This is a genomic window from Lujinxingia vulgaris (assembly GCF_007997015.1).
GTDB lineage: Bacteria > Myxococcota_A > Bradymonadia > Bradymonadales > Bradymonadaceae > Lujinxingia > Lujinxingia vulgaris.
This window is the reverse complement of sequence record NZ_VOSM01000014.1, coordinates 1-57,671: the sequence shown is the minus strand read 5'-3', so window position 1 is coordinate 57,671 and position 57,671 is coordinate 1. Positions and strand designations below refer to the sequence as shown.

Genomic DNA, 57,671 nt, shown 5'->3' with positions numbered 1-57,671 from the left:
TCGGTTGTCTGCCGCCACCAGGCGCCGGGTCACCTTCCACATCACCCTCATAGCATTGTTTATAACCATCGCTGTGCATCATTCCCCAGGTTCGCTCAACTTAAATAATCGAGCAGGCGTGGGATGACACGCGCTCCGATTCGCCGAGATCAGCGCGCTTTTCCCCCGATACCCCCGGTAGTCCGGTCTGGTGAAAATCATGCTTCCCAGGCAATCACTCTCGGGGCTTTCAATCCTGAGGAGCCGCCCAGTCCTGGCGTCATGAATCACACGGACCACCCCGCTGGGCGCATTCTCCGACTCGCTGCTTCGAAAGGCCTGCCCCAGCATCTCCAGCTCCGCGCCGTGATATACAAGCGTGATGACCCTCTCCTCAGCGACGCGCACCCCCAGAACCCGGGGGCGATAGCCCTCCATCGGAAAACGAAGCGCGTCGCCCGCGCTCCACACCACCTCGCCATCCATCGACACCCTGGCCCAGTGAATCCTGTAATCGTCGCTATACGCCTCATAGGGGTGCGAGACGCCGGCAAGCGTCAGCGCTCCCTCTTGATCCACAGCGACCCTCGGATGCGATGGCATGCCCGGAAGCACCACCTCAAATTGCGGCTCACTCCCGTGGTAGAGGGTCGCCAGGCGCTCAACGCCCCCCTCGCGTCGCTCCCCGTGAATCCGCCAGATCGCGTCTTTGCCCACCAGCTCGGCGACATCAAACGACGCGCCCTCCTCGAGCTCAAAGGCGACATCCTCCAGCACCTCGAGCTCCGGCGAGTAGCGAACGACACGCTCCGATGAAAAATAGACCCGAAGATCGCCCTCATCGCCAGCGATCTGGCTCGGCCAGCGATGCAACGCCCGGATGCCGGCCCATTCCCCATCAAGCGTGAACGTGCCCACAAACCCGCGCACCGAAGCTGCGATATGATCCGGATCGGGGATGTGCTCAAACTCCGGGTGAAAGCCATTGGCGCCGATGCCGCTCACATAAAACCGCTCGCCATCCCCCGGCGCCAGGCCATGAAACTCATTATGCCAGCCCTGGCCAAAGTGACGCACCCACATCAGCTCGCCATCCCCGGTGAGCCGGGCGATCACCGCCCGGGGCATCGTCCCTCCCTTGAGCACCTCGCCAGCAAAGCGCACGTTCCCCCGGTAATTGCCCGCCACAATCACCGTGCCGTCCTCGAGCTCCAGGGTGTCCCGAATAATGCAGCTGTGATCGCGAAACGCCTCATCGGCCGCCTCGCAGCTCAGCTCCCACAGCGCTCGGTACTGCCCCCTCTGCACCTCCGCGGCGGCCTCCTCCTGCTTCGACGCCGCACCTTCCGCACCATACGCCGCCGACTCGCCAGCCCTCCAAACGCTCGACTCCGGCGATGCCCCCACCGCCGCGCACGACGACATCGCCCCCACAGCAAGCAGCGCCACCATCGCCCGCGAACCCAAACGCACCACGCCTCGCATAGAAACTCCCGTCATCAAAAACCTCCATCAGAAGCCCGAACTCGCCAGCGTTGGATGCTCCCCTGCTTTTTTTATTCAAGCGCACGGCCCGGTCGGGTGGAGGCTCTCCGAGCGAGAGCCCCCGGAGGTCCGAAGGAAGATGTCCGACCGAGAGACGCACAACGTCCTTGTTCCATGCGCCTGATCGCACCTTTCCCTTTTTGCATCCGCCGACGACCTCCCCGGGTTTACCCCTCATTCGGCCCGATCAGCCGCCGCACCTCATCGCTCTCCTCGCCACGGGCCACCCTCTTCTCCAACGCCACGCGCCAGGTCTGACTCAAGGCCGGACACCCGGCCAGAAACGCCGCGGCCTCAAGATCGTCGGGGCGGTGGTAACGCACCGCATGCACCTCGGCGATGCTCCACTGCGGATAGGGGCGCTCTTCAAGCTTCAACGCCTGACCGACCTGCACATACCCGCGCTCCACCACGCCAAAATACCAGCCGCAAAAGCCCGTCTGCTGCACCCAGAGCGCAAACGCCTTCTCACCGTGAATTCTGGCGAGCTTCCAGCATGGCGAACGAGGCTGGGTGACGCGCACGAGCGCTCCGCCCAGCCGGTAGACATCCCCCACGCAGACCTCCCTCTCGTCCAGCCCCGCAACACTCACATTCTCCCCAAACGCCCCCGGACCCATCGCTCTCCCCATGCGTTCTGACCAGTACGCCAGGTGCGTCACCGGATACACACACACCGCCTTCTCCACCCCGCCGTGATGCTTGCGATCGGCCTGCCCATCCCCCTCAAAATTCTCCCAGTCCAGCCACAGCGGCCCCTGCACCGCCTCCTTCACAAACCCCGAACGCCAGGAGCGCTCCAGAGGGTTCTTCGCCCCCGCACGCCCCAGCTCTCGGGGCATCCCCACCCGCAACGATACGATGTGTGCATCTTCGATCATACCACCTCCAGAATCATCACTTTTTCCCCGCTCCTACCATACGTGGCGAGCCAACTAAAAACACGACGCGAGTTCCAGCACACGGGCCGACCCCGGGGTCGCACAACGTCCTTTATTCATGCGCCTCATCGCAGAGGGTTACCTTCCGCCAACCACGCTGTTGCCAGCGGCCGTCCAGCCCCCATCGCTGCCTTATTGACACCCGGACCAATCGATCGTTACGTTTTGAAACATGCGCATCTTTTCCCCCCCACCTACGTCTTCACCGGTCTATCCCCATGTCTGCCCATCCACGAGCCCATCTCCGATTTCCCTCCTGGTGCGCCCTGCTGACGTGGGCGACCCTGGCACTTTTTATATGTTCCGCCTGCGGCAACAACACCCCTCCGCAACGCTTCTCTCCCGAAGACGAACCCGAGCCCGTCACACTCAGCGAGTTTGCGGCCTCGTTCGAAACCGAAGCCCCGCACCCTCTCTTCACAGAAGCCAGTGTTCTGCTCTCGGAAGGCTTCACTCCCGCTGAGCTCGCCTATTTTAACCGCGTCGACTGGCTCACCCATCCCCACGAGGCCATCGTCCTTGACCCGGTGATGGTGCGCGCTGTCACCCTGTTGCAGCCCTTGATGCAACGCTACGAGCTCTACCATCCCGCCGCCATCGATGCCCTCTTACGCTGCCCCAATGAGATGTGCCGCACCGCCGTCGCAACACTCGGGGTGGGCGTAGCCGTCTTTGGTACGATGGCTGTATGCACCGTGGGCTCCACGGTCTCCTTCGGACTCCTCGTCGCTGGCTGCGCCACAGTTATTGCGGCATGGATGGGCAGCGACGAGGTCAACGCCGCCGAACTCGAACCGGGCGATTATGCCGATCAGGAGCTCTGGGACGAAGTCCAGGAATCCCCTCACATTCCCGACGTCGACGATCTCGATGTTGGATTTGATGCTGAGCCGGACGATGCCAGCGTTGACGACAACGATGTTGACGCAACAGATGCCGATCTGGATTCGGCCCTGGACGCTGAATCCGACGTTGACCTTGATGCGGAGTTTGACGCTGAAGACGCTGAAGACGCCGCAGATACCGATGCCGAACCCGATGCCGACCTCGGGGACGCAGATGCAGCCGACGCGGAGAGTGAAGACACCGACGTCGACGCTCACGCCGATACGGACGACGGCACAACCGAAGACGCCGGCGAGGACGTACCCGATGGGGGAGATACCAGCGAGCCACGGTGTGGCAACGGTCAGCTCGACCCTGGCGAGGCGTGTGATTCCCCCCACATGAACGGTCAGACCTGCCAATCTTTCGGGTTTAACACCGGCACGCTGAGCTGCAGCGCCACCTGCCAGGTCATCACCGACGCGTGCGAAGGACACCTTATCACCGTCAGCAACGGCTCGGATTTCAGCCCGACATCGATGCCCTACCCCTCACAGAATAACTATGTCTCTTATTTCCACTCCGAAATGGTCTCCCCGGGCGATGATTCTTACCGAGAGTTTTTTGTTGCCAACGCATCATCACTGGTCGTTCAACTCAGCTACGCCGTCGAAGACACTTACGACGAAGTTGTCGTCGTAAACCTGCAAAGCGGTGCGGAAGTGTTTCGTGAATCTGGTGAAGGAACGGAGTCGATTAACATCCCTTCCAACCACTTCGCCGTAGGTGTTGACTCAGACAATTCAATCATAAGACAAGGCTGGCGAATAGATGCCATTCAGACAAACCCTTAGAACGCCGTGAAAAGATGTGCGCATGCTCACGCACAACGTCTCCCGGCGCTCTGATTTCTCCTGCGCAGACACTCGGGCGGAGCAAGGGAACAAGCCTCCTTCCAGCCCCAAACCATCTCCCCACGGTCGGAGGCTCGCGCTCGTATTCACGATAAGAGCGCAGAGCCCCCTCAGCCTCGCCCCTTCTCAGGTCGCCATCGAGGGCAGCGCCGAAACCTCCCCGCGAACGATGACCTCGCCACGACGGTTCTCCGCCCTAAACGTGATCTCGATGGTGCCCCCGTGGTTCGCGTAGCGGCCGCTATCATCGTCCTCGGTCGCCAGAAGCTCCCAGGGCGACTGCGGCCCCTGGAAGTCCACGCGCAGCGCACGCTCCGCACCTACGCCAATCATGCCGTCGAAGGTCACCGAGCTACCGGGTGTCGTCACATCGCTGACCTCCATCAGCGGCAGCACCGCCCGGGAGACACCGTTGGCGTCAAAAAGCTCAATGCGCGTGACCTGCACGCCGACCGCCGGCTCATCACCGGTGTTGTTCAGGCGCAGGGTCACCTGGGCGTCCTCGCAGTTCAGGAAGATGCCGCAGTCCGGGGAATCCTCCGCACAATCGCCAGCAAACTCCGCCGCCGGCGCGCCCGCGGGCTCATCGCCCGACGCGTCATCGCTGTAGCCATCCTCCGGACAGGATTCGTAATTGCCCAGGTGGCCCGAGACGAACATGCCCTTGAGCTCGGGATCGCCGGTCAGCTCCGGGCAACCCGTGCCGAGCAGAAGAAGTGAGCAGGCGAAGACGAACAACAGGTGCAGTGGCATACGCATGGTAGGACCTCGTGGGAAAGACAGTTAAAGGGATTGCAGGAAATTCAGCAGATCGTCGCGTTCATCATCACTCAGCACCACCCCGGTGGGGTGGCGTTCTTCGAGGACATCGCTCAACTCAGCGTGACGTCCGTCGTGCATATAAGGGCCTCCCTGGCCGATGCCGACGAGCGAGGGGACTTTCATCATCCCCGTCCCTCGCATCGGGCTCTCGGCGGCCGATACGTTTCCTCTCAGGATCCAGCTCTGGATCAAATCGCCACTAAAGCCCCGGTCGGGGTTATGGCAGCTCGCACATTGGGCCTCGAAGATCGCTCGGCCAGGGTGGTCGGGCGACACATCGGGGCTTTCCGGCGGCTCCAGCGAAAGCACGTACATCGCCAATGCCCAGGAGAGCACGCGGTTGGGCCGCGCTTCTAAGCCGTGGCCGGGGATGTACTGCGTCTCAAAACGGATCACGACCGACGCCGGGTTGGCCACCCGCACAATCCCGCTGGCATTGAGATAGGACTGATGGCGCGTACCCCAGAGGTCGGGCACCCGCAGCGGGTCGTCGGCGGAATCATCGGTAATATCGACCCGACCCGGCCCCCAGGACGCAAAGCGCGAACCATCGACCCCGTGGGATTCATTAAATATCTGGCGCGCTCGGCCCAGATCGAGCTCGGTGTTCGTGCGCCCGGCCACACCGCCGCCTCCGTGACAGAGCCCGCAGGTGACGCCGACGCGCAGCTCACCGCGCACATCTTTAAAACGCACCATGCCACGCAACGAACCATCGGCGTTTCGCTCAAAGCCCGTCTCCTCGAGAAGTTCGGGCCTCGTCGCGATCCACTCCAGGTAGTTATCGCGCCGCATCGGCATCTCCCAAAAAACCTGCTCGCCAAGCGCGAGCCACGCCTCGCGCGTCGTCGGCGCTTGCGTGGGAAAGACGTTGGGCAGCGCCTCTTCAAGCTCCTCCGGCACAGCCTCCCCGGGAAAAACCGGCCCACTGCGCGCCAGCAACTCCGGGAGCAAATCCCAGCCGCCCTCGGGCAGCGCATAGCTCTTGAGCCGCTTTCGCGCATAAGGCAGCTCCGGACTCCAGAGCGTCGCCTCAAGCTGGGCACGACGCCACGCGCGATCGCCCAGGTAGCGCTCCTGATTCGCCTCCATCCACGCCAGCGCATCGCCCGGGTCAACCTCCGGCTCCGGCGTCTGCTCCAGATCCCCGCAACCCACCCAGAGGGCAGCCATGGCGAGCATTATGGTGAGTTCGCGTTTCATGGTGGAAGTAGTCAGCAACGATCGTGCCACACCTCATATGGGGGCTTAGAGCGCAGAAAACCCGCGCGCTGAGCTTGTTCAAAGCTCCGGACACGCGGGTTTTCTGAGGATCATGGGCTGGGATACGCGGAAATCTGAGCGCGGCGGGGGTTCGCGATGTGGGGTGATTCGTGCGGACAGTCGGAGAGGCGCGCGTTGAGGTTAGGTGGTTATGTGGTTGAGTGGTTGTGGAGCGCCGGGGTTCGCGATGTGGGGAGATTCGGATCGTCGGGGTGAGTCGTGTGGTTAGGTGGTTATGTGGTTGGGTGGTTGCGGGACCTGGGAGGTTCACGCATGTCAGGAGATTCGTGAGTACCTTCGGGGGTGTGCAGTCACGGGCTCGTTTGTAACTTTGGAGGCCCGTGGCGACTCTGAAGAACTACATGCGAGAGCCCCTTGCTCCGCAACCACCTCATGGAGCCCACGATGAGCAACCACGAGACGATTAACCCCGGCGCCCGCATCGGCCACGTCCACCTCAAAGTCGCCGACCTGGAGCGCGCGGTGGCCTTCTACCGCGACGTCCTGGGCTTTGAGCTCACCACCCGCTACGGCGACCAGGCCGCCTTTTTATCGGCTGGCGGCTACCATCACCACATCGGCCTCAACACCTGGCATAGCAAGGGTGGCTCCCCCGCCCCGGCCCACCACACCGGCCTCTTCCACACCGCCATCCTCTACCCCACTCGCCGCGCCCTGGCCGTGGCGCTCAAACGTCTTCGCGACGCCGGCGTCACCCTCGACGGCGCCAGCGACCACGGCGTCAGCGAGGCGCTTTACCTGCGCGACCCCGACGGCAACGGCCTGGAGCTCTACTGGGACCGCCCCAGGGAGGAGTGGCCCACTGATGAAGAGGGCAACCTGACGATGTTCACAAAGCCGCTGAGTCTTGCCGGGTTGCTGGCGGAGCTTGAGGAGTGAGGGGGCGGGAGCTGAAACCATCCCTGCAGAGACCTGCCCTTGACTCGTCCACTTTGTTCACCTGCTTGCATGGCTGCAGAGCTGGCGGGCCTGCCTACAGGTTGCGTTTAGGTCGAATAGTGGCTAATTTTAGAGCGTTACACGCCTGAAACTTAACGATGAGGTCAACAATGGCTCGCAGCACAGCACACACCTTTGAGGAGTCGGTACGTCAGATGACGCCCGTCACCGCGCCACGCGATCAACGCGAGAGGGTTGCCGCTTTGCTAGAGCTCCTCACGCACGTTGATGAGAGCCCACACGAGCCGGCTGCCTACAAGTTGGTCAGTCCGTCCGGCGAGGTCATCGACCTGCCTGAATCCGTCTTCTTGCTGCTCGAGCGAATCATTGAGGTGCTCGCCAGCGGTGACGCCATCACGGTGGTTCCCGTCGGCAAAGAGCTCACAACGCAGCAGGCTGCCAACATCCTCAACGTGTCGCGGCAGTACCTGGTACGCCTTCTCGACGATGGGCGCATTCCCTTTCGTAAAACCGGAACGCACCGGCGAGTGCGTATGGAGGATCTTCTGGCCTACAAACGCCAGCGCGACCGCGATCGCATTGCGTCACTCGACGACCTCTCCCAGCTCAGTCAGGACTTTGATGGCTACGATGAGATCCCGGGAGAGGGTTGATGGTGACGGCACCCTTTCGTGTGGTCCTTGACGCCAATGTGCTTTTTCCTTTCTCCATCCGCGACACGCTCCTGCGTGCCGCAGCGATAGGCATGTATCAGGTACACTGGTCCGACGAAATTTTGGACGAAGCGACCCGCAACCTTATCGCCTCCGGGCGCATGAACGACGACCAAGCAGCGCACCTCATGGCAGCCATGCGCAATGCCTTCCCAGAAGCGCTGGTCCGCGGGCATGAAACGCTTATTTCGTCGATGCCCAACGACGACAAAGACCGCCACGTCGCGGCAGCCGCCGTCAAAGTCGGCGCCCAGATCATCGTCACCAGCAATTTAAAAGACTTTAGCCCGATGCCCGAGGGCATTGAAGCTCAGAGCCCCGACGACTTTCTTGTCGACCTCTTTGACCTTGCCCCCGAAAACATCGTCACGCTTCTTGAACGCCAGGCTGCAGCGCTCAAGCGTCCCCCCATAACACTCGACGCGCTACTCGCAGGCCTCGGCAAGACCGTGCCTCAATTCGAGAATGATGTGCGATGCTTCGTGAGGTCACGGGACACGTGAGCGCAATGACAGGATTCGAACGCCCGGCCATAACGTATTAGGCGCTCAAATGCCGTTCGTGTTTATAAACTGCTGGGCCTTCTCCTGGTGCTCCACCCTCCTCAGATCGTACTCCGCCCCCCAACACCCGGCTCATCATGGCGAGCGCACGGCGCTGCGCGTTGCGCACTCGCCACCACGCATGCGACCGTAAGCGCCCCTCAACGACCGAAATTCACCCGAAGAGTGCACGAAAACGCACAGGGAGCGATGACGATGGCACACCTCGAAGGCAAATACGCCGTAATCACCGGCGCCAACACCGGCATCGGCCGCCACACCGCCATCGGGCTCGCCGAAGCCGGCGCCCACGTCACCATCGCCGCCCGCAACTTAGAGCGCACCCGGCCGGTGCTCGACGAGATCGCCGAGCGTTTCGGTGCGGATAAAGTGAGTTTTGTGGCCCTGGACCTGGGCTCGCTGGAGTCGGTGCGAAACGCCGCCGCCGAGATTCTGGCCACCGGCAAGCCCATTGATCTCCTCATCAACAACGCCGGTCTGGGCGGCGCCCGCGGCCAGACCAAAGACGGCTTTGAGATCCACTTTGGCGTCAACCACCTGGGCCATTTTTTGCTGACAAACCTCCTCCTCGACCGCATCAAAGAAGCCGACGAGGCCCGCATTATTACCGTTTCCAGCGAGGCGCATTATAAGGGCCGCATCGACTTTAAGGCCGTCGAAGGCCCCACCCCCGGTCGCACCGGCCTCCCGGAGTACGCCAACTCCAAGCTCGCCAACGTACTCTTCTCCGCCGAGCTCGCCAGGCGCCTGAAGGGCACCAACATCAAAACCTATGCGCTGCACCCGGGCGTGGTCGCCACCGACATCTGGCGCCGCGTCCCCGGCCTCTTTCGGCCGCTGATCAAGATGTTCATGATCACCCCGGAGCAAGGCGCTCAGACCACGTTGCATTGCGCGCTTTCGGCAGAGGCCGGCGAGACGACGGGGCTGTATTGGGATAAGAGCAAGGTGAAAACGCCCTCCCGGCTCGCCAGAGATGAAGAGCTCGCCAGGGAGTTGTGGGAGCGCAGCGAAGCCTGGGTACGTTGAGCGGGCGACGATGGGGCGCGTGATGCCGACCGTCCGAGAGTCGGACATCAGCCCGTAGTTATGCGCCTCATCGCACGCTCACCCCTCATCGACGTCGTCGCCCCCCCCCGCCTTGAGGCGTCTTACGCGGTCAACGCCGCCTCGCCAGCCGCCAGCGCTGCCATCCTTGCATCCGCCTCCTCACTCTCGGCCAGATACTCCCGAATGGAGACACCCTCGGCGTTCTTCTCATCCGCCGAGAGCCCCGCGTTGAGAAAGTACGTGATCAGCTCCACGTGTTTGCCAGCGATGGCGTTGGCCAGCGGGCTAAACCCTTTCTCGCTCCGATACTCCAGAAAGCTCTTGCGCGCCGCATCACTATGCTGGCAGAGCGCCAACACCTGCTGCGGAGCGTACTGCGCCGCCAGCCGCACGTAGCTTCCCCCGCCGAAGAGCTCGTAAGGAACATCGAGCGGACAGCCCGCGTCATACAGGCGGCAGGCCATCTCCCCCGAATGCCCCTCCGCCATACTGATCGCGAGAAAATCGACATCTTCGCCCGCCGCCCCGATCGTATCGTGGCCCGGCGCGCCGGCATCCAGCAGCATCATCTTGATCGACTCCGGGCAGCCCTGAATCGTGAACACGATCTGCAGCGGGTGGTTCCCCTCGCTGGTGCGAATGCTCATATCGGCACCGTGTTTAATAAGCAGCCGGAAGTTTTCCTCGCAAAACTCCGCGGCGACCTCCGCGCTGTTATCCTCCGGATTCTCCCGGCTGCGGTTGAAGGCCTGAGCGAGCTCAATGGCGCACGAGAGCGCCGGAACCACGCCCCCATCCTCCGCGTTCATATCAACGCCCCCCTCCAGGAGTGCCTCCACCACCCCGGAGGCCGGCGTCTTCACCGCGCGGTGCAAAAGCCCTTCGTTCTCGGGCCGCAGCGGGTCGGCCCCCTCCGCGATCAAGAGCCGCGCCGCAGCCCCGGCGCGCTCCGGGTGCACGGCGACCATCAGACAGCTTGCCAGCGCGCTATCCCCACGCTCATCGAGCCCGTTGGGGTCACACCCGGCGTCGATGAGAAGCTTCAGGCAGGTCATATCCTTCGCCTCCTCCCACCCACTCATCATGCAGCCCTGAAAGATCACCCGGTGCAGCGCATCGGGAAACTGCGCCGGGTTTGAGCCCGCGTCCAGCAGCGCGCGCAGCGCCTCATCACAGCTCTGGGCAGCGGCCCTCAGCACCACCGGAATCGACGAGATCTCGTACGCATCGATATCTCCGCCGAGGGCGTTGACCTCCGCGGCGACCCGGGTCGCGTCATTAGCATCAATGGCTTCTTTTAGGGCTGTCGGAGCGTTCATGTCGTGGTTCCCCTGGCTCGGGCTAAATGATTGAGAGAGGCGACACCCTACCATCGCCCACACGCGAGCACACCTGATGCGCTCTGGCGCGGCGGTGCGAGAGCGTTCAACCCACCAGACGTCCTTGAGGTCGGTTGATACCCACTGTCCGAGAGACGGACATCGACCTGTGTTCATGCGCCTGAGCGCTCCATTCCCCCGGCCAGATCCCCGACTCCCCCTTACCTCTCGATCTGGACACCCAAATCCCCAACTCAGCCCCCTTACCTGCCCTACTCAGCACCTGAGTCCCCCAACTCAGCCCCCTTAGCTCCGGATCTCGGGACCCAGATCGCCAGCTCAGCCCCCTTAGCTCCGACTCTCGACACCCGGATCCCCAACTCAGCCCGCTCGACTCCCCGTTCTGGGTACCCAGATCCGCGCCTCAGCCCCCTTACCGGCGCTTCTGGATTCCCAGATCCGTAACTCAGCGCGCTTACCTGCCCTTCTCGGGTGACAAGTGTCGCTACTCAGCCCCCTTAGCTCCGCCTCCGGGTTACCCGTTTTGACACTCAGCCCCCTTACCGGCCCTTCTCGGGCGACACGCGAGGTGATTCAGAACACTCCGTCCGCCGCGTCCTTGCCGACCGTCCGAGGGACGGACACCCGCCCCAATTCATGCGCCCCATCGCCCCTTCAATCCTCCCCCAACCCCGCCATAAACGCCTTCTTCAACGACGAAAACCTCCGATATTTTTCCATAATCCCCCGCATCCACGCCTCGGCCTCCGGCGTCCCCTCCACCCTCGCGCAGCGCACCATAAGCCCGGCGGCATGGCCATAGTCGTCTCGCGCTTTGTGAGCGGCCACCTCATCGACGCGCCGCTCGGCCGCCCTTCGCATCGCCCCTCGCATCCTGTCGCGCAGCGCCTCATCTGCGGGCGCCTCCAACTCGGCCAACGCCAGCAGCGCGTTGATCTCAGGCGTCTTCAGCGTGGGCGAATGCCCGACACTCGAAGCCCTGGCGGCCCAACCGGTGGCAGGCAACGTCACACAAACCTCCTCGCCAGCCAGCAAGGCCGCAAACACCTCGAAAATCACCGGCCCCGGGTGATGCTCATACGACCACCCTATCCCCTCGGCCTCCTCCAACAGCTGCGCCGTCTCATCAAACTTTGATGTCAACACCAGCAGCAACGCCCGCTGCCTCTCCGCCCTGGCCGGCACAGCAGCAAGCGCCAGCTCCGCCCGCTCTACAAGCGCCTCCCGCGTCGCACACTGCCCCAGCCAACGCTGCAACCTCTCCAGCGTGGGCGCCACCTTCCAGGCCCGCTCCAACACCTCGGAGAGATCCGCGGCCCCCAACTCCTGCGCGGCGAGCGCCGCGCCATCGAGAAGGCTGCCCCGAACATGCGCATCCGCCTCCACACGCTCCGCCGCCTCCTCGTAGGCCGCCCGCGCCGCCACCCAATCCTTCCTCTCCTTAAGCAGACGACACCACGCGTTGTAGTCGTTGTACGCCCGACTTCGGCGCGCCACCTCGACCAGCCCCTCCTCGCCATGCAAGCGAAGTGTTACTTCGCGCAGCCACGCGTCATCCCCGCGCTCTCCACCAGAGAATGCCTCAGCCTCCACGACCGCAAGCCAGTCCACGACGAAGCCGTCAAAGTCAGGGAGAGGCTCCCTCGCGGTCTGCTCCAGCGCTTCCAACGGTCGTAAAACGCGGCCGACCTCGCCCACATCCCTCATCACAGCAAAGACCTCACTCGCCCGGTCTTTCGCCACGGATGTCATGTACGTCGCCACCGCGAACTGCCGCGCGCACAGGCCAGCATCGACCCCCAACACATCGTCGACCTGCCCATCCTGGCCGACATGAAAGTCCGCTCTCCCCATGGGAATTAAGAGTGTCCCGAAGATGCGTGCCGCGACCTGATAGTCGCCCGCCAGAAACGCGTGCATCCCATCCCGCAGATAAGCATCCACATCCCCCGAATCGGCATAACTCGCCATGACCGCAGCAGCGGCAAACGCCTCCGCCTTTTCAGCGCGCCACGCCCCTGGAGAGTCGGGCGTCCACCCCGAACCCGACTGCGTCGCGCGCTCCACAATCAAAGCCTCCAGACGTGGCCGATTTCGATCGTGGATCCAGGGGAGAATCTCGTGAATGAGATCTCGAAGCTGCGCCGCGTCCAACGCTTCGAGCGCTGCATCCACCATCGAGTCTCGCGACTTCCGAGCCATCAGCGCTCCTCCCCCAGACACTCCCTCAACTTCCGCACCATCTTATTCTCCCCTTTCGGCGGGTTCTCCACCCACGCCCGCACCTGCGCCCGCACCGCCTCCACCTCGCCGGCGGCCTCCGCAGCCCGCATCGTGATCGCAAAGGCGTCGCGCGCATCGTTGGCCACGGCCTTATACCCGTGCCCCTCCACCTGCCAGCGCAGCGCCGCCAGCCCCGCCTCCACCGCAAACTTCGGGCGCTTCAGCGTCTCCGCCCGCGCTGCCTTCATCAGCGTCTTGGGCTCACAGGGGCTTATCTGCACCAGCCGAATCGCCTCATCGTAGAGTTTTGCGGAGCGCGCCGCCGCAAACCACTTGCCCTCTTTGCCCGGCGTATGCGCCACCAGATCCGCAAGCACCCGCGCCTTCGGAATCGTCGGATACGCCTTCGTCACGCCTCGAAACCAGTTCAGATAGCTCGCGTGCTCGTGCACCACGAACGCGTAGTTCGCATACGCTTCCTCCTCCATCCCCGCGTCGCGCAGAATCGCCTCACAGGCATGCGCAACCCCCGGCGAGTCGCTCGTCCCGCTCTTTTCCTCGGCATAGGCCACCGCATCCAGAGGGCGCCCCATCGCCACCAGCGCCTTTACGCCGAATTTCACGTCGTGCCACATCGTGTAAGGCGCCTTCTCCACCCACTCCAAAACCTCCTCGTAACGCTCCGCCGCCAGAAGCGCGCTCAGGCAATGCGACTCGCCCGTGAATGAACGCTGCCCTTTCTTCGGCCCCTCCCAGGCCTCCCGCAACCCCACCAGCAGCCGGTCGGCCTGCTCCGAGGCCACCTCCACACTCCCGCACGCAAGCCCCCAGGCATCGCCCAGCGCCTCCAGGTAGGGAATCTCATCGGCCTCCCCGGCATCCCACAGGCGCTGCAACCACGTCTCCCGCTGCTCCGACGACGCCGGCGCCGCCCCGATGATCCTGGCGAGCTCAAAGATCGCCCAGTTGACGGTGCGACCAATGGCCCCCGAGGAGCTGTCCACCTGCGCGATGGCCGGCGAGAGCTTTTCGAGGAAGATGACGGCGCCCTCGGCGGCGAGCGCGGGGTCGTGGGCGGCGACGTCTTTGATCTCGGCGACCGCCTCCTCGATGCGTTGCATCGCGGGCTGGGAGCGCCAGCCGAAGGCGTTGCGGCGAAAGCGGGGGCGAAAGGTCCAGGGGTGGGTGGGGGCCATAAAAGGTCCGGGGGGGGGGGGAATGGGCGGTGCGGGGTGAAAACAACGTTCAGCGGAGATTGTGAACGCGCTGCGTGCACAATCTTCGCGAGGTGCGGCCACTACGTGCGCGCCTGCGGCGAGTGCTCCCTCGCCATGCGGACGTGCGCCCGTTTTCTACGCATGAAAACGGCCACGTCCAATGTTTATGCGCCCAACGGGCGTCCCCCCCTGCCAAACGCGCAGACCGCGTTCACCAACAGCCGCCGGAATCGTTGTTGAGCACGAAAGACCACATCGAACTCTCAGATTCCAGCAGAACACCCTGGGCATCATAGCTCCGGAAGGTGAGCCGCTGAGCGCCCCCGATGAATCTACTCTCGCTTTTGATGCGTCCGCTCGCGTCGGAGAAGATCTCCAGACGCGTCGGCAACGCCCGGCAGAGGTACTCGTAGGTGTAGTCTGCCAGGTAGCCGCCGGGACTCTGAGCCGTGAATGCCTGATCCAACACGAGGTGATCCAGGTGCGCGGCCCGGGCGATCCGCTCGTAGAGGCAGATCGCGTCGTCGTCAAAATCCTTTCGGACAAAAAGGCCCTGGTCTCTCAGCGGGCCCGTACTTCCACCTCCGGGCAAGGATCCCAGGTTGACGTTGACTTCGCTTCCCGTGGTGAACCAGTCCACCTCGTAGGTACCCGTCGCCGGCTGAAGGTCAAAGCCATCGGCGTGAACATACCTGGGCGGGACCGGGTTTGAGCCGCATCCGCAGGGCGAATCAATGCACGACGCTTGCGCGGCGACCTGGTCATAACGGACCTCGTGGGTGTCGCGGAAGAGCGTCAGATCGGCAAGAGCAAAGGCCCCTTCAAAGACGTTCTGCTGAAGGTCATTGCGGGCCTGGCTCGGAGCGAGCCGCGAGGCCACGGCGACGTTGGCGCGGGCCAGCTGCAGGGGAATTCTGGAGCCGCCGGGATCGGGGACGCTGACGGTGACACTGACCACCGACCCGCGCGCCATGACCCGGTGCAACCTGCTCAGCTCCGGGGCGGAGAGGGCGACGAACTCGAGATTTTCAATCTGTGCTCGCGGGGCCACGCCACCTGAACCCGAACTCAAGTTATGGGGAACATCGATGGCCAACCGGAACTCAACCAGGTCCAGATAAAAGTCATCGCGGGAAGTCTCCACACGCAGCGTGGCCACAACAGGGGGCGTGGGCTCCATCCCCGGCGCGGGGGCGGGCTCGCCAGGAGGCCCCTCGGGGCCCGCAGGGCCCACCGGGCCTTGCTCACCGGGCGGGCCTTGCTCACCGGCAGGGCCTCGCTCCCCGGGCGGGCCTTGCTCACCGGGAGGGCCTTGTTCACCTGCGGGGCCTTGTTCACCAGCGGGACCTTGCGCCCCGGGGATGCCTTGTTCGCCGGCGGGGCCTGGTTCGCCGGCGGGGCCTGGTTCGCCAGCAGGGCCTTGCTCACCGGGTGGGCCTTGCTCACCGGGCGGGCCTTGCTCACCGGGCGGGCCTTGTTCGCCAGCGGGGCCTGGCTCACCACCGGCAGGACCCTCGGGCCCCTGAGGACCTGCGGGGCCGGTGGGGCCTGCAGGACCCGGCGGCCCCGCAGGACCCGCCGGGCCGGCAGCTCCCTGCGAACCTTCGGAGCCCATACAACCCACCACAAACACACACGCGACGATGACGTTGCTCAGACGATGCATAAAACACTCCAGTTAAATGCGCACAGAGCTCGGGCTGATTGAGGCTTCTGTGCGGGTTGGCAGGAGCTCAGGGACTGGGCTTGTAAGTACCGGGTAAGAGTATCATGGGGATTATGGGGGGTCATATCGCATCGATCATCAGATGAGTTTGCCTCGACCCGACACCTGCTCGCCGGGGTGGGAATGAGGCCCAGCGAAGATTGTGACCGCAGTGCGTGCACAATCTTCGCAGGGCAGCTGCGGCGTGAGCTCCCAGGCCAAGATCATGGATAACGGCGGAGTGAAGGTCGCACAGAAGGAGGCGATCGCTTCTTATGCGCCATCGAAAATAAGCGATCGCTTCGTGTCATCGCCCAGCACGAAACAACTTGATTCTGTCCGACCAACGGACAGGACCTCGCCGGCATGGCGTCACGACGTCGAAGCGCCATCTGCCGCTCACCAGCCGGCTGAAACAAGCACTGCCCCGCCTATTAACGATTTCGTTATTAGTGCCTGGCGCTAGTAACGCATTCGTTAATAGCATGAGCCACGCTTCCCATCATGCACTTCGTGTCCCCGCCACACGACCCGTCAATCAAGCTCCCTCCACAGCAGAGCCCCATGCATATCTTCGGCACCCTCCCCCCGGACGCGCAATCCGCGCTTCAAACCCTCCTCACCCGCATCGCCGGAATGGAAGTCCACCGGCGCGCTCCCGCCCGCTCCTCGGTCCCTCACCCTCAGAGCACCGATCTGGAGCTCGCCATCCAACCCCATCTCGAATCGCTCGACTTCCAACACCACGTCCGCCTACACCATCCGCGCACCGGCGAGGGCTTTGAGTACGACTTCTTCCGCGCCCGCGATGGCATCGCCCTGGAAGTCATGGGCTACCGCGCCGACGACGAGGTCTACAAAGACATTTTGAAGTTCCACGTCCACCCCGAGACCCGCATCGGCGTGGTCCTGGTGCCGCGCTACAAGTGGATCTCCTCACGACGTACGGACACCAACTACGCCGCCACGCTCAAAGCGCTGGCCTTTGCCGACCACTCGATGAACGTCGAGGCGTTGGTGGCGGTGGCGTACGACTGGGAGGCTGGAGAGGTGGAGAGGGCGTGGGGGTTGGTGGTGGTGGGGTAGTTTGCCGATATACGCATTGACGGCTCGCAAAAAGTCAACCAATACTCTTCTATCTCAAATTCAACACCAAAGGGGTTTCCTTACATTCGCGTTATGGCTCCCACTATGCCTGCCGACCGGTTTGTCTTTGTTATATACATCCCCCTTCTTTGCTCGTGGTTTTGCGATCAGCACAGGGGCCTTACCGTCGACTCTTCAATGTAAAACACCTGCGATTTTGAAGAATTTGGGAAAAAATGCCTCCGACGCCCCTTCATCTGAGATGGTCTACATCCCATCTCGGGCTCTCGACCTCCACTCACTTCTTTAAGGACTCCATATGTCGCAACCACCTAAGCGCAAAATCTATCAAACTTTCGCGAACAGACTCCGCAACTGCGACTTCCCCACCGCACTAAGTCTTTGCGGCCAGACGGTCTATGAGCTTCATGCGGCAGGAGAAGACTATCTCGATGCGCTCCAAGAGGTTGGACGAATATTCTCCCTCCGCGTTCGACCCGTCCCCGCGGCCGAGGTAGCTTGGGCGGTACATCAGGCGGCCCATGCACTTAGCCAGGGCACCGACGAATCATTGTCATTTATTGTACCTGCAAACGCTTTAATGAGCCTTGTGCAACAACGCTACAAGAAAGACAAAACCATATGCTATACGACCGCGATCATGGTCACTTTGATTCCGCGTGAACGCACGAGGCTCCCCAAACCCATACTTGCTCATCTGTACCGGCAAGCACTTGAACTCGGTGGTGCTATAACCAATCCAGAAGAGCGTTCGCATTTCGAAAATGTCCGCGCCCATTATGCCGATATTCTATCCCAACTCGATCGCCCGGAAGCGATGAGCGAGAGCCTCTCCGTGTTTCAGCAGGCGCTCAAGTCTTTAGGCGCTTTCCAAGAACAGGGGATACCAGACGCAGACGAGTCTTACGCGCAGTGCCTATACAATTATGCGATGGCACTTAAAAACCGGCACTTTGAAGACCAGACCGCGTCCTTACTGCAGGCGCTGGAGCACTTCGAACATTGCCGGCTTCTGCCTGCACGCAATCGCCACTTAGGTGCAAGGGCGATGACGACGCAGATGCGGCAAGCCACCGTAAACGTGCTTATTCAACTTCTCGATGATCCCGATGAGAAGATTCGCCTTCTCGAGGACGGACTAGCCATCGCTGAAAGTGAACTCACGGACCTGGACAAGAGATGTACGAACACAGAATCAAAATACAACATTCCTCATATTCGCGAGTCCCTTTGGCTGGCAATCACCAATGGAAAATATTTACTTCTTCAGACCTGCATCGACGCGGGAGAGCAGCTGCAAGACGAACTACGAGAACACTGCCATAATGCGTTACTTCGATTTGACGAAGTATATAACGTCATCGGTCCCGACGCTCTTGCCTACCGTCTACAGTTCCAACGCGCCTTGACCCGAGAAGCACAACCCTTGTCGGAAGAGCAACTCCTTATCCTATTGGAACACATCGAAAGGTCTATGAACCAAAGGCAGGGGTATCTAACGGCCACAGAGGCCAACCACCTCCTGGCCGCCATCAACAACCAAAACTTAGTGAATCTACAGCCTCGAACTCTAGTGCTACTTGGTTCTTTAATGAACCATATTCATCCGATCACGGTCGGCACGTCATTGAGTCGCATGTTGTTTGAAAGCGAATATTCGTTACTCAACACAGCGGCTCAAAAGAACTGGGACGCGATTGAGAAATACATGACGTCCAGTTTAGAAAGTGCTTTGAATGTGGTTCAGTACCCCATCTGGTCAGATAGCTATCGCCGTGTCCTCGCCATCCGACTCGCACGCCTCGCTACCATTCACCGTGAATGGGCGGCAATCGATCCGGTTGAGTCGCTGGAACTTTTTGATCTCAGCCATGGACAAGCCTATCGCACCGATCTGAACTTCTTCGGCGCTGGAGATGTCATTGAAGACGAGGAGAATTTAACAGATCCGACAAAGTGGCCCGAGGAACTGTGGCGACTGAACCTTTATCGAGCTCGTATTGATTTTGACACGGTATGCCGCCTGATCTCGGTGGATGACATCGCGCGACTCCATCCAGAAAGACGTGACTTCATGGACCAGACGCGTCCCGCATTGAGCATGGTTGGAAGCTATCAAAAAGACGGTGAAACGATTTTTGGCACCATCGAAAACCCGGAAGCACGCGCCGGGGAGATTTACGAGGAGATTAGTTGGCTCCTTCGCCTCGGACGAGAGAAGGGATGGCAACCGGCTGTTCAAGAGGCCTCAGTCGACGGCGCGACTCTGCGCACCTGGCTTGTAGAGCACCCGAACACAGGCGTGATCGCGGCTGGCGTTGGGCATGTAAAACTGATCTGCGCAGATGATAAAGGCGCATACAGCTTAAACTTGCTTGAAAGTCTTGATGAGAACGAGATCGACAGGATGGAGTCCTCGGTGAGACTGCTTCGCAAAGCTGACAACGCGTTTCGAAGTGGTGATGTCAGCGACACAAGCCGATCAGCATTTGATGGCGCGTTGAAAGACCACCTGGGTTCATTGATTCCGCTGAGCAATCAGCTCGTTGAGTTCGCCCTCGCGAGGGGACTAAAAAACCTCGTGGTGCTAGCACAACAGGGCATGGACCTGGTCCCGTGGGAATACATTCCTACCAACAAGGCAGATTCACCTTGTCTGGGGCAGACGTTCAACATGGTGCGGACTCAAACACTGGCTTCCGTAGTGCGTATGAGCGCGCAAAACAAGAGCTACGAAAATCGAGTTACCTATATCGGGGTGGATGAGGACTCGAATGACGGTCTGTCATTAGCCGCCCACCTCATCAGCGATGACTCCCAATATTGCGGGCTGAAACGTGAAGAGTTCGACCAGATCGCAATGCGTGCTCGCGTTTTAAGACTGGTGACGCACGGCACCCATCATAGTGGCATATTGGTCCCGGGTTTTTTACTCAGCGGATCGCCTGCCTCGGTAAGCATTGCCCCTTCCTCCCAAGATCAAATCCCTGAATTCACGGAACAAGATCGCTTGCCCTGGTTCTCCGTCACCGAAATCAAAACACTCAACATGAGCGGATGTCGGCGCGTCGAGCTGTGGGCCTGTGAGTCTGCCCAGAACGTGGACGTTATTGGGAATCTCCTTAACGATAACGAGCCTGTCGGACTTAGTGCTGCGTTTCTCACAGCCGGCGCGAGTCGAGTGCTTGGCTCCTGGTGGAAGCAGCCCATCGCCTCAGCACTGTTGATTGCGCGACGCTTTGAGAAAGAAGTCGACGACGGCGATGCATTTGCAGATGCCGGCGCTTTGGCGCGGGCAATCGCGGCCTATCGCGATACGGTTCGACCTGATGGGGCGTTTACGACGGCGGTTGTGAAGTACGTGAACGACCACCTCGACCAGGCTTCCTCTGAGACGGAACTGCGCCGCGCTGCGATCCGCGCCGGGTGGAGCTCGGCATACGAAGAGCTCACTGGAGAGAGCGTACCGCCGAAAGCGCTCGAAAAGTTTTCGCTGGTCTATATGGGTGGGTTTGTTGACGAGCCTAATAGGGATAACTCGCTTTCTGGACTACGAGCGGATCCGACGGCTGCTGTCGATGATTGGATGACAGTGTTTCGCGGCCCCGTCTCATGGGCGGGTTGGCGTATCGTCGCCCGTGATCGAAGCACCTTGGAGGATTAAGTGATGAATAGCGAAGACATTCAACTTCGGGATGAATTGGCCGATGCGCTGAGGGAAATGGTCGATTTGACGTGCCCCAGCATGCTCCCTTTATGGTTGGAGGCCACTAAACGGCTACGCGGCAACTATTTTGATGCTGCAACACCTGAGCTTCCCGCCTATTTGAAGCGAGCAATGTCAGACTCATCCCGTTCCAAATACAAAGCGCTAGCCAAATGGCGTCATTGCGTGGTGTGGCAGAGTCTCCTTGTGGACGATCCAGAAGTTTCGGTGGAAGAGGACAACCTGCTTCAGCGTGAGCTTGGTGCGTATGCCGAGACCAGGCCAACCTTGCAGGCTATCTACTTCAGCCCGTGTGATGACACGCCGCCCTATTCGTTCTCCCAAAAGAAGTCTGACGCTCCAACGATTGATATGGCGGTCGATTCGGAAGACCTGATCATTCGACGGTGTGTTCGAGCGGCCTGGACGACCGTTAAAATCATTGAAGCGCGCTGGAAAGAGGCGGAGGGTGGACCTGTGTCGGCGTTTTTAGAGTCTTCAGCTAAGAAGGCGCTCAAAGATGTTTTGAAGTTTACCGAGTTTTCGAAAAAGCCCGGAAACGACAAGTATATATGGCCAGTCTTGCGCTGGCCTGAGGAGGTATAAGTGGCGACCGAATCTTTTACGCCCACACTCGACCAACTCCGCGGATTTGTTCGAAACCAGGTACCTGTAGAATTGAGAAAGTCGATGTACCGATGGCTCGTTAGCTGTCCGGATCCCGCGCTGCCGACGGTCATCGCCAACCTGCAATTTGAATGGGAGCAGGTTCAGCAAGACCAGCAGCTACCAGAAGACTTGAGAGCACTGAGCGAGTTCTTTTTGCGGCTGTGGGAGTCCGAAGATGCCTCCTTCGACGTGTTTAAGCCGGAAGCTCGTCCCGTACAAACTCTCCAGTACGCGTCGAACCCGACGGGTTTTGAGGGCATTCGCCTGTGGCGAAGAGATGATGGCAGCCAGATTGTGGATGCGCGGATATTCGAGGTGGATGTCGAGGTACCAACACACCGGCGCAGGCACTTCACCTTCGTTTCAACTGACGCCGACGGACTCAAGAAGTTTGATTCAGGCAGGAGTTCGAATCAGCCACGTCCCTACAAATTCGAGCGTAGCGACGGCCGAGCTACGTTCTGGTATGTCGCCGCAAATGATGCGTCGGTACTCGGTATCGCGCCGACGACACCATCGCATTTTCTGGATTGGGTCCGGCGCATTCATGGCGAGCCTGGCGCTATTGTCAGCGCTGTGCGCCTTACCTCCCGCGTGCTGTCCGACCTCTACGACTAATCGTCGGCAAGCCTTAGGGCAGTAATTTGGGAAAATTCCGCTTCACCGCGTTTTGATTCGCCATGCTGAGGTTCCTCGCAGCGTTCCGCGCTGCATCACCTCAACTCCTTTCAAGGAGAACGCACCATGGCGAAGTCGAAGATTACTAAAGAAGCCGCGAAGCGGATCCAGAGTGCTGCCGACAAAAACGGCAACAATCAGGATTGGAAGAGCCGCGCGATGTCGGCGGCCGACCGCAACGCGAAAGAAGAAGCTCCTAAGACCAACGAAAGCTAAGTGAGGCGATTGCGCCCATGACCGTCTGCAAGACGGCTCGTGGGCGCTTTCGTTTTGGCTTGGCCTTTCAAAACTTACTGCGTCTCAGGAGTTCATCATGAACGTTACGAAACATCGTAGAATCATCGCTGTCGACTTTTACTGGACCCGCGACAAAGACCCCCGCGTCCCCCTGGGCCACGCGTCGTTGATCACCGCGCTTCGAGAGATACCCGGCGTGGACGTGCACTCCCTGGCACTCCCCGTCAACCTGGAGCCCCAGCGGTCGGAGGACATCGCCGACAACATTCTCGAACTCGCCGAAGGATGCGCCGCTCGCGAGGTGGACGTCGCGCTGGGTGCCTACGTGTGGGGCGAGGAGCTGCTGGGGCAGGTTCTGGCCCAGCTGCGAGCGAAGGGATTTCAGGGCCGCATCATCATCGGAGGGCCCCAAATCTCGTATAGCGGGCCGGGGCTGGAGAACATCTATCCCGAGGCCGACATCTTCGTACGCGGTTACGGGGAGGATGCACTCCGCGCGCTCGCTGCGACCGCGGAACATCAAGACATTTTGGGGGTACACTGGGCCGGCACGAAGGACGCGTCCGAGCAGGCGCGGGTGGACCTGGAGAAGCTGCCCTCGCCCTGGCTCACGGGTGCAATTCCTCTCGAAGGTCAGCGCTTCATTCGCTGGGAAACGCAGCGGGGATGCATGTTTCGATGTGCCTTTTGCCAGCACCGCGAGCCCGGGAAGCGGCTGACACAGCGGACCTTAGGGTTGCAACGGATCGAGGCGGAGATTGACCTCTTCTGCGCGTCGGACGTGGCGGAGATCGCCGTACTCGACCCGATCTTCAACATGGCGCCGCATGCGGCTGGCGTGCTGGCGCGCTTTCGTGAGCGCGGCTTCCAGGGACGCCTTTCCCTGCAGTGTCGCGCCGAGACAATGACGACCGAACTTTATGATGCGGGAAGCGGTCTCGAACTGTGCCTGGAGTTCGGGCTGCAGACGATTCACAAAAGTGAGATGGCAGCGATTCGCCGCAACAACGCTCTGCCCCTGGTCGACGAAGCCTTGGAGCAAGCCCGACGTCGGGGTATCGACCACGAAGTGTCGCTGATCTTCGGCCTGCCCGAGCAGACGCTAAAGTCCTTTGAAGAGAGCGTGCAATGGTGTCTGACACGCCGCGTACCGGTGCTCAAAGCCTTCCCCCTGATGCTCCTTCGCGGGACTCGCCTCGACCTCGACCGCGCGAAGTGGGACCTGCGCGACAGCGGCGGCGCGATGCCAATGGTCCTGGAGGCCGCGACGTTTGACTACGACGATTGGCGCCAGATGGCTCGCCTCTCCGAGGCGTTGAAACTCACCGAAGGCGACCACCCCGAGACGCTCGAAGAACTACGCGACATCGCCACCAGTCTTGAGCCCAATGTCCTTCGATGGATGCCCGAGCAGCCAGGGAGGGCGATGTGATGAGCTACTTCTACAACAACCATTGGAGCGAGATTCGCTACACCGACCACGCACGCGAGCGCATGCAGGAGCGCGACATCGACGAACACGAGGTCGAACAGGTTATCAGGCGCGGCGAGCGTGTGCGCGACGGCAGCAGCTTTAAAGTCGAGATTCCCGAAGAAAGGCTCGACAACACCCGCCTCGACTCGCGACTGCGGCGAGTTGTGGTGGTCCTCACCACCGACACCGATGCGGTGAAGACCGTCTATCGCCGAGATGCACCCGGCACGGGCGACAATGCTTTCTCTCGGGGCTATACGCGGACGCACGCTCAACGCGCCTGGCAGCGGCCGATCGGGCTCCAGACGCATTATTCATCGAGCTGTGAGTTTCGTCTGGGCGACTATATAAAGTGGAAAAAGAAGCAGAAGACGTAACGGAACACCGCGTAGCTCGCCTATGCCCCCGCTCCACCCGGGCGAGCTACGCGCGTCTCCTCCCGCCCGTACGACTTGGGAGGCGAGGAAGGTGGAGGGGGCGTGGGGGTTGGTGGTGGTGGAGTCGTGAGCGTCAAAGACGTTGACGCCCCCGCCCCACCCCACCCATACTCCCCACCACCTCACCACCCCAGGGGTCTTCCGCACACTCAAGCCGTAGCCGTACTATGCCCAACGACCAGCCCACCTTCGATCAGTACATCGCCCCCCTGCTCTCCCTGCTTGCCCGGCACCCCGGCGGCCTCACGACGGCCGAGGTCTACGCCGCGCTGGCCAACGACCTGAACCTCTCCCAAATACAGGTCGAGGAGCTCCTTCCCAGCGGCACTCAGCCGGTCCATCAGAACCGCATTGGTTGGGCGCACAATCGTCTTAAGCGGGCGGAGCTTTCGGAGAGTGTCAGGCGTGGGGTGTGGGCGTTGACCGAGCGCGGTCGCATCAGCGCGGCGCATTTTGGCGGCGAACTCCCGGAGACGGTTCTCAATGCCCTGCTGCATACCGACACCAGCGCGCAGATGCTCAATGAGCTCGTCCCGGGACTCGTCGGGCTCCCAGCCGACGATGACCTGACCGACGCCCCTGGTGACGAGCTAGAATCGCGGACCTTCACCAGTCTTGAAGCTGCCAAAATCGTATTGGCCGACGCCGACGGACCGCTTCACTACCGAGAGATCACGCGCCGCGTCCTTGAGCGCGGCCTCTGGTTCACCACCGCCGCATCACCCGAAGCCACCCTGCTCGCCCAGGTCACGCGCCACATCAATGATGGCGGCGAGTCGTCGGATTTTCGACGTGTATCCCCGGGATGTTATGAGCTCAATCGAGACGGCGTGGAGAGTCCCTCCGAAATCGACATCGAACCTGAAACCATCTCAAACGCCGCCGCCCTCACTCCCGGTCAAAACACCGAAACCCTCTCCTTCACCGATGCCGCCGAACGCATCCTCCAGGTCTTCGCCGAGCGCGAGCCCATGCACCACACAGACATCACCAGCCGCGCGCTGGATCTGCGCCTCATCGTGACCGAGAGCCAGAGCCCGGCGTCAACGATGTACAGCTCCATCAGTCAGGAGATCCACCGACGCAAAGAACGCGGCGACACCCCGCGTTTTGAGCTCCATGGCAATGGCCTCATCGGCCTGACCCGCTGGAGCCAGACCGGGCTGACCGCCTACATCCAGGCCCATAACGACAAAATCCGCGCGCGCCTCCACCAGCAGCTCTTCGAGATGGACCCCACCGAATTTGAAGAACTCGTCGGCCGCCTTCTCATCGCGCTGGGCTTTGGCGACGTCGACGTCACCAGCCGCTCCAACGACGGCGGCATCGACGTGCGCGGCACCCTGGTCGTTGGCGACGTCATCCGCACCCGCATGGCCGTCCAGGTCAAACGCTGGAAAGCCAACATCAGCAGTCCCACCGTCCAGCAGGTCCGCGGCAGCCTCGGCTCCCACGAACAGGGCCTGATCATCACCACCAGTGACTTCAGCTCCGGCGCCCGCCAGGAGGCCGAACGCCCCGACGCCACGCCGGTGGGTTTGATGAACGGGACGCAGCTTGTGAAGTTGCTGGTCGAGCATGGGATTGGGGTGGAGAAGGATGAGTTGAGTTTGTTGCGGTTGGGGTGAGAGTTGCAAATCTCAACCACCCAAGCTATCATCTATTCGAACGTCAAAAAACGAATCACCCATAAACGTCATCCATACACATCTACACGACCTTAAAAAACTCATATCAACATATAACCAAAGGACCAAAGTAATGACCAACCTTTCAGTACCAATGCGATGCCCACACTGTAATAACAATAGCCCTTCGCTCATCCTCTCTACTTATTGGGATATTGCTACCACTCACGCTCCCGGAATGGCAGGACATGAATGGCAAATTGGAGAATGCTATGAATTTGCTGAATGCATTTCGTGCGGAGAGAGATTTTTCTACATGTATCACTGGCATGAACACATGGAACCAGAAGAGGCTGTACCAAAAGTACTCTTCCCAAGTGAAAAATCAGTACCTGAAGGCGTCCCAGAGCACATCAAGAATAGTCTTCTGGCTGCTAATAAAGTGCGCAATATCGATTACAATGCTTATGCCACCCTCCTTGGCCGAACATTGGAATTGATATGTGTAGACCAATCAGCATCTGGAAAAGACCTTTATGAAAAAATAAACGATCTTGTGAATCGAGATTTAATTCCCAAGACACTTGCAGACATTGCTCATAACGTAAGAATCCTTCGCAACTATGGCGCCCATGCGACTAAGGGAGAGATTTCCGAACAAGAGGTACCAGTACTGGACTCTTTGATTCATTCACTATGTGAGTATCTTTATGTCTTCCCGTCACTTCTCAATGACGCGCAGAAAGCATTAAACCGCTGCAAGTCCAATCAGAAAAAACAGAACACATAACAAAATACCAGCTTATGCAAATGCTTGAAAACCAACTAACCAAAGCGACAATACCCCGCAGGCTTGGCGAGTGGACTTGTTTGAATTACCAGCGTACCGCATAGGCCTTGGTCAAGCATTCAACAGCGATTTACATGACGTGGAAGTTGGTCGGCTCGAAATGGACATCCCTATTCTTATATTGCCAAACATATTAGCCACCCGTTCCTCTCACCGCAGAGTTGTTCGAACATAATAGTATGTCTTTCTCTATCTAAGCCTCTTCTTCAAACGCCACCGCCAGGAGTACTACCGTCGACTCAACGCCGTGCGAAGCGACGGCGACTGACAAGGTTGGCTGGACTCCTTTCTCGACGGGATCGCGACCATCGCTGATGAGGCCGTCGTCAACTCCCGCGAACTTTTCAACATGGTGACAGCGGATCGCCAGCGCGTCATCCACCACGAAGGCGTCAACCTGCTGGCCGTCCAGATCCTCGAGCATTTCCCGGGTCACCCGATTATCACCGCCCCCTGGATCGTCGACGCACTCTCCACCAGTTATTTTATTGCGGCGCGAGTTATCGAAGTGTTGAAGTCCGCCGGAATGCTTGTGAAAACCACCGGTAAAACGCGCAATCGGGTTGGATGCGTACCAGGCCTACCTTGATCGCTTGCGGGCTGGGACGGAGCTTGGAGACTAGTGAAGTCCAACCACGCGATGCCCCGCTTCTCGCTATAAGGCATGCGGATTAGCTGTATCGCTCCAAGTTAAGGGAAGCTAGCACGTCCCTTACCTCCCACTCTCGATATTTAGCTCCCCAACTCAGCCCCCTTACCTGCCCCACTCAGCACCCGAGTCCCCCAACTCAGCCCCCTTAGATCCGGCTCTCGCTACCCAGATCCCCAACTCAGCCTCCTTAGATCCAACTTTCGACACCCAGATCCCCAACTCAGCCTCCTCAACTCCCCGACCTGGACACCCAGATCCCCAACTCAGCGCCCTTACCCCCGCTTCTGGGTCCCCAGAGCCGCAACTCAGCCCCCTTACCAGCCATTCTCGGGTCACAAGTCCCACGGCTAAGCAGGCTTACCTCCACTTCGACGCCAAACGCCCCGACTCAGCGCGCTTACCTCCCCAACATACCCACAAAAAAACCCTCCAGACTCACCGGAGGGTTTTCTCGCTCACACCTGCTTACGGGTTCTCACCACCCACCCATCACGCATCGACGGGCTCCACCACAGGCGCCGGGTCGGCCGAAGGCCCGTCGTTCACCACCACATCACCCGCCACGGGCGAGGTGGGGTCGGCGAGTACCGGGTCGGCCGCGGTACGAGAATCGTACATGGTGGTGATGGCCGGCATGAGCTGGCGAATGCTCGCATCGGCATCAAGCGAGAGCGCCGCGTCGACGAACTGACGCGCCGCCACGTAGGCGCGGCGAGCCTGGGCGCGCGCGGCAAAGAGCTGCTGCATGGCCTTGACCGCATCGGCATTCTCGGCATCGGCGACTTTCAGCGCCTGGGAGAACGCCTCCTGCGCGCCCTGCGCCTCGACCACGACGGGGTGATCCGCGCCCAACGCCTCTTCGGCATAACCCAGCGCGGTGCCCATCACCGAACCCGTCCGGTCGACTCCCAGCGCCCGAAAGCCCGAGGGCGGCAGCGGCATCCCCCGATCCAGGCGCTCCTTCAAAAGCTCCGCGTCCGCCGACGCATCCGCCACCGCCAGATAATACGTGGCCTGCGCCGTGGCGTAGAGGCGCTCATACGCCACCTCCACTTCCACCTCCGCCCGCGCCACGTCCTCACTCGCCCGCACCGCCTCCTCGCCCTCCGCCAGCGCCTCACGCACGGCCTGGCTGTAGGGCACCAGACGACCCTCCAGAAGCTCCACCGCCAACTCCAGCGCGCGCCGACCGTGCGGATCCTCGGTCTTCGGCGCCACCGTCTTGAGCCGGTCCGCGCTACGCTCCATCCACGCCTTCAACATCACATCAAACTTGGCCTCAGACATCAGAACACTCCTTTTTCGGAAGTGCCCGCCCATCCCCCAGAGCGCTCGCCAGCGCCCGTACCATTACGGGCGAGGAGGTGATGCGTTCTGGATTACCAGCAGCGGTGTCTCCCCCCGGGGGAGACGTGGTGTTTGTGAATGAGAACGTTGTGCCACGGGAGAGGTGGGGGTGGCAAGGGAGAGGTGGGAAGGCGCGCGAGAGCGTAAGGCGATGGGGAAAAGAGTCATCAGGTACATATCCGGCGGCGACCCGAGGTGGAGCGCCTTGTGCGGAACGTGTGCAGCTCACTTCCGTGGGCTGACATCCTGGCCACTATTCAAACTGACTCTGACAGGTTTGGCTTGGCCAAGCGCCGTCGTCGTGAAACGAGCCATAAGCCGATGATTTTACGGGACATATTGCAACTTCCAAGCGCACTTCCTCCGGCTTCTTCGGAAACCTTACAGCCGACTCCTTGAAGAAAAAGCGTGCCACCGGACGTAACCACTTGCGCGATTAATTTTTCCGGATAGAATATTCTGGCCAGGGAAATTAAGTGATTGGCCAGAGATTACGTATGGACCATGGATAAAGGACCGAATTTGAAAGCGATTGATCGAGAAGAGGCCAAGGAACTCCTGAAACCATATCGGGAGAGCCTGATGGCTATTGTCGAGGCGGCCGATTACAAGGAGCCCGTCTTTGATTTCCTAATTTCCAAAACCAGTCGGGCGAATCTACGCCATGATGCGATGAGCCACCAAGCGGCTGTAACTCTGGATCAGACTTTCTACCGTATCCCAGATCCTAGAACCTGCATGTGGGGCGGTGACGCCTTCGTCTTGCGTTTCCGGAAAATCGAGAAAAACGGCTCCGTAGGCGGTTATGCCACGGAACGTGCATCCCATCTCAAACAATCCGGACAGTTACAGATCTTTCAGTCGCGAGCCGAGGAGGGCAAGGAGTTACCGATATTCTCGGTCGGTTATTTGGCAGATGACGATACGGGGGCGATTGAAGATTTCCTCATTTCGGCATATGAGGACGGCAAGCCCGCATGGGTCATGAGCTTGTCCGAGCTGTACGAGATTGAGCTCCCCACACAGGTTCCTCTGAATATTTCCCCCGAAACTTCCCGCCGTACAACTGTCCGCGTGAAGGACGATTTGAAAGCAACGAAAGGTGGTGATGACTCGGCTACATAGTGACAAATTACGCCTTGCACGCTGGCTACGAACAACCACGCAAGCTGAGTTGTCAGCTAGCTCGGGCGTTTCTCAGGCAAAAATCTCCAAAATTGAAAACGGGCTTGAATCAGGTGATGATGATATTGCTGATGCAATCGAATCAGCACTTAATCTGGCACCTGGTTTTCTCCGAGCTACCGGGACACGCTCTTCACTTCCTGAACATTTTTATCGGAAGCGAGCATCGATCCTCGTACGCGAACAACGCTGGATCGAAGCAGTTGTCGTGTTAGCCCGGCAGGGTATAGCAGCACTCTGTGAATCAGTCAGCATCGAACCCAGCTTCCCAACGCCTCGCATTCCCTGCAATTTAAATACAATAAATCCGGCTAGCGACGTCGCGCGTGACGTGCGCAGACTTTTGATGATTCCTGAAGGGCCGATTCGCTCTTTGGTAGATGTCATCGAAAGTACTGGCACCATAATTATACCTATTTATGGGGCACCTTCCACGTTTGACGCGATGGCATCCCCCGCAGTTACAGGAAGCCCTTGGGACCTTATCTTTTTCAATCCTGAAATGCCGGGTGACCGAATTCGATTCACACTCGCGCATGAGTTCGGACACCTCATTATGCATCGCGGACAGAGCGAAAACTGCGAAGAAGAAGCAGATGATTTTGCTTCAGAGTTCTTACTACCAGCGGCGAATCTACGACCACTACTTCGAGGGCTTGATTTAGATAGAGCGCTTCAACTAAAACAGATTTGGGGTTCGTCAATTGGCGCTCTCGTTTATAAAGCAAATGCGCTTGGATGCATTTCGAGCAATCGCTACCGTTCTCTGCAAGTAATGATCAGTCAACGCGGATGGAGAAAAGATGAACCAGGTCACGTACCGGCCCCTCAACCTGGACTCTTTCACGAGATAATAAACATTCATTTAAACAATTTGAACTATAGCATTGGTGACATTGGGCACCTTTTTGGGGTATCTGGCAGAGAATTCCAAGATCAATACTTTCCACAAAGTTTAGGCCTTCGCATTGTCAAATAAAATCACATACAATTGCAAGACCAAACCACTTACGTCCAGGAAGCTTTTTTGGTTTAATTGGTTACCTTGCCAATACTCAAGCGATGTCAACATCGCTCAAGACAAAACACACAACAAGACCCACCAACCCAATACATATCCCATCAAAACAATACGCAAAAACAGAACGTCGCACAATCAACACATAAAAACACAAACAACCCACCCAGCCTCAATTTATCCAGGACCAAAGAAACCTTACTTAATCTTGAGCGATTTATTCAGTCATGATAGCTTGCACGGCGGTTAAACAAGTCAAGCTGGCTCATGGCGCTGGAGACCTAGCGACGCCGAAAGAAAAGGCTTGTTCGTCGGTCGGTGACGTAGCGAAACATTCTGGGATTGCAAATGACTCGGCCTGTTGCAGGACCGAGTCAAAAGGCATGCCCCGCTCCCCACATTGGTCGTCTTGGGAAGTTCAAAATGTCGCAGGTTGGCATTTGGATCGACGTGGGCGGCATATGCGAGCCAGTTCGATGACGACGGATTTTCACGCACAATATTGGGCATATACGCTGACCGTTCAGGGATCGCCGGACTCTGTGGACGGCTTGTCGCGTGCTATTTCTAATGCCCGTGTGGACCTCAACCCGCACCAGGTGGATGCTGCCCTCTTCGCTCTCAAGTCTCCGCTATCTAAAGGCGTGATCCTCGCCGATGAGGTCGGCCTCGGGAAGACAATCGAGGCCGGGCTCGTCATTTCGCAACGATGGGCTGAACGACGCAGGCACATACTGGTCGTTGTGCCGGCCTCGCTGCGAAAGCAATGGCAGCAGGAGTTATGGGAGAAGTTCTTCATCCCGTCGGTAGTGCTGGAGCGGAAGGCATGGATGCGGCTCCAGGCCGATGGCAAGCCCAACCCCTTCGATCTCGGCGATCAGGTAGTCATCTGCTCCTATTATTTTGCCGCAAAACACCGCGAGGCGGTGTCCCATGTCCCGTGGGACCTCGCGGTCATCGACGAGGCTCACCGCCTTCGGAACGTCTACAAGAAGGGTAACAAGACGGCGAAAGCACTTTCTGCAGGACTTGCCCACGCAACAAAGCTGCTGCTGACGGCAACCCCGCTCCAGAACTCGCTGATGGAGTTGTACGGGCTCGCCAGCGTTATTGACCCGCATTTATTCGGCGACCCCGCCTCGTTCCGAGAACAATTTGTTCGCGAGCCCGACGAGGAATTGCGCAATCGGCTCTTAAAGCAACGCATCAGCGAGGTTTGCCAGCGCACGTTGCGGGAGCAGGTGTTGGAGTACGTCCGCTTCACGGAACGTATCCCGGTTACCCACGAATTCTACGCCAGCGACGCAGAGCAGCGGCTGTACGACGATGTCTCCGAATATCTCCGCAGGGACACTCTTTACGGTCTGCCCTCTGCCCAACGCACCCTGATGACCATGGTGCTCCGCAAGCTCCTCGCCTCGTCCTCGTTCGCTATCGGGGCGACGCTCGAGCGCTTGCTGTACCGTTTGCGCGAACTTCAGGAGGATGTGCGCAGGGGCGCTGCCATCGACCTTCATGACGATGTCGAAGAGGACTTCGAGACCGTTGAGGAAGTTCAAGACGACTGGGAACATGACGAATCCCCAGACTTCGAAAACGGCGATATCGACCCTGAGCTGTTGGCCCAGGAGATCGCCATCATCGAAGCGTGCTCGCAGCTCGCCACAAACATCCAGTCCAACGCCAAAGGCGACGCACTGCTGCGAGCATTATCACAGGCCTTCGAGCAGGCAGACGCCGTAGGCGCTCCGAAGAAGGCCGTGGTCTTCACCGAATCGCGGCGCACGCAAGACTACCTTTACCGACTTCTGACATCGAACGGTTATGAGAAGCGCGTCGTGATGATTAATGGCAGCAACAACGACGAGGCTGCCAAAGCCGTTTACGCTGAGTGGCTTGATCGCCATGTAGATGATGGCGTACCCACCGGTGCCCGAGCTGTTGATGTGCGAGCCGCGATCACCGAGGAATTCAAAAACAACGCGGCCATACTCCTGGCAACTGAAGCGGCTGCCGAAGGTGTAAACCTCCAGTTTTGCTCCCTCGTATTCAACTACGACCTGCCCTGGAATCCTCAGCGTGTCGAGCAGCGAATCGGGCGCTGTCACCGTTACGGCCAGACGCATGATGTTGTGGTGGTGAACTTCGTCAATGAACGCAACGCCGCGGACCGCCGCGTCCTCGATCTCCTCTCCGAGAAGTTCCGACTGTTCGAAGGCGTCTTCGGCGCCTCTGATGATGTGCTCGGTGCAGTCGAGTCCGGCGTGGATATTGAGCGGCGGATCACTGACATCTATCAGCGATGCCGCACCGCCGAGGATATTGCTGCTGCTTTCGACGAACTTCGGGCCGAACTCGACGAGCAGATCACAACAAAGATGAGTGAGACTCGAGAACGCCTTCTCGAACACTTCGACGAGGACGTGCAAGCCCGACTCCGCGTTCACCGTGACCTGGCGCAAGCATCGCTGGACGAACGGGGCCGAATGCTGCTGAACCTCACCCGCCACGAGCTCGGCAACGACGCCACCTTCGCTACCGACCATCCCCGGTTCAAATACCATGGCGCTGCGGCCCGGCATGGATGGTACAGCCTCGATTGGAGGGTCGCGGAGGCAGAAGGACTCGTTTTCTACCGCGTCGACCACCCCCTTGCCCGAAATATCATCGACGACGCAAGACAACGGCCACTCACGGTCCAACACCTGACCTTCAACTACGCCGCCTATGGCTCATCCATTGCAGTGTTGGAACCCTATGTGGGTCGTAGCGGGTGGCTAGCATGCAGCCTGCTAACCGTGAATTCCGTAACCGATGAGCAGTTCATCGTTTTGGCCGCAATCACCACTGACGGTGAGGTGCTCGACGGCGAGTGGTGCCGCCGGCTAATGCGCCTTGATGCAATGGCTAAGGACGTCGACGCTTCCCCTCCGGAGCTCACTCCTGCAGTCACCACTCAGATCAACGGGCATCTCCGGGAGGTGGAAACCCGCAATGGGCGCTACTTTGACGCCGAAGTGCAGAAGCTCGACCGTTGGTCGGATGACCTCAAGCTGGGCCTGGAACGAGAGTTGAAAGAACTGGACTCAGAGATTCGAGCCAAACGCAAAGAATCAGCCGTCGCTCTCGCTCTGGCAGATAAACTCGCCGCGCAACGGGAAATCAAAGCCCTTGAGCAACGCCGGAATCGCAAGCGTCGAGACCTCTACGAAGAACAAGACAAGATTGACGAACAACGGGCAGAAATCATTGACGGAATCGAGCGGCAACTTCGCACCACTCACGCAATACAACGGCTGTTCACCGTTCAATGGACTATACAATAGGAGTAATGATGTCGAAGAAAATCAAGCTAGAGCTGACATGGATCGGTAAAGATAAACGACCTCGCCTGGAACCGAGGATCCTACTTGAAGACCCTGAGCTAAGCTACGCCGCTGAAAACCGGGTTAGCGAGAATGACATTTTCGATAATATATTAATTCACGGTGATAACCTACTTGCGCTGAAGGCATTGGAGCAAGACTTTTCGGGCAAAGTGAAGTGTATCTTTATTGACCCACCTTATAATACTGGTTCTGCATTCGAGCAGTATGACGATGGTTTGGAGCACTCTATCTGGCTTTCATTAATGCGCCATCGTTTAGACCTTCTTCGTTCTTTATTGTCTAGTGACGGGAGCATTTGGATCACCATTGATGACCACGAGGTGCACTATTTAAAGATTGTATGCGATGAGGTATTTGGGCGAGACAACTTCGTAGCAAATCTTGTGTGGGAAAAGAAGTACGCACCGGCGAATGATGCACTTTGGTTCTCAGACAATCATGACCATATATTAGTCTATGCAAAAGACAAGCAATCCTGGAGGCCAAATCGATTGCCACGTACTGAAGAACAAAACAAACACTATAAGAATCCAGACAACGATCCTCGAGGACGTTGGATGTCTGATAACTACACTTGCGCAAAATCAGCGAAAGAACGGCCAAATCTTTATTACCCTATTATTAATCCACACACCAAAGAAGAGATATGGCCAAAAAAAACAAGAGTCTGGGCCTTCTCTCACGAAACACATCAAGAACATGTTTCAGAGAATCGCATTTATTGGGGAAAAAATGGAACTAATAGTACTCCTCGACTTAAAAAGTTTTTAGCCGATCTGCGCCAAAAGGGACGTGTATCTACGACGATCTGGCCATACTCAGAAGTTGGACACACTCAAGACGCAAAGCGAGAGCAGAAGGCCTTATCTGGCCTATTGGCAGGAGCTTTATTCGCAACACCAAAACCTGAGCGCCTTCTGCATCGCGTTATTACGCTTGCAACGGATGAAGGCGATCTCGTACTCGATTCTTTCCTTGGATCAGGTACAACAGCAGCAGTGGCACACAAGATGCGTCGACGTTGGATTGGAATAGAGCTGGGACGACACGCGATGACCCATTGTCAGCCAAGAATGACCGCCATAATAAAGAATCAGGATTCTGGGGGAGTGACAGAGGTCACCGACTGGTCGGGCGGCGGCGGCTTCCGTTTCTACCGACTAGCTCCATCGCTACTTGAAGAAGATAAGTGGGGCAACTGGGTCATCAATCGAGCATATAATAAAGAGATGTTGGCAGAAGCCATGTGCAAACTCGAAGGTTTTCAATACGACCCAAGTTCCACCATCTTCTGGATGCACGGCCAATCCACGGAAACCGACTACATCTACGTTACCACCCAGACTCTGACCCACGAGCAATTGCAGGTCATCAACGCTGAGGTCGGCGATGATCGCACATTGTTGATTTGCTGTTCCGCCTTCCGTGCCCGGCTTGAACAGTTCCCAAACCTTACTGTTAAAAAGATCCCGGCATCGGTCCTCTCACGGTGTGAATGGGGTAAGGACGACTACTCACTCAACGTGCAGACCGTCATGGGTGAAGAACCTGAAGAGTTTGAACCCGAGTCGGACGAGTTATTAAATGATTCACCGAAACGGAAGCAGAATAATGAAGGTCGTAAACACAAAATGCAAGAATTGCCGCTTTTCGCGACTATTATTGAAGGAGATGATAAATGAGCCGTATTGTAAATACCATTTCGGGCCGCCTGAGCCTTCGCCCACCCCAGCGAAGGTCGTTGGAGATCCTGCACCGTATTTGTGAAATCGCCGATCCAAGAAAGACCACGGATTTAGTCGCCGCTCTCGAAGTTATTCAGTCTGAATACCCCTCAGTCACTGACTTTGAGCGGGAATTCCCTTCCCTCTGTTTCGCCCTGGCTACAGGCGTTGGCAAGACACGCTTGATGGGAGCGTTCATTGCGTATCTCTACCTGACGCAGCGCAGCCGTCATTTCTTCGTCCTCGCACCAAACCTTACCATCTACAATAAACTTATCGCCGACTTTACACCTGGCACGTCGAAATACGTCTTTCAGGGGATTTCGGAGTTCGTCACTGCACCACCAGTAATCATTACAGGTGATAATTACGAGAGTGGCGTGGGCGTTCGAGATGAGGCTCGACTTCAAAAGAGCCTTTTCCGACCTGGTGGTGAAGACGCCGTTCATATCAACGTCTTCAACATCAGCAAGTTCAACAAGGACAACCGGAGCCGGAAAGGTGCCCCCAGGATGCGCCGACTCTCCGAGTATATTGGCGAGAGCTACTTCGATTATCTGGCGGGTCTCGAGGACCTTGTCGTGCTTATGGACGAAGCGCACCGCTACCGTGCAGATGCGGGAATGAAGGCCATCAATGAATTAAAACCCATACTGGGCCTGGAATTGACGGCTACACCCTTCGTTGAGTCTGCAAAAGGTCCTGTGCCTTTTGGAAACGCTATTTACTCTTACTCGCTAGCGCAGGCCATCGTCGACGGGTTCGTGAAAGAACCAGCCGTTGCTACTCGCAAGGATTTTGACGCCAGCGACCTCAGCAAAGAACAAATGGAGCGCATTAAATTGGAGGATGGTGTACGCCTGCACGAGCAAGTTAAAGCCGATCTTCAAACCTACGCGGCGAACACTGGAAAGCCTTACGTCAAACCATTCATGTTGGTTATTGCCCGCGACACGACCCATGCGTCCGACCTGATGGAGTTATTCAAGTCCGACACGTTCTTCGAGGGGCGTTATGCCAACCGGGTGATCGAGGTTCACTCGGCGCTTAAAGGCGATGAGAAAGAAGAAACCGTAGAGCGCTTGTTGGCCGTTGAAGACCCCTCGGAGCCCACAGAGATTGTCATCCACGTCAACATGCTCAAGGAAGGATGGGACGTCACAAACCTGTACACGATCGTCCCGTTGAGGGCTGCGAATGCCCGAACCCTCATCGAACAATCCATCGGTCGGGGTCTGCGCCTACCCTACGGCACGCGGGTCCGGAGATATGGTCAACCGCCCACGCATCCCGCGGATCGTCTTACCATCGTTGCTCACGACAAGTTTCAGGAGATCGTTGACGAGGCCAATCGCGGCGAGTCCATTATCCGCCGCATCGATACAATCTTTATCGATCCCGAAGAAGCTGAAAATGCCCCAAAACCAGTCGAAGTGCCGCCCTTAATTGATCAAACTCTTGGCGGAGATGATCAGCCTTCGATCCCAGGTCTGGGGCCGGCTCCTGCAGGAAACCCTGACCAGGGCACCGCGCCCGTCCTGCGGTCTGACACAACATCAGCCTTCAACACACCAACTGAAAAGAAGGTGGCGCAGGCAACACTGACGGCTATCACAAAGAAGGCAACGCTGCCTTCCGCGAAAACCCTTTTACAACCTGAACAGCAAACAAGACTAATGGAGGAAGTAAAAGCGCAGCTCCCCGACCAACAGGTATTAACTTATACCGATGCGGAGCTCGAGATACTTGTCAGACAGGCTACCGAAATTTATGTCAAACTTTCTATTGATATTCCTGAGGTAACGGTGGTTCCAACCGGCGAAGTCACGATCATTTATGATGACTTCGATCTTGACACCTCTAATCTTCCCGCTCTCCAACCGGTCGAAGAAGATATTTACATTCAACATCTGGTAAGCCACGAGCAGCAGGAATTATCATCCGATGGTGGAGGCATCAGTTATGAACGTCGTTTGGAAGACCATGTCGTGCGTGCCCTCATCGAATTTGCGGACGTAGATTACGATGCCAATTCCGACTTGCTCTACAAACTTTCAAGCCAGATGGTTTCCTTCCTCCAGGGTTATCTTCCTGATGGTGGGGCCGTGAAGAATGTTTTGGTTTTCTACCAGAAACGAATTGGCGATCTCGTCCACGGCCAAATGCTGGCTCATCAAAGGGAATTAGCGACCGGTTATGAGGTAAAAATACTGTCGGGACATCGCCCTCTCCAATCTTCAATACTTACGCTAAAGCCCAGCGAATCTCCTCGCAATTTCAGGGTGCCTGTCGAGGATAAACGGCGCATCACGCAAATGGCCTTTGGCGGGTTCTCAAAATGCCTGTATCCACTTCAAAAATTTCATTCCGATTCCGAGCGTAGATTTGCCGTATTATTAGAGACGGACACCGCGGTACAAAAATGGATTAAGCCAACGCGTGCGAACTTCCAGATCGTTCTTAAGGGTGGTTCGATCTACGAACCCGACTTCGTTGTCGAAGCAGACGATGCCTTTTATATTGCCGAGGTGAAGCAAAGTGGCGAGATGCAAAATTCTGACGTGCTGGCGAAGGCGGAAGCCGCGGCGGTGTGGTGCCGCTCAGCGACGCAGGCGGGGTCGAGCACAAAGCCCTGGCGCTATCTTCTCATCCCTCATGATAAGATCGTTGATAACGTGTCGCTGGCATGGTTGGCGAAGCAATACGAACATAGAGCCACCGCTCCGGCGGAGATTGTGGCAAGTGACGGCGGTCTCAGGGTGCTGCCTTTCAAGAAGTTAGAGAGCACGGAAATAAAGCCCTTCGAGAATTGCGTGCCTTTATATACTGATCTTAAAATCGCCGCCGGCCGATTTAGCGAAGAGCAAAGCGTAAATGCCGTGCCTCAGCAGGGAGAGATAGCGCACCCCGAAAACTACGACTGGGTCGCTTATCGTGGAAACTCCAGGCCTCGACGAGGCCTCTTCGTCGCTCAGGTGGTGGGTGAATCAATGAATAAACGCATCCCCAACGGCGCCTGGTGCGTATTCAATCTCGAACACGGAGCCCAGGGCCGGGGTGAAATTGTGCTCGCCCAACACAACAAGTTTCACGATGATAACCTGGGGCAGTACACCGTAAAATCTTATGAACGAGAGATTTTAGAAGGAGACGTGATTCGGGTTTATTTGCGGCCGCTGTCTACTGACACCTCCCAAAAGCCGATTGTGCTGGAGGACGGAATAGAAGGTGAGCTGCGCATTATCGCCGAGTTTGTTGAGGTATTACATTAAAATCGCCCCCCCCTCTCGAGACAAAAGGGAGGGGGGATGTTTTGATCATTAAAAACATCCACCGACCGAATATTTTGATTGAATCAAATTCAAACAAACCATCTATATTCAACATTAACATAGTTTCAACCTACTACCCCCTCCAACTCCCCAACCCTCTCCCCCAACACCCCATACAACCGCTCCATCGCCCCAACCGCCCTCCCAGCCACCTCGCCCCACCGAGCTTCGTCCGCCCATCCGCCAGGGACGGTATAGCTGATGCGCGACGCGCGTTTGTCGTCGAGACGCTGCCATAACAGGCTGTCGCCAAACGCCGCTTCGATCGCGTCACGCTCGGCATAGAGTGCGTCGAAAACCGCCTTGTTGTCGGCGGCGTCCAGGCTATCGATGTAGAGCTCCGCGCGGGTTTCGTCGGTGAGCACCACGTAGTTCCACCACTGGCCGTGGCGGCGCGCGCCGAGCCAGTGATTCTGGCCGGGGGAGATGTTTTGGTGCAGGTCGTGCCGCGCCTTCGCGACCGGCAGAAGCACCTCCCAGAACTTATAGCGCACGTTGGGGCTATCCGGACGGCTGCCCGCGTCCGGTGCCCGTCCTTTGGCCTCCAGATCGACAATCTCCCCATGCACCGGAGCCCTCTCCCCACCCCCATCCACCTCCAACCGACTCGGATTCCACACCCACTCCGCAATCCTTATATACAACTCCTGCCGCTCGGCCTGGGCCTCGGGGCCGAAGCTCTCGTAGGGCTTGAACGCCAGTCCGGTGCGCTCGCGCAGCGCGCGGAAACCCGGGCTTTTCGCATACGCCGCCGGGTGCAGGCTCCTCGCCAGCATCGACTCGCCCTGGGTGACGTAGGCGTCGCGTTTGGCCTCAAACGTGGCGTCGCCGAGGCTCTGGTTGAGGCCGCGTTGCAGGAGGAGCAGGCCGCCCAGGCGGTTGCGCTCGGTCTCGAATTCGGAGGGGTGGGCAAAGTCGTCGGCGAAGCGGTCGTAGTCGTCGGCCCAGATATGTTCGATCTCGAAGGGGCGCGCGCGGCCCTGGGAGACGAGGTCTTCGAAGTGGGAGGTCAGGCCGCATTGGGCGTCGACCCAGTGGGTGAGGCGCGCGAGGATATGGCGGATCTGGCGGTAATTTTGATTATGCAGGCGCAGGCGCGGCTGGGTGACGAAGGTCTCGGGCTGGGCGTCAAGCTGCTCGCGTAAGAAGTCGGAGAGTTCCTGGACGTTTCGGTGGCGCAGCTCGCGGGTGAGCATGAAGAGCGTGTACTTGACCGAGGAGTAGGCGATCGTCCGAAAGTTCCAGACGCGGCGCGCAAGCCAGATGTCGAGGAAGTCCGCGACCAGGCGGACCTTCTGGCGTACCACCTCGTCGGAGTCGCTCGGGTGGAGTGCGGCGAGTAGGGCCTGGTGTTGGAGTGTGAAACCCCGGTCCTCGTTGTAGAAGATGGACTCCCAGCCCTCGGTGATCTGCGTCGAGGCGCGGCGGATGGCGAGCGCGTATTTGCCGTAGAAGTTCAGGTCGCGCTGCACAAAGCGCACATAACTCTCGGAGCTTTTCAGGCCAATGCGCTCCCGCTGGTCGCGCACCCAACGATGAAATTCGGAGCCGATGCGCTCGTAGTCTTTGTTCTCGGCGCCCTTTTTGCCCGGGCGAATCGTCTCGGCGTAGCGGGCGCGCAGCCAGTTTTTAAAAAAGTCGATGTCTTCGTCATCACCGAACTCTTTAAAGGCCTGCATATGGACCTTCCAGGTGGTGTTGACCGCCCGCTGGTCCTCCTCATCGGTGATATTGGCGAGCACGTAGCCCTTGAGCATCTCCGCCAGACTCAGCGAGAGGCCGCGGTCGTTCATCGTCTCGAAGATGGTGTAGGCGTCTTCGTCCGAATAGGCCTCGATCTCCACGAGGTGCACGTTCTCAAGAAGCCAGTCCACAAAGTAGGGGAGCACCTCGGCGGAGATTTCTTCGGGGAAATGATCCCCAATATTTTCGTAGCGCCGCGCGATCGTCACCACCGACTCGCCGGCACCATGCAGGTTGGGCACCTCGCCATCGAGCAGGGTCTGCATCACGCCCTCGCGCTCGGGTACGGCGAGGTTGAAGTTCTTTCGCCCGTAACGCTCGGAGTAGATGAGGTTTGTCACGTCGACGGCGCCCTCGATGCCGCGCTGCTGATGATTCAAAAAGATCAGCAGCAACGAGAGGGTGGTCAGGCGCTGCTGCCCATCCACAATAAAGCGCTGCCCGCGCTTATGGCTGATGACGATCGAGCCCAGGAAGTAATGCCCGTAGGTCTCGACGGCGGTGCGCGGATGCTCCGGCTGATAGAAGTCGAGAAACTTGCCGGTGAGGTCGTCGATGAGCTCGCGCACCTGGCGCTCCTGCCAGGCGTACTCGCGCTGGTAGAAGTCAATCGTGTAGCGCGCCCCGTCGAGCAGCTCGCGGACGGTGCGGGCGCGGCCTTCAATGCGTTTCATCAACGATCCTCCGGTCAACCATCATCGTTCGTCTCCCAGCACCCCACCACCCCCACCTCACTCCCGCGCCTCATCGCTAAAATCCCCCGGCTCCACCTCCAACAACTCCACCGTCCGCTTCCGTACGCCAATCCCATGCTCGATCAGCAGGTCGATGAGCTTATCTCCGTCGATGAGCGTGATGGGGGCGGTGCCAGTTGCGAAGGCCGCATCGATGGTTCCTTTGGAGAAGCGCGACGTGGTGATGATGGTGCCCCGCACGGCGTTGAATCGGTAAAGAGAGCCGCGAAGGGCGTCGAGGTCTTTGCGCTGGATGGCGCGCCTGTGGCGCTTGACCTGAACGACCTCACGGACCGAGGTGATCCCGAGCTCGATGTCGGCGACCACGTCCACGCCCCCATCGCCGGAGGGAGAGGTGACCTCGACGTTCTGGTAGTCCATCTCTTCCAGCAGACGCTTGATGAGGTGTTCAAAGGTGAAGGGGTCCATGTCGAGCAAGAGCTCGCGCAGGCTCTCACGGATGGTGCTCTCTTGCTGGCGGATCAGCGTCCAAATCTCGGGGTGCTCGCCGCCTCCCACCGAGTCCTCATCGCCGATGCGCTGGAGGTATTCGAGGCCCGCCTGCGTCACCGAGTACATGTTGCTCCGCCGCTCGATGAGGTCTCGCTCGCGCAGGTTGTTCAGACGGCGGCGTAGTGTGTCTTTAAAGGTCGAGTCCGTCCCAAAGCGCGAGCGCCGCTTTAAGTACTCCGACCAATCTTCGAGAAGGCCGCCGGTTCGCGCAGGGCCATTATCGGCAATGATCGAGAGAAGTTTCACCAACCCCTCGGCCTCATCCAAGGCGACCTCGGTGTCACCGCCCACGTGGTCGAGAAAATCCTGGCCGCTCGCGGTCAAGATCAGGCGTCCATCACGACCGTCTTCCACAAAATCGTACTTCTGCGCGAGCAGCCAGTGACCGTAGGTATAACGTGGGTTCACCCTGCCGTCGGACTGCGTCCAGATGGCCTCGGCAAGTTCGTGGTCATCGCCTTTTAACCGCTCTGGAATCCAGCTCGAGGGCTCGGTCCAGTCGACCGTTTTTTGCGGCGTTCCTCGCAGCTCCCCGATGGTGGATTGCAGGCCGGTGATTTGCTTACGCGAGCGCCCCGGCCATACCCGAAGGAGATGACGGAGCTCGGAGTACACGGGAAACAAGGGCACTCGCACCCGCTGGTCCGCGATGTCCTCACCGTCAGGCTGGGAGACCGAGTCCACGTCAACCGCTGCGACCACCTCACCCTGGTGTTTGCCTCGCAGCCCAAAGACGCCCGGCTTGATGCGGATAAAGGGACTCTGCTTCCCCTTTTGCTTGAGATCGACGGCAATCATCGCATTCAACGACGCATCCGGCGTGGCCGACGAGCTCTCCGCAAGACCGCCCTTAAGCACGGCTCTGGTGAGTTCCTGATAGTGCAGCGGTCCCCGCTCATTCAGCACATAAATGGCGGCTTCTCGAAGTGTCATTTTCTGGGTCATTTCAGCGATCCGGTTCATTGGCACATACGTTCAACTTGAAATTCACACCGCCCCCTCCACCTCCCCAACAACCTCCTCCCCCAACACCTCCTTTAACCTCCCCAACAACCTCTCCCTCCGCGCCTCATAAAAATCCATGAACCCCTCCATCGACTCCGGGACCTCGCCCAACCTATGACGCTCCACGAAGGCGGCGCGGCGGTCGGGCTCGGGCAACGCTCGTGTGAGCCAGGTGTGCGGGAGCGCGGCGTTTTTCTCTTTGTTGAGCACGCCGTCGAGGAGTTGCAGGTTCGCAATGCGGTCGGCGCAGTCGCTCCAGTCGGGGCGTTTTGCGGCGGCGATGCCCGCTTTGGCAAGACGGCGTTCGGTGAAGCGGCTTCGGGGGAAGACGTGATCGACGTGAAACTCGTGACGCAGATCGTGGAAGGGAAAGAGCAGCGTCAGGAGCGCAAAGGCGCGGCGGTCGCCGTAGGCGACATCCACCAGATCTTCGAGCTCTTCGGCCTCAAAGCGCAGCGCCTTGCCGCGGGAGCGCATCGTGGACTCGACCTCATCGATCGGGAAGTGCGTGGTGCCGTACTTTTGCAACGTCGCGCGGATGGCGGTGAGCATCGTATCAAGGCCGCTGCCCCAGATGCCTGATTTGAGCAAGGAGCGCACCAGCCAACCGCGGATGTTTTCGCGGTCCGCCCGGTAGGCGCTGCTGCTCAGGTAGCTGGCGTCGAGGTTGCGCTGGTAGAGGTAATACGCGATGGGCAATAGCGCGTTGTCGGCGCTCAGCGTCTTGCCGGAAAACCCAAAATCGGCCACCAGCTGCACGGTCAGCGAGAGCGCACGGGCGATGTCGCTCCAGCGGCGCTCCAGCTCGGCCATATTGTCGTGGTTGAAGTTCGTGACCTTAAAGCCGACGCTGCCGATGTCAGCGAGCATGAGGCCGGCTTTGAGAACAAAATCTTTGGAGAGGGAGAAGCCGAAGCGGGTGGCGTTGAGCTCGTCGACCAGCCCGTGAATCTCCTTGCGCGCGTCGCGGGTATCCCATTGCGCGGTGGCGATCGAGAGCAGCAGGTCGGAGTAGGAGAGGACGGTGCCACCGCTGTTGGTGCGGATGAAGATGTTGAGCACCTTATCGAGGTCCTGGGAGCCTTCTTCAAAATAGGAGATCAGCGGCTCGATATGCACGACCCTGTGCAAGCGGTCCAGCATCTCAAAGGCGTGGTCATTCATCGCCAGGTCGTTCTGCTGAATGTAGCGAAAGAGCTCGGGGCCAAGGCCCAGGTCGAGAATCCGCGACACCGGGAACCAGTGGTGGCCTTCAGAATGACGAGCGCGCCCCTCGGTCAGAAAACGAAAGTCATAGAGCATGCCCCCCTCATTATCGTCCGCCCTCGCAGCGATGTTCAGATAGAGACGCTTCTCGGGGTAGGCGTCGGGGTTGTTCCGCCACTTGCGCGGCTCTTTTTGTGCGTGACTCCCGCGAAGCCCGATGTTGAGCGCCGTGAGCCGCTGCTGCCCGTCGAGCACCGCCACCACCGACTGGTTGTTCGGCACTTCAATCGGCGGGCAATGCGGGCGCAGGCGTTGATGGTAGTCACGCACGAAGTCGTAAAATTTGTACTGGCGCACGTGATCCTGATCGACGCTCCAGAAGAGGAACGAGCCGATCGGATAGCCCTGCATCAGGCTGTCGAAGAGACGCGCAATCTGCGAGGGCCGCCAGACAAACTCGCGCTGAATGGCCGGCAACACATAGTCATGGCGGTGAATGCGCTCCAACGCCTTGTGAATGGTAATCGGGGTTTGGAAGCTCAAATCATCTCCTCAACAAGAGTTGCGCAAGGTTCGGTGCGGCAGGGGTTGCATGAGCACCCGTACCTGCCGAGACCGCTATAAGAGAGGACCACGCGTCAACCTGCCGGCTCTGCGCCCGAATCGCGAAAGACGAGGGCGTTGCCCGTCGCGTCCGATCATGAGGCTCAATGCGCGAGAAAACTCCCCGAAACGTGCGTGGTGTGGTGGCTACTACGCCGAACTTAGATACAAGTCTTTACCAGAGTGGCGACGGGCTGCCCAGCGGGGAAGTTGTGGGGCGATGGGGATGGATAAGAGATTTGGCCGTGGGGTGCGCGTGTCGGGCGAGTGGAGGCGTTGCCTCAAAAGTGCGTGTTGCCCCGATGGTGCAACGGTCCGATTCCGGACAACACCGAAGCCCAACCGAGCATTGGCGAGAGTTCTTTGCCGGGGTGCGGCCGGCCCCCATCCCGTGGCATAGTCAGCTCGCCAGGCGCGTTTCTATTTGATCGGCGAAGGGTTCGTGCCAGAGACGCGTCCCGCAGGCGGTGGCATCGCAAGGAGGCATACATGAACAAACATCACCTGAGGTTGATGGGCGGAGCGAAAGACGAGGTGCGCGTATCGGCGGCGACCCTTCAAGAGGCGGTCGGCGCGTTGTTGGAAGGTGCGCGCCAGGCCACACGCTTCGCTGTGGAGGGTGAGAGCGTCCGAAAAGGACCGCGCCCCGCCTGGCTTGATGCGGCCTGCGCGATCGATGTGACGGGGCTCAGCGCGGGCTCAACGCTCATCTCGATCGAAGCGCCAACCTTGAGGGAAGTCGAAGCCGCGATATTCGGCGATAACGCGCAGGGCGCCCTTTTCGACGAACGCGAAGACGACCTTCAGGAGCGCAGCGCCATCGATCTTTTTGGGGAAGTTTTGGAAGCCGTGATGGAGCGCGACCCCGACGATATTGTGGCGGACCGCGCGTTACTCGACACCTGTGTGAGATTCGCAAAGCTCTCCGGTGCGGGCATGGAGGGCCTTCAGCTCGAAGGGTTGCAGCGGCGAGCAGGGCCGCTCGTGATCATGCCCTCGGACGTGCCGATGATGGAGATGCGTCGTGATGAAACGCCCGCGCCTCGGGCGGCCCGCGTGGTGGGGACCCTCGACACCATTTCCGCATCCCGCGCCGACCTCACACTGATGTTGAAAGATGGCACCCGCATCTCCGCGCGGCTGGACTCCCCAAACTCGGAGACTCTTAAAGAGCTCTTTGGCCAGCGCGTCGTCGTTTCAGGCATCGCGCACTACCGCCCGTCGGGACGGCTGCTAAAGCTGGATGTCGAATCACTCGCTGCCGCGAGCGAGGGTGACAGCGTATTCGAAGCCGCACCGGTAGCACTGCGAAACGTGCCTGTTATGCAGATGGTGCCGCAGGATGCGTCCTCGGGCGTGTCCGCATTCTTTGGCACCTGGCCGGGCGATGAGAGTGAAGAGGAGCTCCTCAAAGCGCTGCAGGCTATCGAATGAGCGACCCCTTCTACGTGCTGGACACCAACATCGTCCTGACGTTGGTACGCGGAAACACGCTCGCCAGGTTCATCGACAACCAATTCGGGCTTCGAAGCTCGAAGGTGCGCCCGGCCATCTCGATCGTCACCCATGGTGAAGTTCGCGTTTTGGCGAGTCGCAATGGTTGGGGTGCCGCGAAACTCGCGGCGCTCGACCAAGCCCTAAACAACCTGGTCACGGTAGACATCCACCAACCGGCGGTGCTGGATGCCTATGTGGAGATCGACCTCTACTCCCAGCGCCACCCCACGGGCGCACGCAACATGGGGAAGAATGACCTCTGGATTGCCGCATGCGCCCGGGCTGCAAACGCGGTGTTGCTGACGACGGATAAAGATTTCGATCACCTCGATCCGGCTTTGCTTAAGGTGAAGTATATCGACCCATCCTCTGCTGGGTCAGCGTGAAGTCGAGGCTGGTGTTGCCGCACCTACCCCAACCCCACCTCGCCACCCCGCAACACCCGAAAATCCTCAACCACCCGCCACGCCGTAGCAAACGAGCATCCCGCGCGTCGCGCCGCCTCGGCCGCGCTCAGCTCGGGGTCGCGCTCAAGCACTGTCCACACATCGGCGCGCCAGGAGGGTCCCATCCGCACACGGTTTCGGTAGCCGGCGTGCTGACGGACCAGCGCCTCGGGAGAGAGCACGTCGGCGACACGGTCTCGCAGGGTGCCGGCGGGGACGCGCAGCGGCGAACCTTCAAAGCGCGCGTCTTCTCCGCGGCGCGCAATTTGGAAGTCGGTCCCTACGGGCAAGAGATCGAGCGGAGGCCCCTGATAGAGCTTTGCGAATCTGGCGAAGCGACGGTCCTTTTTGAGCCACGTCGAAACGGCCGCCCAGTAGGCGAGCACGCGCTCGGAGGGATGTTCGGCAACGCATCGCGCGAGGCGGTCGACGTTGATGTGTTTTTGGTGGACATCCATCCAGGTCGTGAGCACCGCCAACACGCGAAAGTCGTGGCCCTCCATCCCGAGCGCCGTGGCGAGCACGAGCGTCTCCTCGATCGGCGCATCGCGGTTGGCGTCGCCGGCGAAGTTCATTCCGATCCCCACCATATCGCGGGTCAGCGACGCTTCGTCGGAGCGTTCGCTGAGCATGGTGCTTCGACTAAATGCCATGGCGGAGTCTCTCTCGAAGGTCATCGAGTGTTTCGCGAACGTGGTCGGACCACTGCGGATGGGCGTGTTGCTGTGTGAGCCGATAGGCGCTGCTGCTCAGGTAGCTGGCGTCGAGGGTGTGCGGACTCAAGCTCGACCAGCCCCCGCCCGCTCAATCCCCCTTCCCCCGTACCCGCTTTACCTCGCGCTCAAAGTCGCTCTCAAACTCCCGATCCTGCCGGACCCGGAACTTCGAATACTCCTCCTCGGCCAGCGCTTTTGCGACTCGGGCGGACACTTTCCCCGCGTTGGTCAAAACCTCGTACTCATTAAACTCCAGGAAGGCGTCGAGCTTCTTGATCCAGTCGGCCATCTTCATCGGCCGCTGGCGGGCAGCCTGGTTCTCGGCGTAGTCGAGGTACATGGAGACGATGCGCTCCAACTCTTTGATTTCGGTCTCAATCAGGTAGTTTTTCGCGACGCTCACATCCTTTTTGATGACTTTGCCCTCCGGCGCGTTCTTCCAGGTGGTAAGCCCCATCGAGGGTTTGTCGGCGTCGGCGCGCTCAGCGATGATCTCGGCGGCTGTCTTGCCGGTGACCGCCCAGTGCAGCTTGTTCTGCACCGTTTTGAAAAAGGTCTTCGTCATCGCCGCGTTCTTATCGTAGTCGACGCTGCATTGCTCGTAGATGTCGGTGATTTTTAGATAAAAACGCCGCTCACTGGCCCGGATCTCCCGAATCCGCTCCAGCAGCTCGTCGAAGTAGTCCTTACCGAAGCGCTTGTTGAGCTTGAGACGCTCATCATCAAGCACAAAGCCCTTGACAATGAATTCTCGCAGAGTGTTCGTCGCCCAGATGCGGAAGCGGGTCGCCTGCGAGCTGTTGACGCGGTAACCGACGGAGATGATCGCGTCGAGGTTGTAGTAATCCACCTGGTAGGTTTTGCCGTCGTCGGCAGTTGTTGCAAATTTTGCAACAACTGCCTCTTTCATCAGTTCACCGCTTTCAAAAATGTTTTTTAAGTGGCGGCTGACCCCGGACTTATCCACCCCGAATAATGCCGCCATCTGGTTGATGCTGAGCCAGAAGGTCTCATCCTCATGATGAACCTCAACGCGCACCTTGCCCTCAGCCGTCTCGTAGAAAATAAGCTCGGCAGGTGTGTGGTCGCTCATGGTGTCACCTCGTCAAAAAGTCGAAACGTGCCGTGTCACGCTCGCGCCATCGCCGCGAACGACCGCGACGCCACAGAACCCCAGACCTTAGCTCGCCGCGCCCTTAGCTCACAATCTCGACGCCCAGATCCAAAACTCAGCTCTCTTACCTCACGTTCTCGACACCCGAGTCCTACAACTCAGCCCCCTTAGCTGGCGTTCTCGATACCCAGAGCCGCAACTCAGCCCCCCTTAGTTGCCCTTCTCGACACCCGAGTCCCACAGCTCAGCCCCCTTACCTCACGTTCTCGACGCCAAGATCCGCAACTCAGCCCCCTTACCTCACGTTCTCGACGCCCGAGTCCCACGACTCGGCGCGCTTACCTCACGTTCTCGACACCCGAGCCCCACCACTCAGCTCGCGCCCTCCCCTCACCACCCACACGAATCGACCCTCCCCGCAAACCCCGGCGCCCCACAACCACACAACCACAAAACCACACAACCACAACGCACATCGACCCACCCGAGCGCATCCAGGGCTGCGATGGCAAGGAGCCAGGACGAAGCTGTGGCAGCGCCACCGCGAGGACGCAGCGACGCAGCCAGCGTCGTCCTGGGGCGCTCGGCACCCACACGAATCGACCCACCCCGCAAACCGCCCCCCCCAACCCGAACATCACTCGATCGTCACATCCACTTCCCGATACATCTCAATGACGATCCCGGACGCGCCCGCGCTACCAACACTTACCTCACCGGCAACGCGCTTAATGCCAACTTTCGGGCTCGTACCGCGCTCTAACCACGCCGACGAAATCGCAAGCTCCTCCTGGTCAGCAACGCTGCTGGCGCGGGAGAGCATGCGACCATCGAGCAGCGCCTCGACCATGATCCCCTGTTCGATCGGTTCAAACGCGATCGCAAGGTCCTGACTGCGCGGGTAGGAGTCTCCGTCAACCGGCGACAGAATCCGAGCGAAAGGAATCGACTCGGTGGTGTTGGTGGACGAGGTGACCCCGGGCGCTTCCATCTTCATCCGATAGACGGCAGCCAACCCCTGATCAGAGCCGGTGTACGTACCGTCGCCCTGATGGGTGAGCTCGATCCATTCAAAGTCCTCGTCAGCCGACGCTCCCACATCACCAACGCCCACGAGCACCGTGCCGTCTTCGACCGGAATCTCCTCATCTTCACTGGAGTCCTCATCGGGCCGCAGCGCAAACTCTGCGTAGAAGGTCACGTCAACCTCGGCCGGGTCGACCTCCATATTTCCGTTCACAGCGGCATCATCGTCGGGGCGCACCTCAACCTTCACCGAGCTTTTCCGCCAGGTGTACCCTTCCCGCTCGCTTGCATCCGACGCATCCGACGCATCCGACACATCACCATTTCCCCCGGCATCATCACCAGCATCGGCAACAGTGCCATCCGGCTCGTCGCCGCCGCAAGACAGTCCAATGACCAGTGCAAGCAGCGTAACCACACGACCAACAATCAAACGATAGTTTCGAGACATGAGCTCTCCCATTGTATCCGGCGTGACGTCACTACGCGTTGAGCCGACGTCGGCATCCATGAACGCCCCACAGAGAACATCTCGATGCAACATACCCGGCGCAGGCGATGCCTCAGCATCATCCCGGCTTCTAACGCACTTCGAGGTGCTTTCCACGTATCACGCGCAACATCGACGTTCGCTCACAGCGTAGACCTGAGCGGACTTTCTACGTCAGAACGCTGCCGCCTTCAAGCACTTCTCCCTTCGCTCAACAGGGCCCGTAGCTGAACGCACTCACTCCCGCTTCCCCCCCCAACCCGACCGCATCCAGGGCGGCGCCGTCAGCGTCGTCCCGGGGCGCTCGCCACCCAACGCCCACACGAACCTCCCCACCCCGCAAACCCCGGCGCCCCACAACCACAACGCGCCCCACCCGACTTGAACCAACCCGAACAAACCGTTACAAACCCTTTAGCGGCGCAATGTTATAAGCCCCTCACCAACCTCCGGCGCTCCTCCCGCGCCCTGTACCAACCTCAACAACCCGGGGCCCCGGACCTTCGCTCGGCGCCCCGCCTCCCGCAGCCTCTCCCCCGCTCACCACCTCGTTTCGCCCCGGCCACGTCGTATGCCCTCCACCGCGCTCTCCTCCCTCGCCCACGCCCCCACCATCGAGGGCGTTCGCCTCCATAAAGTCATCGGTCGCGGTGCTGAATCGGTGGTGATCCTCGCCAGCCGCGGCGTCGACTCCGTGGCCGTAAAAACCTCCCGCGAGCCCGGCCAGCATCTTTCGGATAACCGCCGCCGCCGCTTTCTGCGCGAGGGGTGTCTTCTGGCGTGCCTGACCCACCCGGCGCTGCCGCGCATCTTCGAGGTCGGTGAGTCCGACAAAACGCCTTATATTGTTCTCGAATACGTCAAAGGTGAGACGCTCCAGCAGGTCGTGGCCAGCCGCACGTTGAGCTCCGACGCCATCCTCGCCATCGCCACCGAGTTGGCTGACGCCCTTGCTCAGGTCCACGATCACGGGCTTATTCATCGCGATATTCACCCCGCCAACATCCTCCTCGACGACGACGCCAGGCCCCGCCTCATCGACTTTGGCCTGGCCGCCGACGCCGTCGCCGACGACGCCCAGCGTCTGGAGGGCACCCTGCGCTTTATGGCCCCGGAGCAGGGCGGCATGCTCGACCGCCTCGTCGACCACCGCTCCGACCTCTACAGCCTGGGCGCGGTGCTCTACTTCGCCGCCACCGGCAAGCCCCCCTTCGACGGCGAAGAGCGCCACGAGATCCTCACTCGCCATGCCACCGCCCCCATCCCCGACCCGCTTCAAGACCGTCCCGACCTCGACCCGACGCTCTCGGGCATCATCCAGCGCCTGCTCGCCAAAGATCCCTCCGACCGCTTCCCCTCCGCGGCCGCCCTGCTCACCGCCCTGCAGAGCATCAAGACCCCGCGCGCCGCGGTCGCCATCAATCATGGCATCCACGAGCTCGTCGGCCGCCGCGCTGAGCTCCAGCAGCTCCTGGAGGCGTGGGACCACTCTCAAAACAACAACACCACCCTCGTCATCGTCGAAGGCCCCTCCGGCAGCGGCAAATCTCGCCTCATCCACGAACTTCTGAACCGCGCGGCATCGGAAGGCGCGGGCACCTTCTCCATCACCATCCAGCCCGAAGAGCCCCACCCCTTCGCCCCCTTGCAGCGCCTCTTCGACCCGGTCTGCGACTACTTCGACCAGCTCTCCGGCGAAGAGCTGATGATGACGGCCGGCTTCTTCTTGCAGGCCATCGACAACCGACTCGATGCCCTCCAGGTCGCCGTGCCTCGCCTCGCTCGCCAGCTTGCCGTCGCCGCCAGCGCCGATGCCCCGGCCCAGGTCGACCTGCGCTCCGACGTCGTCTACGACGCGATGGCCACCATCATCCAGCAGATCGCCGCCAACATGAACGGCGCGCTCATCGCCATCGACAACGCCCAGTGGCTCGACGACGCCACCGAGCGCGTCCTGCAGCGCCTCGACCTCTCCCGCAGCGAAGCCCCCCTGCTCATCCTGCTCGGCGCCGACGACTCCCAGCACGCCTCCCCCCGCACCACCCAGCTCGCGGGCTCGATGCGCCGCATCCTGCACAACCGCGTCGCTCTCTCTCAGCTCACCCTGCGCGAGGTCGACGCCCTGATCCGCGCCCGCCTGGCCGGCGCCGACGTCGACATCGCGCTCGTCGAGCGCATCTTCGCCGTCAGCGGTGGCAACGCCTACGCCGTCGAAAGCTTCATCCGCACCCTCCTCGACGCCGCGGTGCTCCGCCCCTCCTGGGGCCGCTGGACCCTCGACACCGAGCGCCTCCAGAAGCTCGAGCTCCCCGATGATATGGCCGAGCTTTTGCACTTCCAGCTCGACCAGCTCCCCGAACAGACCCGCGACATCCTCTCCTGGATCGCCCTCTTCGGCGTGGTCGACCAGCCCGAACAGCTCGCCATGTGCGCCGAGGTTGAGCTCGGCCTCGTCGAAGACGCCTTCGCCCAGGCCGGCCTGGCCGGTCTCTTGCGAAACCTCCCCGACCAGGGATTTTCACTGGTTCATAACTCTCTTCGCCAGCGCCTCCTCGACGACCTCGATCCCGCCGAGCGCCACCGCCGCCATCAGGCCATCGCCCTTGCCCTCGACCAGGGCGACAACGCCGACGACCACCTCTTCGATCTGGCGCGCCACTACGCCTCAGGCCTCCCCCACCTCAACCCGGCCCGCGCGCTCAACATCAACCACAAGGCCGGCATGCTCGCCATGCAGAGCTTCGCCTACCAGCAGGCTTTTGGCTTTTTGCGCGAGGCCGCCCGCATCGCCGAGGACTTTGGCACCCGCCATGACACCCTCGACGCTGACTTAGGCCGCATCGCCGCCCGCACCGGCCACCTCGACATGGCGCGCAGGCACTTAAGCCGCGCCATCGAGCAGACCTCCGACCCCTACCTGCGCGCCCTGCTCCGCGGCGATCTGGCCAACGTCGACATCACCAACCTCGACATCTCCCAGGCCCGCCGACAGCTCGAATCCGCCCTCGGCGAGATCGGCGAAAGCGTTCCTCGCCCCACGCCGAAAGACCTGGTTATCAGCCTGGGCGGCTTCGCCCGCGGTGAGCTCACCACGCGGGTGCCCGCCCTGCAGCAGTGGCTGCAAAAACCCGTCTCCAACGCCGAGCGCCGCCACATCGAAGCCCTCTCCGATCTCTACAACTACGGCTCGCGCATCGGCTACTTCACCTTCGACGACGAGCTCCTGCTGCAGATCGCCCTGCGCCAGCACGAGATCGCCGTACGCCTCAACGACTCCGCGCTCCTGGCCCGTACCCACAGCCTGCTCGGCTTTATGAGCGCGATGATGGGCCGCCCCTACTGGAGCAAAGATCACGCCCGCCGCGCCCTCGACCACGCCCGCGCCACCCGCGACCGCTCGGTCCTGGGCATGGTGCACTTCATGAACGCGATGACCCGCGACTTCGAAGGCCACACCCTCAAAGCCGAGCGTATGTTCGAAGAATCGGTGATGGATCAGGGCCAGTGGCTCGACGCCTGGGAGTACGCCTCCGGCTCCACCGTGCTCACCGAAACCTACGCCCTGCGCGGCCACCACCGCCGCTCCCTCTCCGTGGCTCACCAGGCCATCCGCGAGCTCAACTCTCGCCTGGGCGAAGAAAACGCCGAGCGCCAGTTCGTCACCACCCCGCTTCAGGCCATGGCCATGACCGCCCTTGTGGCCCTGGGGCAAACCGAGCAGCTGCGCGAATACGAAGCCGCCGTTCAGCGCTACTTCGCCGTCACCGGCGCCCAGCTCTACTACCACGCTGTCTTCCACCACAGCCTGCTCATGTACTGCGTCGAGCGTCACGACATCGACGCCCGCGCCGACCGCCACATCGAGGGCTTTGAATCCCTCCCCATGAACTTCCCCAACGTCCAGTTCTACCTGCGCCCCTTCTACGTCTGGAAGGCCTGGATCTACCTCCTGCGCGTCGAACGCGCCCTCGATCGCGACCTCACCCCGCCCTTCGACGCCCTGGAAGCGGCCCTGGCCGAGCTCGACCAATGCGCCAACGTGCCCCTTCTGCGCGCCTACCACCACCTCTTCTGCGGCTTTCTGGCCCTCTACAAGAAGCGCCCCGATGAGGTCCCCGGCCACTTCGAGCAGGCCCGCAAGCTCGCCGACGACAGCGACATGCCGCTCGTTCACTTCGAGATCGCCCGTGGCTACGCCCTGCTGCATCGCTCCGGTCGCGCCACCGACGTCACCTCCCGCTACGTCCGTCAGGCCCTCCAGATCGCACAAGATCAGGGCTGGTCGCGCCGCCTGCGCCGCCTCCGCGCCGATTTCGCCGAGGAGCTTCGCACCGGCTCCAACCCCCTGATGACCCGCTCCTCCACCGCCACCCGCGGCTCCTTTACCTCGACGGATTATCTTACCTCGCGCATGCAGCAGCAGTTCGACGCGCTCCTGCGCATCCACCAGGTCTTGAGCGATCTGGGCACCCCCCAGACCAAACTCAACCAGGTCCTCGACGAGCTCATCGCCATCTTCGGCGCCGAGCGCGGCTTCTTCTTCCACCTCGACCCCGACGACGAGACCCGCCTTGTGCTGGAGGCCACCCGTCACGCCGACAACCGCCTCAAAGACGCCGCCTCCCCCGTCAACGAGGCGGCCGACGCCCTCGAACTCACCCGCAAAACCTGGGCCGACGGCATCGTCCAGCAGGTCTTCGCCACCCAGCGCCCCCTCGTCGTCCACAACGTCCGCGAAGGCGCCCGCTGGGACCAGCAGGCCTTTGACGACCACCTGCGCAGCGCCATCGCCGTCCCCATGATCTCGCGTGCCCAGACCCGGGGCGTCGTCTACCTCGACTCCACACTCGCTGAAGGCGTCTTCGCGCAGAGCGACATCCGCACCCTCCAGGGTCTTACAAACTCCCTGGCCGTGCTCCTGGAAGCCGCCCGCACCACCCGCCTGGAAGCCGAAGTCGCCCGCGCCAGCGAAAAGAGCGCCTCGCTTCTTGAGCACGCCACAAGCGCCGTGCAGCTCGGCCTGGCCATCACCGATCAAAAAGGCCATCTCATCAGCGCCAGCCCCACCCTCCACACCATGGCCGAGCCCTGGGGCTCGGCCACCCGCTGGTGGTCCATCGCCCTCGACGCCTGCGACTGGCAAGACGCCGCCACCGGCCTTGCCGGCGACCTCAACCTCAAGAGCGCCCTGGCCGACATCCGCACCCCCGACAACATGCGCCGCGTCTTCGAGCTCACCGACACCGGCTCCGAACACCAGCTCGGCGAACACGCCAACCACTCCGTCTTCCTCGTGCGCGACGTCACCTCCAGCATCCTCGCTGACGAAGAGCGCCAGCGCCTCAACGACGACCTTGAGCTCGCCACCGAACAGGCCTTAAGCGCCAACCGCGCCAAGAGCACCTTTTTGGCCAACATGAGCCACGAGCTGCGCACCCCGCTCAACGCCATCATCGGCTACGCCGAGATGCTTCTTGAAGAACACTCCCCCGACGAGTTCCCCGCCCTGGCCGCCGACCTCGACCGCATTCAGGTCGCCGGCAAGCACCTGCTGCGCCTGGTCAGCGACATCCTCGATCTTTCCAAGATCGAGGCCGGCCACATCGAGCTCGTTCCCCACGAGTTTTCGCTCACCGCCATGATCGACGACGTCGCCGCCACCGCTCGCCAGCTCGTCGAGAGCAACAACAACACCTTCACCCTCTCAAAAATCCCAGACCTCACCCTCTTCAACGACGAGACTCGCCTGCGTCAGATCCTCCTCAACCTTTTAGGCAACGCCGCCAAATTCACCGAAGACGGCAACGTCGCGCTGGCCATCGATCTCATCGCCCCCCCCCACCCCTCCTCCGCCCTGCCCCTCGCCAGCGACGACACCGACCAGGACGCCGACGAAGCCACCACCCCACAACCCTGGATCGCCTTCAAAGTCTCCGACTCCGGCATCGGCATGACCCCCGAAGACCTCGAACGCCTCTTCGAAGCCTTCTACCAGGCCGACCAGCGCTCCATCTCTCGCCATGGCGGCACCGGCCTCGGCCTCACCATCACCCGTCGCTTCTGCGACCTGATGGGCGGCTCCATCCACGTCGACAGCACCCCCGGCGAAGGCACCACCTTCACCATCGAGATCCCCACCCGCATCGACACCTCCCTCGATCCGGATCTTCTGGCGTTGCAGAGCATGGCCGACTGAGCCTTTTGACCAGGGCCCCGCGCCCTAACACACCTCCCAGAGGCCCGTCCGCATACGCCAGACCATTTCCAACCACCTCCCAGTGGTCCTCCCGCGTACGCCAGACCATTCCCAACCACCTCCCAGTGGTCCTTCCGCCTACGCCAGACCAAAATTTCCACCTCCCAGAGGTCTTTCCGCGTACGCCAGACCATTCTCAACCACCTCCCAGTGGTCCTTCCGAGTACGCCAGACCATTCCCAACCACCTCCCAGAGGTCCTTCCGAGTACGCCAGACCATTCCCAACCACCTCCCAGAGGTCCTTCCGCGTACGCCAGACCAAAATTTCAACCTCCCGGAGGTCCCTCAAGATGGTCCCAACCACTTCAGACAACCTCCCAGAGGTCCTTCGGGATGGTCTCAACCATTTTTTCCACCTCTCAGAGGTCCATCGGGATGGTCTCAACCATTTTTTCCACCTCTCGGAGGTCCCTCAAGATGGTCTCATCCTCTTCAGACAACCTCCCAGAGGTCTCTCAGCATGGTCTCAACCATTTTTTCTACCTCCCAGAGGTCCCTCGGGATGATCCCGACCTTTCCAATCCACCTCCCAGAGGTTGCTCGAAGTAGTCCCGATCTCCCCAGACAACCTCCCAGAGGCCCTTCAACGACTCCAACTCACCGCCGACAGCCTCGCTAACCCACCACGCGGGGGCACCCGACCAAACATGTGAGCACACGAGTTCCCCCAGGTTGGTCTGAAGCACTCCGACCTCACTCCCCCCTCATGATTGATCACATCTCATCCATCATTTGCCTCGCGATCAAAAACCCTTGCTCCAACTCCAGCAAATGAGCCCAGCCTCGGCCGAGCACCTGCCAGCCCGCCGGGCCATTGTTTTTGATGTGGCCGCCAAGCGAGGCGACCGCCGCCATGATGCGTCCGGC

Annotated in this window: 38 protein-coding genes; 22 read left to right on the top strand and 16 right to left on the bottom strand. The window is 60.0% G+C overall.

Translation table 11 applies throughout. The features are described 5' to 3' along the window. Positions 1–78: 78 nt before the first annotated feature. Both FRC98_RS18915 and FRC98_RS18910 read right to left on the bottom strand, forming a co-directional pair. On the bottom strand, positions 79–1,479 hold the full coding sequence (locus FRC98_RS18915; protein ID WP_146982997.1) for a hypothetical protein: 1,401 nt from the start codon (positions 1,477–1,479) through the stop codon (positions 79–81). A 212-nt stretch (positions 1,480–1,691) separates the two neighbouring features. Further along, positions 1,692–2,405 carry an MOSC domain-containing protein gene (locus FRC98_RS18910; protein ID WP_146982996.1) on the bottom strand — a complete coding sequence of 238 codons (714 nt, stop codon included), beginning with the start codon at positions 2,403–2,405 and terminating at the stop codon, positions 1,692–1,694. Between the two features lie 278 nt (positions 2,406–2,683). Between FRC98_RS18910 and FRC98_RS18905 the strand changes: the two genes are divergently transcribed. After that, positions 2,684–4,144, top strand: a complete 1,461-nt coding sequence (locus FRC98_RS18905) for a hypothetical protein (protein WP_146982994.1) — start codon at positions 2,684–2,686, stop codon at positions 4,142–4,144. 186 nt (positions 4,145–4,330) lie between these two features. On the opposite strand, the gene FRC98_RS18900 is transcribed toward FRC98_RS18905, so the two are convergent. Both FRC98_RS18900 and FRC98_RS18895 read right to left on the bottom strand, forming a co-directional pair. Beyond that, complete coding sequence (locus FRC98_RS18900) at positions 4,331–4,963, bottom strand: hotdog family protein (protein ID WP_146982993.1); 633 nt, start codon at positions 4,961–4,963, stop codon at positions 4,331–4,333. Between the two features lie 24 nt (positions 4,964–4,987). Then, positions 4,988–6,229 carry a c-type cytochrome gene (locus FRC98_RS18895; RefSeq protein ID WP_146982991.1) on the bottom strand — a complete coding sequence of 414 codons (1,242 nt, stop codon included), beginning with the start codon at positions 6,227–6,229 and terminating at the stop codon, positions 4,988–4,990. A gap of 465 nt (positions 6,230–6,694) precedes the next feature. Here FRC98_RS18895 and FRC98_RS18890 point away from each other — a divergent pair, with 465 nt between their 5' ends. The 4 genes from FRC98_RS18890 (at position 6,695) to FRC98_RS18875 (ending at position 9,515) form a co-directional block, all read left to right on the top strand. Then, positions 6,695–7,189 carry a VOC family protein gene (locus tag FRC98_RS18890; protein ID WP_146982990.1) on the top strand — a complete coding sequence of 165 codons (495 nt, stop codon included), beginning with the start codon at positions 6,695–6,697 and terminating at the stop codon, positions 7,187–7,189. Positions 7,190–7,359: 170 nt separating this feature from the next. After that, positions 7,360–7,863 (top strand): helix-turn-helix domain-containing protein, encoded by a 504-nt coding sequence (locus FRC98_RS18885; protein ID WP_230467796.1) that lies wholly within the window; start codon positions 7,360–7,362, stop codon positions 7,861–7,863. Then, positions 7,863–8,426, top strand: coding sequence for a VapC50 family PIN domain-containing toxin (locus tag FRC98_RS18880; protein ID WP_146982988.1), 564 nt, complete (start codon positions 7,863–7,865; stop codon positions 8,424–8,426). Before FRC98_RS18885 ends, FRC98_RS18880 begins: the two co-directional genes overlap by 1 nt. Before the next feature lie 255 nt (positions 8,427–8,681). Next, positions 8,682–9,515, top strand: a complete 834-nt coding sequence (locus FRC98_RS18875) for an SDR family oxidoreductase (protein ID WP_230467795.1) — start codon at positions 8,682–8,684, stop codon at positions 9,513–9,515. A 122-nt stretch (positions 9,516–9,637) separates the two neighbouring features. Here the strand turns inward: FRC98_RS18875 and FRC98_RS18870 are convergent, their stop codons facing one another. The 4 genes from FRC98_RS18870 to FRC98_RS18855 form a co-directional block, all read right to left on the bottom strand. Beyond that, positions 9,638–10,855, bottom strand: a complete 1,218-nt coding sequence (locus tag FRC98_RS18870) for an ankyrin repeat domain-containing protein (RefSeq protein ID WP_146982985.1) — start codon at positions 10,853–10,855, stop codon at positions 9,638–9,640. Positions 10,856–11,530: 675 nt separating this feature from the next. After that, positions 11,531–13,078 carry a hypothetical protein gene (locus tag FRC98_RS18865; RefSeq protein WP_146982984.1) on the bottom strand — a complete coding sequence of 516 codons (1,548 nt, stop codon included), beginning with the start codon at positions 13,076–13,078 and terminating at the stop codon, positions 11,531–11,533. Next, positions 13,078–14,295 carry a hypothetical protein gene (locus FRC98_RS21785; protein WP_230467794.1) on the bottom strand — a complete coding sequence of 406 codons (1,218 nt, stop codon included), beginning with the start codon at positions 14,293–14,295 and terminating at the stop codon, positions 13,078–13,080. Before FRC98_RS21785 ends, FRC98_RS18865 begins: the two co-directional genes overlap by 1 nt. Before the next feature lie 232 nt (positions 14,296–14,527). After that, entirely contained in the window at positions 14,528–15,496 is a 969-nt protein-coding gene (locus tag FRC98_RS18855) for a hypothetical protein (protein WP_230467793.1), read from the bottom strand. Between the two features lie 1,089 nt (positions 15,497–16,585). On the opposite strand from FRC98_RS18855, the gene FRC98_RS21780 reads away from it, so the two are divergent. The 9 genes from FRC98_RS21780 to FRC98_RS18815 all read left to right on the top strand — a co-directional run bounded on the left by FRC98_RS21780 (position 16,586) and on the right by FRC98_RS18815 (position 26,747). Then, positions 16,586–17,107 carry a hypothetical protein gene (locus FRC98_RS21780; protein WP_230467792.1) on the top strand — a complete coding sequence of 174 codons (522 nt, stop codon included), beginning with the start codon at positions 16,586–16,588 and terminating at the stop codon, positions 17,105–17,107. Positions 17,108–17,426: 319 nt separating this feature from the next. Then, positions 17,427–20,792 carry a CHAT domain-containing protein gene (locus FRC98_RS18845; protein WP_146982978.1) on the top strand — a complete coding sequence of 1,122 codons (3,366 nt, stop codon included), beginning with the start codon at positions 17,427–17,429 and terminating at the stop codon, positions 20,790–20,792. Between the two features lie 3 nt (positions 20,793–20,795). Then, complete coding sequence (locus FRC98_RS18840; RefSeq protein ID WP_146982976.1) at positions 20,796–21,440, top strand: hypothetical protein; 645 nt, start codon at positions 20,796–20,798, stop codon at positions 21,438–21,440. Beyond that, positions 21,441–22,121, top strand: a complete 681-nt coding sequence (locus FRC98_RS18835) for a hypothetical protein (protein ID WP_146982974.1) — start codon at positions 21,441–21,443, stop codon at positions 22,119–22,121. It begins immediately after the preceding gene. 126 nt (positions 22,122–22,247) lie between these two features. Next, positions 22,248–22,397, top strand: coding sequence for a hypothetical protein (locus FRC98_RS21775; RefSeq protein ID WP_164856046.1), 150 nt, complete (start codon positions 22,248–22,250; stop codon positions 22,395–22,397). A 97-nt stretch (positions 22,398–22,494) separates the two neighbouring features. Then, positions 22,495–23,850 (top strand): B12-binding domain-containing radical SAM protein, encoded by a 1,356-nt coding sequence (locus tag FRC98_RS18830; RefSeq protein WP_146982973.1) that lies wholly within the window; start codon positions 22,495–22,497, stop codon positions 23,848–23,850. Beyond that, on the top strand, positions 23,850–24,269 hold the full coding sequence (locus tag FRC98_RS18825; RefSeq protein ID WP_230467805.1) for a DUF4258 domain-containing protein: 420 nt from the start codon (positions 23,850–23,852) through the stop codon (positions 24,267–24,269). Before FRC98_RS18830 ends, FRC98_RS18825 begins: the two co-directional genes overlap by 1 nt. Positions 24,270–24,496: 227 nt before the next feature. Then, a complete protein-coding gene (locus tag FRC98_RS18820) occupies positions 24,497–25,957 on the top strand; it encodes a restriction endonuclease (RefSeq protein ID WP_146982970.1) in 1,461 nt (486 codons plus the stop codon). A gap of 133 nt (positions 25,958–26,090) precedes the next feature. Further along, on the top strand, positions 26,091–26,747 hold the full coding sequence (locus FRC98_RS18815) for a DUF4145 domain-containing protein (RefSeq protein WP_146982969.1): 657 nt from the start codon (positions 26,091–26,093) through the stop codon (positions 26,745–26,747). A gap of 253 nt (positions 26,748–27,000) precedes the next feature. On the opposite strand, the gene FRC98_RS18810 is transcribed toward FRC98_RS18815, so the two are convergent. Further along, positions 27,001–27,231, bottom strand: a complete 231-nt coding sequence (locus FRC98_RS18810; protein ID WP_146982968.1) for a hypothetical protein — start codon at positions 27,229–27,231, stop codon at positions 27,001–27,003. A 717-nt stretch (positions 27,232–27,948) separates the two neighbouring features. Further along, positions 27,949–28,746 carry a hypothetical protein gene (locus tag FRC98_RS18805; protein ID WP_146982967.1) on the bottom strand — a complete coding sequence of 266 codons (798 nt, stop codon included), beginning with the start codon at positions 28,744–28,746 and terminating at the stop codon, positions 27,949–27,951. Positions 28,747–29,328: 582 nt separating this feature from the next. Here FRC98_RS18805 and FRC98_RS18800 point away from each other — a divergent pair. The 5 genes from FRC98_RS18800 (at position 29,329) to FRC98_RS18780 (ending at position 39,394) form a co-directional block, all read left to right on the top strand. Further along, a complete protein-coding gene (locus tag FRC98_RS18800) occupies positions 29,329–29,931 on the top strand; it encodes a hypothetical protein (RefSeq protein ID WP_146982966.1) in 603 nt (200 codons plus the stop codon). Continuing rightward, a complete protein-coding gene (locus tag FRC98_RS18795) occupies positions 29,915–30,970 on the top strand; it encodes a helix-turn-helix domain-containing protein (RefSeq protein WP_230467804.1) in 1,056 nt (351 codons plus the stop codon). Before FRC98_RS18800 ends, FRC98_RS18795 begins: the two co-directional genes overlap by 17 nt. Positions 30,971–31,485: 515 nt before the next feature. Further along, positions 31,486–34,335, top strand: coding sequence for an SNF2-related protein (locus FRC98_RS18790; protein ID WP_146982964.1), 2,850 nt, complete (start codon positions 31,486–31,488; stop codon positions 34,333–34,335). Between the two features lie 8 nt (positions 34,336–34,343). Next, complete coding sequence (locus FRC98_RS18785; RefSeq protein WP_146982963.1) at positions 34,344–36,080, top strand: site-specific DNA-methyltransferase; 1,737 nt, start codon at positions 34,344–34,346, stop codon at positions 36,078–36,080. Further along, positions 36,077–39,394, top strand: a complete 3,318-nt coding sequence (locus FRC98_RS18780) for a DEAD/DEAH box helicase family protein (protein WP_146982962.1) — start codon at positions 36,077–36,079, stop codon at positions 39,392–39,394. Before FRC98_RS18785 ends, FRC98_RS18780 begins: the two co-directional genes overlap by 4 nt. A 125-nt stretch (positions 39,395–39,519) precedes the next feature. Here the strand turns inward: FRC98_RS18780 and FRC98_RS18775 are convergent, their stop codons facing one another. From FRC98_RS18775 to FRC98_RS18765, 3 genes are read right to left on the bottom strand one after another with little or no spacing between them, the layout of a single operon-like run. After that, entirely contained in the window at positions 39,520–41,871 is a 2,352-nt protein-coding gene (locus FRC98_RS18775) for a DUF4268 domain-containing protein (protein ID WP_230467791.1), read from the bottom strand. Positions 41,872–41,928: 57 nt separating this feature from the next. Further along, the gene (locus FRC98_RS18770; protein ID WP_146982961.1) at positions 41,929–43,377 is read right to left on the bottom strand and encodes a restriction endonuclease; all 1,449 of its coding nucleotides are present in this window, start codon (positions 43,375–43,377) and stop codon (positions 41,929–41,931) included. 54 nt (positions 43,378–43,431) lie between these two features. Next, positions 43,432–45,198: a DUF262 domain-containing protein gene (locus tag FRC98_RS18765; protein ID WP_146982960.1), complete on the bottom strand. Its 1,767-nt coding sequence runs from the start codon at positions 45,196–45,198 to the stop codon at positions 43,432–43,434. Positions 45,199–45,747: 549 nt separating this feature from the next. Here FRC98_RS18765 and FRC98_RS18760 point away from each other — a divergent pair. Both FRC98_RS18760 and FRC98_RS18755 read left to right on the top strand, forming a co-directional pair. Next, the gene (locus tag FRC98_RS18760) at positions 45,748–46,692 is read left to right on the top strand and encodes a hypothetical protein (protein WP_146982959.1); all 945 of its coding nucleotides are present in this window, start codon (positions 45,748–45,750) and stop codon (positions 46,690–46,692) included. Further along, entirely contained in the window at positions 46,689–47,141 is a 453-nt protein-coding gene (locus FRC98_RS18755) for a PIN domain-containing protein (RefSeq protein WP_146982958.1), read from the top strand. Before FRC98_RS18760 ends, FRC98_RS18755 begins: the two co-directional genes overlap by 4 nt. 23 nt (positions 47,142–47,164) lie before the next feature. Here the strand turns inward: FRC98_RS18755 and FRC98_RS18750 are convergent, their stop codons facing one another. The 3 genes from FRC98_RS18750 to FRC98_RS18740 all read right to left on the bottom strand — a co-directional run bounded on the left by FRC98_RS18750 (position 47,165) and on the right by FRC98_RS18740 (position 50,508). Then, positions 47,165–47,854, bottom strand: a complete 690-nt coding sequence (locus tag FRC98_RS18750) for a hypothetical protein (RefSeq protein ID WP_146982957.1) — start codon at positions 47,852–47,854, stop codon at positions 47,165–47,167. 151 nt (positions 47,855–48,005) lie between these two features. Further along, on the bottom strand, positions 48,006–49,010 hold the full coding sequence (locus tag FRC98_RS18745) for a virulence RhuM family protein (RefSeq protein ID WP_146982956.1): 1,005 nt from the start codon (positions 49,008–49,010) through the stop codon (positions 48,006–48,008). Between the two features lie 658 nt (positions 49,011–49,668). Further along, complete coding sequence (locus FRC98_RS18740) at positions 49,669–50,508, bottom strand: hypothetical protein (protein WP_146982955.1); 840 nt, start codon at positions 50,506–50,508, stop codon at positions 49,669–49,671. 610 nt (positions 50,509–51,118) lie between these two features. Between FRC98_RS18740 and FRC98_RS18735 the strand changes: the two genes are divergently transcribed. Then, complete coding sequence (locus FRC98_RS18735; protein ID WP_146982954.1) at positions 51,119–56,743, top strand: protein kinase domain-containing protein; 5,625 nt, start codon at positions 51,119–51,121, stop codon at positions 56,741–56,743. The last annotated feature ends 928 nt before the right edge of the window (positions 56,744–57,671 follow it).

Excerpts from the sequence above, each read along its gene's own strand:
- FRC98_RS18915 (WP_146982997.1), bottom strand. The coding sequence starts at position 1,479 with ATGACGGGAGTTTCTATGCGAGGCGTGGTGCGTTTGGGTTCGCGGGCG.
- FRC98_RS18910 (WP_146982996.1), bottom strand. The coding sequence starts at position 2,405 with ATGATCGAAGATGCACACATCGTATCGTTGCGGGTGGGGATGCCCCGA.
- FRC98_RS18905 (WP_146982994.1), top strand. The coding sequence starts at position 2,684 with ATGTCTGCCCATCCACGAGCCCATCTCCGATTTCCCTCCTGGTGCGCC.
- FRC98_RS18900 (WP_146982993.1), bottom strand. The coding sequence starts at position 4,963 with ATGCGTATGCCACTGCACCTGTTGTTCGTCTTCGCCTGCTCACTTCTT.
- FRC98_RS18895 (WP_146982991.1), bottom strand. The coding sequence starts at position 6,229 with ATGAAACGCGAACTCACCATAATGCTCGCCATGGCTGCCCTCTGGGTG.
- FRC98_RS18890 (WP_146982990.1), top strand. The coding sequence starts at position 6,695 with ATGAGCAACCACGAGACGATTAACCCCGGCGCCCGCATCGGCCACGTC.
- FRC98_RS18885 (WP_230467796.1), top strand. The coding sequence starts at position 7,360 with ATGGCTCGCAGCACAGCACACACCTTTGAGGAGTCGGTACGTCAGATG.
- FRC98_RS18880 (WP_146982988.1), top strand. The coding sequence starts at position 7,863 with ATGGTGACGGCACCCTTTCGTGTGGTCCTTGACGCCAATGTGCTTTTT.
- FRC98_RS18875 (WP_230467795.1), top strand. The coding sequence starts at position 8,682 with ATGGCACACCTCGAAGGCAAATACGCCGTAATCACCGGCGCCAACACC.
- FRC98_RS18870 (WP_146982985.1), bottom strand. The coding sequence starts at position 10,855 with ATGAACGCTCCGACAGCCCTAAAAGAAGCCATTGATGCTAATGACGCG.
- FRC98_RS18865 (WP_146982984.1), bottom strand. The coding sequence starts at position 13,078 with ATGGCTCGGAAGTCGCGAGACTCGATGGTGGATGCAGCGCTCGAAGCG.
- FRC98_RS21785 (WP_230467794.1), bottom strand. The coding sequence starts at position 14,295 with ATGGCCCCCACCCACCCCTGGACCTTTCGCCCCCGCTTTCGCCGCAAC.
- FRC98_RS18855 (WP_230467793.1), bottom strand. The coding sequence starts at position 15,496 with ATGGAGCCCACGCCCCCTGTTGTGGCCACGCTGCGTGTGGAGACTTCC.
- FRC98_RS21780 (WP_230467792.1), top strand. The coding sequence starts at position 16,586 with ATGCATATCTTCGGCACCCTCCCCCCGGACGCGCAATCCGCGCTTCAA.
- FRC98_RS18845 (WP_146982978.1), top strand. The coding sequence starts at position 17,427 with ATGTCGCAACCACCTAAGCGCAAAATCTATCAAACTTTCGCGAACAGA.
- FRC98_RS18840 (WP_146982976.1), top strand. The coding sequence starts at position 20,796 with ATGAATAGCGAAGACATTCAACTTCGGGATGAATTGGCCGATGCGCTG.
- FRC98_RS21775 (WP_164856046.1), top strand. The coding sequence starts at position 22,248 with ATGGCGAAGTCGAAGATTACTAAAGAAGCCGCGAAGCGGATCCAGAGT.
- FRC98_RS18830 (WP_146982973.1), top strand. The coding sequence starts at position 22,495 with ATGAACGTTACGAAACATCGTAGAATCATCGCTGTCGACTTTTACTGG.
- FRC98_RS18825 (WP_230467805.1), top strand. The coding sequence starts at position 23,850 with ATGAGCTACTTCTACAACAACCATTGGAGCGAGATTCGCTACACCGAC.
- FRC98_RS18820 (WP_146982970.1), top strand. The coding sequence starts at position 24,497 with ATGCCCAACGACCAGCCCACCTTCGATCAGTACATCGCCCCCCTGCTC.
- FRC98_RS18815 (WP_146982969.1), top strand. The coding sequence starts at position 26,091 with ATGACCAACCTTTCAGTACCAATGCGATGCCCACACTGTAATAACAAT.
- FRC98_RS18810 (WP_146982968.1), bottom strand. The coding sequence starts at position 27,231 with ATGCTCGAGGATCTGGACGGCCAGCAGGTTGACGCCTTCGTGGTGGAT.
- FRC98_RS18805 (WP_146982967.1), bottom strand. The coding sequence starts at position 28,746 with ATGTCTGAGGCCAAGTTTGATGTGATGTTGAAGGCGTGGATGGAGCGT.
- FRC98_RS18795 (WP_230467804.1), top strand. The coding sequence starts at position 29,915 with ATGACTCGGCTACATAGTGACAAATTACGCCTTGCACGCTGGCTACGA.
- FRC98_RS18790 (WP_146982964.1), top strand. The coding sequence starts at position 31,486 with ATGACGACGGATTTTCACGCACAATATTGGGCATATACGCTGACCGTT.
- FRC98_RS18785 (WP_146982963.1), top strand. The coding sequence starts at position 34,344 with ATGTCGAAGAAAATCAAGCTAGAGCTGACATGGATCGGTAAAGATAAA.
- FRC98_RS18780 (WP_146982962.1), top strand. The coding sequence starts at position 36,077 with ATGAGCCGTATTGTAAATACCATTTCGGGCCGCCTGAGCCTTCGCCCA.
- FRC98_RS18775 (WP_230467791.1), bottom strand. The coding sequence starts at position 41,871 with ATGAAACGCATTGAAGGCCGCGCCCGCACCGTCCGCGAGCTGCTCGAC.
- FRC98_RS18770 (WP_146982961.1), bottom strand. The coding sequence starts at position 43,377 with ATGACACTTCGAGAAGCCGCCATTTATGTGCTGAATGAGCGGGGACCG.
- FRC98_RS18760 (WP_146982959.1), top strand. The coding sequence starts at position 45,748 with ATGAACAAACATCACCTGAGGTTGATGGGCGGAGCGAAAGACGAGGTG.
- FRC98_RS18755 (WP_146982958.1), top strand. The coding sequence starts at position 46,689 with ATGAGCGACCCCTTCTACGTGCTGGACACCAACATCGTCCTGACGTTG.
- FRC98_RS18750 (WP_146982957.1), bottom strand. The coding sequence starts at position 47,854 with ATGGCATTTAGTCGAAGCACCATGCTCAGCGAACGCTCCGACGAAGCG.
- FRC98_RS18745 (WP_146982956.1), bottom strand. The coding sequence starts at position 49,010 with ATGAGCGACCACACACCTGCCGAGCTTATTTTCTACGAGACGGCTGAG.
- FRC98_RS18740 (WP_146982955.1), bottom strand. The coding sequence starts at position 50,508 with ATGTCTCGAAACTATCGTTTGATTGTTGGTCGTGTGGTTACGCTGCTT.
- FRC98_RS18735 (WP_146982954.1), top strand. The coding sequence starts at position 51,119 with ATGCCCTCCACCGCGCTCTCCTCCCTCGCCCACGCCCCCACCATCGAG.